At 48.8% G+C, this 57,671-nt stretch carries 45 protein-coding genes, 1 tRNA gene and 5 pseudogenes (1 of these 51 running past the window's edge); 3 read left to right on the top strand and 48 right to left on the bottom strand.

The window, feature by feature from the left end:
- From DWZ60_RS10970 to DWZ60_RS18215, 15 genes are all read right to left on the bottom strand, one after another.
- Positions 1–1,381, bottom strand: partial view of an FAD-binding protein gene (locus DWZ60_RS10970; RefSeq protein ID WP_055265391.1) — the 5' portion only. It extends 230 nt beyond the left edge of the window; only the first 1,381 of its 1,611 coding nucleotides appear in the window; the start codon lies at positions 1,379–1,381; its stop codon lies beyond the left edge, outside the window.
- Positions 1,382–1,395: 14 nt separating this feature from the next.
- A complete protein-coding gene (locus DWZ60_RS20045; RefSeq protein ID WP_330422281.1) occupies positions 1,396–2,658 on the bottom strand; it encodes a 4Fe-4S dicluster domain-containing protein in 1,263 nt (420 codons plus the stop codon).
- Between the two features lie 17 nt (positions 2,659–2,675).
- The gene (locus DWZ60_RS20040; RefSeq protein WP_330422280.1) at positions 2,676–2,939 is read right to left on the bottom strand and encodes a hypothetical protein; all 264 of its coding nucleotides are present in this window, start codon (positions 2,937–2,939) and stop codon (positions 2,676–2,678) included.
- Complete coding sequence (locus DWZ60_RS10955) at positions 2,940–3,965, bottom strand: 4Fe-4S dicluster domain-containing protein (protein WP_117801696.1); 1,026 nt, start codon at positions 3,963–3,965, stop codon at positions 2,940–2,942.
- 3 nt (positions 3,966–3,968) lie between these two features.
- A complete protein-coding gene (locus DWZ60_RS10950) occupies positions 3,969–4,937 on the bottom strand; it encodes a 4Fe-4S dicluster domain-containing protein (RefSeq protein WP_055265384.1) in 969 nt (322 codons plus the stop codon).
- Entirely contained in the window at positions 4,922–5,374 is a 453-nt protein-coding gene (locus tag DWZ60_RS10945) for a hydrogenase iron-sulfur subunit (RefSeq protein WP_055265382.1), read from the bottom strand. The genes DWZ60_RS10950 and DWZ60_RS10945 overlap by 16 nt, the downstream gene beginning before the upstream one ends.
- Positions 5,365–7,353, bottom strand: coding sequence for a CoB--CoM heterodisulfide reductase iron-sulfur subunit A family protein (locus DWZ60_RS10940; RefSeq protein WP_118741714.1), 1,989 nt, complete (start codon positions 7,351–7,353; stop codon positions 5,365–5,367). The genes DWZ60_RS10945 and DWZ60_RS10940 overlap by 10 nt, the downstream gene beginning before the upstream one ends.
- Before the next feature lie 33 nt (positions 7,354–7,386).
- The gene (locus tag DWZ60_RS10935; protein ID WP_022461169.1) at positions 7,387–7,770 is read right to left on the bottom strand and encodes a 4Fe-4S dicluster domain-containing protein; all 384 of its coding nucleotides are present in this window, start codon (positions 7,768–7,770) and stop codon (positions 7,387–7,389) included.
- Positions 7,767–8,564, bottom strand: coding sequence for a CoB--CoM heterodisulfide reductase iron-sulfur subunit B family protein (locus DWZ60_RS10930; protein ID WP_022461168.1), 798 nt, complete (start codon positions 8,562–8,564; stop codon positions 7,767–7,769). Before DWZ60_RS10930 ends, DWZ60_RS10935 begins: the two co-directional genes overlap by 4 nt.
- A 206-nt stretch (positions 8,565–8,770) precedes the next feature.
- Complete coding sequence (locus tag DWZ60_RS10925; RefSeq protein WP_055219369.1) at positions 8,771–9,718, bottom strand: L-lactate dehydrogenase; 948 nt, start codon at positions 9,716–9,718, stop codon at positions 8,771–8,773.
- Between the two features lie 503 nt (positions 9,719–10,221).
- Entirely contained in the window at positions 10,222–11,772 is a 1,551-nt protein-coding gene (locus tag DWZ60_RS10920; protein ID WP_119221635.1) for a Mur ligase family protein, read from the bottom strand.
- Positions 11,773–11,873: 101 nt separating this feature from the next.
- Entirely contained in the window at positions 11,874–13,241 is a 1,368-nt protein-coding gene (locus DWZ60_RS10915) for an MATE family efflux transporter (RefSeq protein WP_055219374.1), read from the bottom strand.
- Entirely contained in the window at positions 13,217–13,519 is a 303-nt protein-coding gene (locus DWZ60_RS17115; RefSeq protein ID WP_147326094.1) for a hypothetical protein, read from the bottom strand. Before DWZ60_RS17115 ends, DWZ60_RS10915 begins: the two co-directional genes overlap by 25 nt.
- Entirely contained in the window at positions 13,492–14,328 is an 837-nt protein-coding gene (locus DWZ60_RS18220) for an MATE family efflux transporter (protein ID WP_243038301.1), read from the bottom strand. Before DWZ60_RS18220 ends, DWZ60_RS17115 begins: the two co-directional genes overlap by 28 nt.
- A complete protein-coding gene (locus DWZ60_RS18215; protein ID WP_243038300.1) occupies positions 14,325–14,822 on the bottom strand; it encodes an MATE family efflux transporter in 498 nt (165 codons plus the stop codon). The genes DWZ60_RS18220 and DWZ60_RS18215 overlap by 4 nt, the downstream gene beginning before the upstream one ends.
- A gap of 168 nt (positions 14,823–14,990) precedes the next feature.
- On the opposite strand from DWZ60_RS18215, the gene DWZ60_RS10905 reads away from it, so the two are divergent.
- Positions 14,991–15,608 carry a hypothetical protein gene (locus DWZ60_RS10905; RefSeq protein ID WP_119221634.1) on the top strand — a complete coding sequence of 206 codons (618 nt, stop codon included), beginning with the start codon at positions 14,991–14,993 and terminating at the stop codon, positions 15,606–15,608.
- 16 nt (positions 15,609–15,624) lie between these two features.
- Here the strand turns inward: DWZ60_RS10905 and DWZ60_RS10900 are convergent, their stop codons facing one another.
- From DWZ60_RS10900 to DWZ60_RS20005, 23 genes and pseudogenes are all read right to left on the bottom strand, one after another.
- Complete coding sequence (locus tag DWZ60_RS10900) at positions 15,625–16,803, bottom strand: phosphopentomutase (protein WP_118594952.1); 1,179 nt, start codon at positions 16,801–16,803, stop codon at positions 15,625–15,627.
- Positions 16,804–16,822: 19 nt separating this feature from the next.
- Positions 16,823–18,667 (bottom strand): ABC transporter ATP-binding protein, encoded by a 1,845-nt coding sequence (locus DWZ60_RS10895; protein WP_055219380.1) that lies wholly within the window; start codon positions 18,665–18,667, stop codon positions 16,823–16,825.
- Positions 18,648–19,490, bottom strand: a complete 843-nt coding sequence (locus tag DWZ60_RS18210) for an ABC transporter ATP-binding protein (RefSeq protein WP_243038302.1) — start codon at positions 19,488–19,490, stop codon at positions 18,648–18,650. The genes DWZ60_RS10895 and DWZ60_RS18210 overlap by 20 nt, the downstream gene beginning before the upstream one ends.
- Before the next feature lie 99 nt (positions 19,491–19,589).
- Positions 19,590–20,344, bottom strand: a pseudogene (locus tag DWZ60_RS18205) (ABC transporter permease); the annotation flags it as partial.
- A gap of 199 nt (positions 20,345–20,543) precedes the next feature.
- Positions 20,544–21,875 (bottom strand): MATE family efflux transporter, encoded by a 1,332-nt coding sequence (locus DWZ60_RS10885; RefSeq protein WP_119221633.1) that lies wholly within the window; start codon positions 21,873–21,875, stop codon positions 20,544–20,546.
- A 102-nt stretch (positions 21,876–21,977) separates the two neighbouring features.
- Positions 21,978–22,571 carry an NUDIX hydrolase gene (locus DWZ60_RS10880; RefSeq protein ID WP_022462955.1) on the bottom strand — a complete coding sequence of 198 codons (594 nt, stop codon included), beginning with the start codon at positions 22,569–22,571 and terminating at the stop codon, positions 21,978–21,980.
- Positions 22,572–22,716: 145 nt separating this feature from the next.
- Positions 22,717–24,672: pseudogene (ppdK, locus tag DWZ60_RS10875) on the bottom strand (pyruvate, phosphate dikinase); the annotation flags it as partial.
- A 53-nt stretch (positions 24,673–24,725) separates the two neighbouring features.
- On the bottom strand, positions 24,726–25,262 hold the full coding sequence (locus DWZ60_RS18200; protein ID WP_243038299.1) for a PEP/pyruvate-binding domain-containing protein: 537 nt from the start codon (positions 25,260–25,262) through the stop codon (positions 24,726–24,728).
- Between the two features lie 592 nt (positions 25,263–25,854).
- Positions 25,855–26,766: an undecaprenyl-diphosphate phosphatase gene (locus DWZ60_RS10870; RefSeq protein WP_118659600.1), complete on the bottom strand. Its 912-nt coding sequence runs from the start codon at positions 26,764–26,766 to the stop codon at positions 25,855–25,857.
- Between the two features lie 203 nt (positions 26,767–26,969).
- Complete coding sequence (gene carB, locus DWZ60_RS10865; RefSeq protein ID WP_022462958.1) at positions 26,970–30,176, bottom strand: carbamoyl-phosphate synthase large subunit; 3,207 nt, start codon at positions 30,174–30,176, stop codon at positions 26,970–26,972.
- A complete protein-coding gene (locus DWZ60_RS10860) occupies positions 30,176–31,249 on the bottom strand; it encodes a carbamoyl phosphate synthase small subunit (RefSeq protein ID WP_055219571.1) in 1,074 nt (357 codons plus the stop codon). Before DWZ60_RS10860 ends, carB begins: the two co-directional genes overlap by 1 nt.
- A gap of 260 nt (positions 31,250–31,509) precedes the next feature.
- Positions 31,510–31,593, bottom strand: a tRNA-Leu gene (locus DWZ60_RS10855).
- Positions 31,594–31,754: 161 nt separating this feature from the next.
- The gene (locus tag DWZ60_RS10850) at positions 31,755–32,213 is read right to left on the bottom strand and encodes a signal peptidase II (protein ID WP_022462960.1); all 459 of its coding nucleotides are present in this window, start codon (positions 32,211–32,213) and stop codon (positions 31,755–31,757) included.
- Positions 32,210–32,701 carry a zinc-ribbon domain-containing protein gene (locus DWZ60_RS10845; RefSeq protein WP_117509222.1) on the bottom strand — a complete coding sequence of 164 codons (492 nt, stop codon included), beginning with the start codon at positions 32,699–32,701 and terminating at the stop codon, positions 32,210–32,212. Before DWZ60_RS10845 ends, DWZ60_RS10850 begins: the two co-directional genes overlap by 4 nt.
- Before the next feature lie 80 nt (positions 32,702–32,781).
- Positions 32,782–34,217: pseudogene (clpX, locus tag DWZ60_RS20840) on the bottom strand (ATP-dependent Clp protease ATP-binding subunit ClpX).
- A 225-nt stretch (positions 34,218–34,442) separates the two neighbouring features.
- Complete coding sequence (locus DWZ60_RS10835; RefSeq protein WP_119221632.1) at positions 34,443–36,164, bottom strand: trypsin-like peptidase domain-containing protein; 1,722 nt, start codon at positions 36,162–36,164, stop codon at positions 34,443–34,445.
- 145 nt (positions 36,165–36,309) lie between these two features.
- Positions 36,310–38,135, bottom strand: a pseudogene (glmS, locus tag DWZ60_RS20835) (glutamine--fructose-6-phosphate transaminase (isomerizing)).
- Positions 38,136–38,308: 173 nt separating this feature from the next.
- Positions 38,309–39,262, bottom strand: a complete 954-nt coding sequence (locus tag DWZ60_RS10825) for a glycosyltransferase family 2 protein (RefSeq protein ID WP_119221631.1) — start codon at positions 39,260–39,262, stop codon at positions 38,309–38,311.
- A 22-nt stretch (positions 39,263–39,284) separates the two neighbouring features.
- Positions 39,285–40,481, bottom strand: coding sequence for an LCP family protein (locus DWZ60_RS10820; RefSeq protein WP_117509225.1), 1,197 nt, complete (start codon positions 40,479–40,481; stop codon positions 39,285–39,287).
- A gap of 18 nt (positions 40,482–40,499) precedes the next feature.
- Positions 40,500–41,908, bottom strand: a pseudogene (locus tag DWZ60_RS10815) (undecaprenyl-phosphate glucose phosphotransferase).
- Positions 41,909–42,058: 150 nt separating this feature from the next.
- Positions 42,059–43,033 carry a glycosyltransferase family 2 protein gene (locus DWZ60_RS10810; RefSeq protein WP_117509227.1) on the bottom strand — a complete coding sequence of 325 codons (975 nt, stop codon included), beginning with the start codon at positions 43,031–43,033 and terminating at the stop codon, positions 42,059–42,061.
- Positions 43,021–43,806 (bottom strand): glycosyltransferase family 2 protein, encoded by a 786-nt coding sequence (locus tag DWZ60_RS20010; RefSeq protein ID WP_334294882.1) that lies wholly within the window; start codon positions 43,804–43,806, stop codon positions 43,021–43,023. The genes DWZ60_RS10810 and DWZ60_RS20010 overlap by 13 nt, the downstream gene beginning before the upstream one ends.
- 86 nt (positions 43,807–43,892) lie before the next feature.
- Positions 43,893–44,852: a glycosyltransferase gene (locus DWZ60_RS20005; protein WP_330422282.1), complete on the bottom strand. Its 960-nt coding sequence runs from the start codon at positions 44,850–44,852 to the stop codon at positions 43,893–43,895.
- 250 nt (positions 44,853–45,102) lie between these two features.
- On the opposite strand from DWZ60_RS20005, the gene DWZ60_RS10800 reads away from it, so the two are divergent.
- Together DWZ60_RS10800 and DWZ60_RS10795 are read left to right on the top strand one after the other, a co-directional pair.
- Positions 45,103–45,729: a D-alanyl-D-alanine carboxypeptidase family protein gene (locus tag DWZ60_RS10800; protein ID WP_119221630.1), complete on the top strand. Its 627-nt coding sequence runs from the start codon at positions 45,103–45,105 to the stop codon at positions 45,727–45,729.
- Positions 45,687–46,409 (top strand): hypothetical protein, encoded by a 723-nt coding sequence (locus tag DWZ60_RS10795; RefSeq protein WP_119221629.1) that lies wholly within the window; start codon positions 45,687–45,689, stop codon positions 46,407–46,409. Before DWZ60_RS10800 ends, DWZ60_RS10795 begins: the two co-directional genes overlap by 43 nt.
- A 193-nt stretch (positions 46,410–46,602) precedes the next feature.
- Here the strand turns inward: DWZ60_RS10795 and DWZ60_RS10790 are convergent, their stop codons facing one another.
- The 10 genes from DWZ60_RS10790 to rfbC are packed head-to-tail and all read right to left on the bottom strand — an operon-like array spanning position 46,603 to position 57,536.
- Positions 46,603–48,525 (bottom strand): glycosyltransferase, encoded by a 1,923-nt coding sequence (locus DWZ60_RS10790; protein ID WP_243038298.1) that lies wholly within the window; start codon positions 48,523–48,525, stop codon positions 46,603–46,605.
- Positions 48,498–48,806, bottom strand: coding sequence for a hypothetical protein (locus DWZ60_RS18195; RefSeq protein WP_243038297.1), 309 nt, complete (start codon positions 48,804–48,806; stop codon positions 48,498–48,500). Before DWZ60_RS18195 ends, DWZ60_RS10790 begins: the two co-directional genes overlap by 28 nt.
- A gap of 30 nt (positions 48,807–48,836) precedes the next feature.
- The gene (locus DWZ60_RS10785) at positions 48,837–50,270 is read right to left on the bottom strand and encodes an ArnT family glycosyltransferase (RefSeq protein WP_117509230.1); all 1,434 of its coding nucleotides are present in this window, start codon (positions 50,268–50,270) and stop codon (positions 48,837–48,839) included.
- The gene (locus DWZ60_RS10780) at positions 50,251–51,492 is read right to left on the bottom strand and encodes a rhamnosyltransferase WsaF family glycosyltransferase (RefSeq protein ID WP_227093573.1); all 1,242 of its coding nucleotides are present in this window, start codon (positions 51,490–51,492) and stop codon (positions 50,251–50,253) included. Before DWZ60_RS10780 ends, DWZ60_RS10785 begins: the two co-directional genes overlap by 20 nt.
- 18 nt (positions 51,493–51,510) lie before the next feature.
- Complete coding sequence (locus tag DWZ60_RS10775; RefSeq protein WP_022462975.1) at positions 51,511–52,482, bottom strand: glycosyltransferase family 2 protein; 972 nt, start codon at positions 52,480–52,482, stop codon at positions 51,511–51,513.
- 2 nt (positions 52,483–52,484) lie between these two features.
- Positions 52,485–53,861, bottom strand: coding sequence for a hypothetical protein (locus DWZ60_RS10770; RefSeq protein WP_118600532.1), 1,377 nt, complete (start codon positions 53,859–53,861; stop codon positions 52,485–52,487).
- Between the two features lie 4 nt (positions 53,862–53,865).
- On the bottom strand, positions 53,866–54,789 hold the full coding sequence (locus DWZ60_RS10765) for a class I SAM-dependent methyltransferase (RefSeq protein WP_055227563.1): 924 nt from the start codon (positions 54,787–54,789) through the stop codon (positions 53,866–53,868).
- A gap of 28 nt (positions 54,790–54,817) precedes the next feature.
- Positions 54,818–56,149: an ABC transporter ATP-binding protein gene (locus tag DWZ60_RS10760; RefSeq protein WP_119221628.1), complete on the bottom strand. Its 1,332-nt coding sequence runs from the start codon at positions 56,147–56,149 to the stop codon at positions 54,818–54,820.
- A gap of 9 nt (positions 56,150–56,158) precedes the next feature.
- The gene (locus DWZ60_RS10755; protein WP_055219413.1) at positions 56,159–56,959 is read right to left on the bottom strand and encodes an ABC transporter permease; all 801 of its coding nucleotides are present in this window, start codon (positions 56,957–56,959) and stop codon (positions 56,159–56,161) included.
- Between the two features lie 16 nt (positions 56,960–56,975).
- Positions 56,976–57,536: a dTDP-4-dehydrorhamnose 3,5-epimerase gene (gene rfbC, locus DWZ60_RS10750; RefSeq protein WP_022462980.1), complete on the bottom strand. Its 561-nt coding sequence runs from the start codon at positions 57,534–57,536 to the stop codon at positions 56,976–56,978.
- Positions 57,537–57,671 lie beyond the last annotated feature (135 nt).

Raw genomic sequence — 57,671 nt, 5'->3', positions numbered from 1 at the left:
CAACTGCCTCACCTGCTACGAGCAGGTTGCTTACGGTGTTGGTAAAGCCTTCGCCGTTGATTTCCAGTCCACCGTTCTGATAATGCAGCGTCGGGTAAACCAGGATCGGCTCTTTTCTCATATCGATGCCATACTGCATGAACATACGGAACATAGCCGGGATTCTCTTCTCAATGGTGCCTTCTCCGTGGATCAGCTCGATCATTGGAGTATCCAGCCATACAGCCTTGCCCTGTGGAGTCTCAACGCCCTCGTTGCGGTCGTCGGAGCACTCGCGGATGATACTTGCTGCAGATACGTCACGGGTTTCCAGCGGATGCATGAATGCTTCGCCGTCTACGTTTACGAGCATTGCGCCCAGAGAACGTACTTTCTCGGTTACCAGAGCACCGAAGATCTGAGCCGGGTAAGCAGCTCCGGTCGGATGGTACTGAATGGTATCCTGATACAGAAGCGGAGCGCCTGCACGGTATCCAAGGATCAGACCGTCAGCGGTTGCACCGTAATGGTTGGAGGTTGGGAAGTTGTTGTAGTGAAGGCGTCCTGCACCACCGGTTGCAATGATAACTGTTTTTGCCTTTGCTACCTGGTACTCGCCAGTCTCCATGTTCTGGAGAACAGCACCTGCAACCTGTCCCTTATCGTCTTTGATCAGTTCTACTGCGGAAGAGAACTCGATTACCGGAATACCGCGGTTGATGACTTCATCACGCAGTGTTCTCATGATCTCTGCTCCAGAGTAGTCACGGCATGCATGCATACGTTTTCTGGAAGTTCCGCCGCCGTGCGTAGTTACCATACGGCCATTCTCATCTTTATCAAACATAACGCCCAGGTTTTCCAGCCAGGAGATTGCATCCGGAGCTTCCATAACCAGTTTGCGGAGCAGTTCCGGTCTTGCAGCAAAGTGTCCGCCGCCGAACGCATCCAGATAATGCTGTGCCGGGGAATCGTTTTCTTTGTCCGCTGCCTGGATTCCACCTTCTGCCATCATGGTATTTGCATCACCAATTCTCAGTTTGGTGGTAATCATAACGTTTGCGCCAGCCTCGTGAGCCTCGATAGCTGCAGAAGAACCTGCTCCACCGGCACCGATAACCAGTACATCTACGTCATAATCTACTTTGTCAAGGTCGATGTCAACACCGAGGATACGGCTGTTGGACTCCAGCAGATAGCCGAGCTCTGTCGGAACTTTCTCACCTTTGTTCGGGCCGACTTTCAGGGTGATGAAGCCTTCCTCTTTATAGTCCGGATGATATGCTGCAAGAAGGGCATCTTTCTCATCCGCTGTCATTCTTCTTGGCTCTGTTGCCATTCTCTGGGCTCTGGTAGCTTCTACCTTTTTAATAGAGTCCTGCATATTGGCCAGTGTATACATTAGAAATTCCCTCCTTATTTCTCGATCTCACGGTTGTTGTAAAGTTCCTGCATTTCTTCGATCGGTTTCTGCATAACCTGCTCGATCAGATCATCGAATTTTCCTTCTTTGATCTCTGCTACACGGTTCTTTACATGTTCAGACTTCGGAGCAATGTATTTTCCGTTCAGACGTCTTGCCAGCTCTCCTACCATCGGATGGGAGATACCAGCCGGACAGCGGGATGCACAGATTCCGCAGCCGATGCAGTCGAAGGACTCTTCTGCACATTTCTTGAAGTCGCCTCTCTGTGCGTATGCAATATACTGCATAACGTTCAGGCTCTGCGGACATCCTTTGGTACATGCATTACATCCAACGCAGCTGTAGATTTCCGGATACAGATCCATCATGACTCTCTGCTCTGCGCTGATCTCTTCGATATCGTATGTTCTCTTGTCGATCGGATAGAACGGAAGGCTTGCGATATACATGCCGTCTTCTACCTGTGTCTGACATGCCAGACAGGTTTTCAGTTCATTTTTTCCTTTGATTCTGTAGATGGTCGCACATGCACCGCAGAATCCGTGACGGCATCCGCATCCGCGTTTTAACTGATATCCGGCGTACTCCATAGCGGTCATGATGGTCAGATCGCCAGGTACGGAATACTTTTTGCCGTAAACGTAAATATTTACCATTTCCTGCATTTTCTTCAACCTCCGTTTAATATTCGTTCGGTAATTCGTCAATCTCGTCGCAGCGGAAAACCGGGCCGTCTTTGCAGACGTATTTGTCTCCGATGTTGCACGGCCGCATTTTCCGATACCGCATTTCATACGAAGCTCCAAAGTGGTGTAAACCTGTGTTTTCTCATAGCCCAGCTCCTGAAGTCCCTGAAGAACAAATTTGATCATGATCGGCGGTCCGCAGATCAGAGCTGTTTTGTCAACAGACATATTCAGTTCTTTTACATAGTTCGGAACGAATCCTACATGGCCGTCCCAGCCTTCCTGTTCACGGTCAATCGTCAGATGCACGTTGACATCTTTTGCTTTCGCCCATACTTCCTGGATCTCTTTTAACTGTACCAGATCGTCTTTGGAACGGGAACCGTAAACGATATCTACGGTACCGTAGTTATCACGATTGTCCAGTACGTAATTAATAACAGAACGCAGTGGAGCAAGTCCGATACCTCCGGCGATGAACAGCAGATCCTGTCCTTTTAATACGGTTTCTACCGGGAAATGATTTCCATACGGTCCACGAACCAGGATTTCATCTCCTACGGACATGTTGTGAAGATAATTCGTTAAAGTACCGCACTCCTTGATGGAGAACTCCTGGTACTCTTTGTTTGTCGGGGAAGAGGTAATGGAAACAGTGCCTCTCCGACACCCGGTACACAGAGCATTGCGCACTGGCCAGGCATATGTTCAAACAGCTTGGTGCCGTCCGGACGAACGATACGGAATGTTTTTACGTCCGGTGTTTCGCGGCGGATATCTGTGATGATACCGACCTGCGGCAGCAAAGCGTTTTTCTTTTCTTCGCTTCCACAACTACAATTGCACATTTACTTGGTACCTCCCATGCGTTTGATTACTTTGACAATGTTCAGCGACTGCGGGCATTTCTCTACGCAGCGTCCACATCCGACGCAGGAATACATTCCGTCGTTGTTGTCCGGGAAGTATACCAGTTTGTGCATGAAACGCTGACGGAAACGCTGCAGCTGTGTGGTACGGTTGTTTCCTGCTGCCATCATGGTGAAATCAGAGTACATGCAGGAATCCCAGCAGCGGTAACGCTGTACACCGTTTCCGGTGTTAAAGTCTTTGATATCGTAGCACTGGCAGGTCGGGCAGGAGAACGTACAGGTTCCGCAGCCTAAGCAGGCATCGGAAAGTTCTTTCCACTTCGGATCGTCAAAACGTTCTTTTGTCTTGCCAACGCCCCATCCCTCGAGGGAAAGGTTGCTGTTTGGCATCTTGTCGATCAGAGTACGGATTGCTTCTTTCTCAGCCTCTACTTCTTTGGTAAGATCCTGCTCGGTCAGGTAAGCTTTTACAAGCTCGGTCAGTTTCTGGCCTTTTTCGGTTTTTGCTTCCCATGCATAACCGTCAGCTACCTGCCACATAGCAACATCTGCTGCCGGTTCTGCAGCATCGATGCCGAAGGTTTTACAGAAGCAGCTGTCTTCCGGCTCATGACAAGCCAGGGAAACAACGATGCCGTGCTCTCTTCTTGCTGCATAGTAAACGTCTGCAGGCTCGCTTAAGAAAACGCGGTCCAGAACATCGAACGCTCTGACATCGCACGGACGAACGCCGAAGATAGCAAACGGTGCGTCTTTTAATGCAGCCGGTTCAATGCTGGTTTTATTTGCCTTCTGATAGCAGGAGTAAAGAATTTCACTCTGCGGGAAAAAGGCATCTTTCGGGGATTTTACGGTTTTTAAGGTATCGAGATCCACGTCTGCGTCCTCGGTCCAGAAACCGAAATTGGTAATTCCATTGTTTTGTACCGGAAGGAAAAGATCCATCTCCTTTGCAACAGCGGCAAGGAGCTCCGGCATTTTTTCTCTGCTAATCTGATACATCCCTTAACCCCTTTCCTTAACGATACTTGGCTCTACATCTTCCTGTGTGAAGTTGGTGAGCGGTGCACGGCTGTCGGTATCGGCGCCTGCCTGATACTCTCCGTAGAACTCGTCGATATCTTTGATGAATTTACGGTTCAGCAGGTGCAGCGGAATGTGCTGCGGACATACACGGGAACACTCGCCACAGTCGGTGCAGCGTCCGGCAACGTGGAATGCACGGATAATGTGGAACATCTGCTCTTCAAATGTAGTCGTATTTGCTTTCTGTGCGGTATCGTAACGGTCATTATCGAAGACACATTTGATACAGCTGCAGGCCGGACATACGTTACGGCATGCATTACAGCGGATACAGCGGGACAGTTCGTTCTGCCAGAATGCGAAACGCTCTTCCGGAGCCATTGCCTCGAGCTTCTCAACCAGTTCAAAACGGCCTTCTTTTGCCGGTTTCTCTTCGTCGCAGTTCTCTGCCAGCTCGTCGTAGGCAACGTGTTTTCCGCCCTTGCAGGCTTTGCATCTTTCCAGGATAACATCCTCTCTTGCGAGCTCTTTGTCGCCGTAAACAGTTGCCACTTTGATGGTATCGCCGTCTTCTGTTACAGCGGTAATACCCTTGCATCCTGCTTCACGGATCTTTTCGATATCGAGTTTTCCATCGCAGCCGATGCCGACGATATAGGTTTTCTCGCGATCCACACGATGCTCTTTGATTAACTGATTAAAGCTGTAAGTATCACACGGTTTTAAGAAAACGAGTGTTTTTCCTTCTTCTTTCGATGCTTTAATCATGTATTTGCTAAGGTTTGCGCCGCAGAATCCGTCGTAGGTAAACTCGGAAAGGCTCTCGGCAGTCTCGAAGAATGCAGGCTCTGCACTGAAATCAGTGTCACCTTTTCTCCAGCCAAGAACACGGACTACGGTACCGTCAGACAGAAGCTCTTTTGCGCGGGATACTAATTTTTCTTGCATCGTAAATCCTCCAATCTGACATTCTTACCAAGGCTTGTAACCTGCTCGATGAACTCGTTCATGGTCTGGGAGAATTTCACACCTTCTGCGGCGGATACCCATTCCACACGGGTACGTCCGTTCTCAACGCCCATGTAATCCAGCATGGAGAACAGCAGGGTCATACGTCTTCTTGCATAATAGTTTCCTGTGCTGTAATGGCAGTCTCCCGGATGGCATCCGCAGAGGATGACTCCGTCAGCGCCCTTCTGGAATGCTCTTAAGATGAAGAGCGGATTGACACGGCAGGAACATGGAACACGGATGATCTTTACGTCTGCCGGATAGGAAAGACGGCTGGAACCTGCCAGGTCTGCTCCTGCATAGGAGCACCAGTTGCAGCAGAATGCCACGATGACTGGCTTAAATTCTTTGTTTTCGTTGTTATCTATCGGCATATTGCATCTACCTCCGCGAGAATTTGTCTATTGGAGAATCCTTTCAGGTCCATAGCGCCGGACGGACATGCAACGGTACATGCACCGCATCCATGGCAAAGTGCGCCGTTAACGACTGCCACATGTCTGGTTTCACGGATTCCATGGTCGTTGACCTGACGGTCTTCGTAGGAAATTGCGCCGTATGGGCAGACTTTTTCACAGGATGCACATCCATTACAGAACAGCGGATTGGATTCTGCTGTACACGGGTTGGTGGTCAGTTTGTCTTTTGCCAGCAGTCCGACTACTTTGACAGCAGCAGCTCCTGCCTGTGCAACGGTCTCCGGGATATCTTTCGGTCCCTGGCATACGCCGGAGAGGAAGACACCTGCGGTCGGGGACTCTACCGGACGCAGTTTTGCGTGTGCCTCAGTAAAGAAATCGTTGGTATCCATACTTGCGGTCAGCATGGTAGCCAGTTTTCTTGCATCTTTGCTCGGCTCGATGGCAGTTGCAAGGACAACAAGGTCTGCTTCCATTTTGATCTGACGGTTGTCAAGCAGGTCGGAACCCTGTACCAGAAGACGTCCGTTCGGTGCCTCGGATACTTTTCCTACCTGACCTTTGATATAGTCTACACTAAACTCTTCTACTGCACGGCGATAGAACTCATCGAAGTTCTTACCCGGAGTACGAACATCAATGTAGAAGACATGTACATTGACATCCGGATAATGGTCACGCACCAGCATGGCCTGTTTTGCGGTGTACATACAGCAGATCTTGGAGCAGTAGCTCTTTCCTCTGCAGGTCACGTCACGAGAACCGACACACTGGATAAATACGATATCCTTCGGATGCTCGCCGTTGGAAAGACGTACTACTTTACCGCCTGTCGGGCCGGCAGCATTCATCAGACGCTCCATCTCAAGGGAGGTAATTACGTCTTTGCTCTGGTTGTAATAATATTCGTCAAACTTGTCCAGACTGATGGTATCGAAACCAGTTGCCACAACGATTGCGCCGTACTCTCTGGTGATTACTTCATCTTTCTGGTCGTAGTTTACTGCACCTGCTGCACAGACTTTGGAGCAGATACCGCATTTTCCGGTTTTGAAGTGGATACAGTTTGCAGTATCAATAACCGGTACGTTCGGAACTGCCTGTGCGAACGGTGTGTAGATTGCAGTACGGTTGGACAAGCCTCTGTTGAACTCGCTCAGGTTCTTCTTGGAAGGACATTTCTCCTGACAGAGTCCGCATCCGGTACATTTGTCCATATCTACGTATCTTGCTTTCTTACGGATGTCTACTTTGAAATCACCGACGAATCCGCCAACGCTCTCTACCTCACTGTAGGTATAGATGTTGATCTTCTCATGCGCGTTTACCTCTCCCATACGAGGAGTCAGGATACAGGAAGAACAGTCGAGGGTCGGGAATGTCTTGTCAAGCTGTGACATTCTTCCGCCGATACTCGGGGTCTTCTCTACGATATCTACTTCATAGCCTGCATCTGCGATATCCAGTGCAGTCTGAATACCTGCGATACCGCCTCCGATCACCAGCGCACGTTTTACAACGCGGCTCTCGCCCGGGGTAAGCGGGGTATCCAGCATAACTTTAGCAACGGCTGCACGGGCCAGAATTACGGCCTTCTCGGTAGCCTCTTCCATGTCTTTATGAATCCAGGAACACTGCTCACGAATGTTTGCAATCTCCAGCTGATACGGGTTCAGGCCCGCTTTTTCTGCTGCTTTGCGGAACGTTCCTTCATGCATACGCGGAGAGCAGGAACAGATGACAACGCCGGTCAGATGCTCGTTCTGAATGGCATCGATCACTTTCTGCTGACCCGTTTCGGAACACATATACTGATAATCCTCTGCATGAACAACACCCGGCTCTTTGCTGATGACGTCAACAACTTTTTTGACATCAACCGTAGCCGCAATATTTGTACCGCAGTGGCAGACAAATACTCCTATTCTTTGCACTTTTCTCTCACCTTTCTGTGGATGGGTTGTTTTTTACTTTCTATATTTACGGAATGCACTCATCAGCAGCTGCTGCGGAGTCTCATCGTCCAGAAGTGCCGGTATTTCATCCGGGGAGAGATAATTCTCACCTTTCTGGCGGATGACAGAAAGACGGACTGCCTCGATCAGTTTGGCAGGTTTTACGTCTCTTGGACAGCGCTCTACGCATGCGAAGCAGGAGAGGCATTTCCAGATGGACTTGGAGTTCATCAGTGCTTCCACATCGCCGTTCTGTACATAGGATACGAACTGATGCGGACGGATGTCCATCTCATTGTAAGCAGGGCAGGATGCAGAGCATTTACCGCATCTCATACATTTTCTGGTATCCACGCCGGCGATGGCACGGATTTCATCGGATGTTACAATTTTCATGCCTGCACCTCCTCTTTGATGCCGAGTGCTTCTGCAAGAAGCTCGGTAAAGTAGGTAACCGGAAGACCTTCTTTTGTTCCGTTATTGCGCAGGTTGTACATGCAAAGCGGACATGCGGTGATCAGTTCTTCTGCTCCTTTGTAGGATGCGGACGCCATGATCTGGTCTACCATGTTGGATGCCATTTTCTTTTCTTTCAGGGATATGTAGCCACCGCAGCACTCATTTCTCATCGGATATACGACCGGTGTTGCGCCAAGGGCCTTGATAAAATCTTCAATGATTGTCGGATTCTCCGGATCGTCAAACTGCATTGTGGTGCTCGGACGAAGCAGCATACAGCCGTAATATGCGCCGATTTTTCTTCCTTTTAATGGGTTTACCACTTTCTCTTTGATCTTGTCAAATCCAACGACGTCACGCAGCACTTCCAGATAATGAAGTACTTTCGTTTCGCCAAGATATGGCTCGGAAAGAGCCATGTAGTTGTTTACTTTTGTCTGAATGTCTTCTACATTCGCCATGTCATCGTTTACGCGTTTGATCACGTGATGACAGGCGGAACAGACTGTGATCAGATCCTGTCCTTTTTCTTTGGCGTCTGCTAAGGCGCGAACCGAAGAAAGTTTTGTGGCGATTTCATCGGATGCCTGTGGATACACAGCTCCGCAGCACTGCCAGTTTTCAATTTCTTCCAGTTCAAATCCCAGAACTTTTGCGCACTCTCTGGCATAATGATCCAGATCTTTTGCTTTGTTCTTCAGCGTACAGCCCGGAAAATAACTGTAGGTCATGGAATTGCTCCTTTCTTACTTGCTCCTGTTGGTTTCCATTTTTCCTGCGGTATCTTCTGTCCGGCACCGGAAAAGTTTCCGGTACTCTTTTTATGTACACCCGGCGGAAAATTTCTTCAGGCGCACGTTAAGGCAGTGGGAGATACCGCTCTTTCGCACTTTCTGCCACTGCCATAAATTTTATGTTTTGAGCTTATTGCCCGCTCTTAGTGCTCGATCTGTGCGATAACTGCTTTTAATGCGTCGGCACTTGCTTTGAGTTTTTCTACTTCCTCTTTTGTCATACGCATCGGAATCTTGCCCTGTACGCCTTTCGGTCCAACGAGGGTCAGTGTGCTTAAGCATACATCCTCGATGCCGTACTCACCGTGCATCATGGAAGATACGGTTGCTACAGAATCGGAAGAAGAAAGAATGGTTGCTACCAGTTTGCATACTGCAACAGATACTGCATAGAAAGTAGCTCCTTTGTTTGCAATAACCTGTCCGCCGGAAGTTCTTACGTACTCCAGCATAGCATCTTTGTCGATCTTGGTTACGTTCCTGCCCATTTTTTCTACGGTCTCGTAGTACTCGTCCAGACTGACACCGGAAACGTAAGCGCCGCTCCACGGAATGAAGGAAGTATCGCCGTGCTCACCGAATACGTAAGCGTGGATGTTTTTCTGGGCAATGTTGAGGTGTTCAGACAGTCCGCAGCGAAGTCTCGCGGAATCCAGCATGGTACCAGAACCAAGGATCTGGTTTTCCGGAAGTCCGGAGATCTTTGTAAACACGTAGGTCATGATATCAACCGGGTTGCTTACAATGATGTAGATGGCATTCGGAGCCGCTTTTACGATTTCCGGTGTGATGGATTTTAAGATGTTTACGTTGGTCTGGGTCAGCTCAATACGGGTCTGGCCAGGCTTTCTTGCAATACCGGAAGTAATAATTACGATATCAGAGTCCTTGGCATCCTCATACTCACCTGCGATGATGGAGACCGGATCGCGGAAGCAGGTACCCTGCGCGATATCCATAACCTCTCCCTCTACTTTTTTCTTGTTAATATCGATGAGAACAATCTCAGACGCGATGTCTTCGTTCGACAGTGTATAGGCGATCGTAGATCCAACGCTTCCAGCTCCAATGATGGTAATCTTGCTGCTCATAAATACTCCTTTCTAAAATACCCCTAGTTGGTTTTTGTGATTGATAAATTTTTCACTTTCCTTATCATAGCACTATGACAAGAATTTAACAAGTGTTTTTTTCGAGCATTTTCGTGAAATCTTTTTTCTCACTGAGCCCGTACGCTTCCAGAAGGGGTGTTCTGGATATATTTCAATACAATTATACCATTTTTTGTTCTTTTTCACAAGAATTCTTTCCAAAAACTTACAGCTTTGTCCTTCATCCCGCAGAATTCGTCTTTTTCCGCATGGTTCCCGGGTTTTTGCTTTCTGTGTTTAGTTTCACACGTCTAACTTTCGTTCGTTATATTTTTAACAACTTTTCGTCATACGGGCTAGTTTCTGTCCTTCTTTTCTACATTTTGTAGGATGTATCCGCCAAATTTCCTGTCTGATTTTCATTTCTGCTGCCGCCAGACGCAAAAAAGACACGGATTTTTCTGTTCCGTGTCTTTTTTGCTCTGTTTTTTCTGTTTTTGCTTCTATTCTTCTGTTTCACGAGCCGTTGCCGCTTCGGCAAATGCATTTCCATATTCGGCAAGCGCCTCTTTTGCATAGACGGCATCTGACCGGTACGGCACATTTCCGTTTCCGACGTGCATCGTCACGTCCGCGCCTTTTCCAAGGATCAGAACAACCTCTCCCGGTACGGCGCCAAGAATCGCCTCCCGGATTGCTGCTCCGCGGTCCATGCGGATCTGGAAGGATGCACCTTCCTTTGCTATGTACCCGCCGATCTCCTCACAGATCGCCTGCGGATCTTCGTTTCCCGGATCATCCGGTACGAGGAAAATCCGGTCCGCCCGTTTTCCGGAAATCTCACCCATATCTTTTCTGCGGTTGAATGCTTTTCCGCCCGGGGTTCCGAACACAACGCTTACGCGGCTCCCCGGGTATTCGAGTGCTACGGTATCAAACATTTTTTCAAAACTCAGGCCATTGTGCGCGAAATCCACGATCGCCGTGACCTCGCCCGCGCTGCTCTCATACGTCTCCATCCTTCCCGGAACGGTGACGCCAAGGAGGCTTTCCTTGATCAGCGAAACCGGGATTCCCATCGACCAGGCAGCCGCAATGGCAGCTACGGCATTCTCCACATTGAAGGCTCCGTGCACCGGCAGGGTAAAATCTTCCGAGAAATCCGGTCCTGCCACATGGAAATAGAATTTTCCTCTGCCCGGCTTGATATCACTCACGCGGATTACAGCATTTTCTTTCGATCCAAACGTAACGACGCGCTCACATTTTGCCGCAGCTTTCAGGATTTCCCCGATATGGTCGCTGTCCAGGTTCACGCAGGCGCAGGTGCAGCGGTCGAAGATCTTTAATTTCGACTGGAAATAATCATCAAAATCCTTGTGCTCCGTCGGGCTGATGTGGTCCTTGGAGATGTTCAGGAAAATGGCGGTATCAAAATGCGTGTTTCCGACTCTCTCGTATTTGAGCGCCTGGGAGGATACTTCCATCACCATATGGGAAAGGCCTGCATCTACGGCATTGCGCATATGACGGCACAGCTCCAGGGATTCCGGCGTGGTGAGCGTTGATGCTTCTCTCGTCTTTCCGTCGTAATATTCAATCGAACTTAACAGTGCACATCCGTTTCCGCCCTGTTTTTTCAGGCAGGCATCGAGCATCGACTGCAGGTAGTAGGCTGTCGTTGTCTTTCCTTTTGTTCCGGTCAGCGCCGTGACATGCAGCGACTTTGCCGGATAATCGTAAAACGCCTCACCCAGCACAAACTGTGCTTTTCTGGCATCGTTGACGATGAGCGCCGGAATTTCTTTTCCCGCTTCGTATTTTTTTTCACTTACATAGGCAACAGCACCGCGGTTTACGGCGTCTTTTAAGTATGCCTCTTTGAATGCAGCTCCTTTGCAGAGAAACAGCGTTCCCTGATCCGCTCCGCCCGAAAAATACGTTACGAGGGTAACGGGTCTGTCCTCTCCTTCTTTTCCTTCCGGCTCTGCAAATTCCACCAGAAGGTCTTCCTGCTCCAGAAGTTTCTTATATTCTAATACCGACTGTTTCATAGGATATCTTCCTCTCTTCTATGGGATTCTTTTTCAGCTTTCCTAAAATCCAGGCTCCATTATACCAGAATTGAAACAGCTTGTCCATCTTGCGGCACGGCTTACATCATCTGCGCATTTTTCTCAAAAAGAGAACGAAGCGTTTTTGCGCAGTACAGGTACGCCGGAACGAGAAACAGATCGGCGAGAATCCATGCCACCGGGCTTGCGAAGCAGACTGCGGTGTAACCAAAATACGGAACCAGGAAAAAGGCTACCACCGAACGGCCGATCATCTCGCAGACGCCGGCAAGGATTGCAAATTTGCTGAAGCCCATGCCCTGCACGGTAAAGCGTACGACATTGACAAGGGTCAGCGGAATGTAAAATACCATGTTGATCAGCAGCATCTGACGCGCCTGGTCGAGGATGACCGTCTCAGATGCATCTACAAAGAGAAGCGAAATCTGGCGGGACCACAGAAACATGACTCCTAAAATGACCACGGAATACACGCTTCCAATAATGGAACTTGTCAAAATACCGGTGTTGACACGATCCATCTTCTTCGCACCGACGTTCTGTCCGGCATACGTCGCCATAGTGGAGCCGAGCGCGTCGAACGGACAGCAGCAGAACATGGAAATTTTACCGGCAGCCGTAACAGATGCAACCGCAGTGGAACCAAGGCCGTTGACAGCGGTCTGCAAAATAACACTTCCGATCGCGGTGATTGAATACTGCAGTCCCATCGGGATTCCCATATTGCACAGATTAAGCACATAATGCTTGTGCAGCTTCCAGTCCTCTCTCGTAAAAGCAAGGATGGTGAATTTTTTCTTCATATAAAAGAGACACAGGAATCCAGAGACTCCCTGCGCGATAATCGTCGCCCACGCGGTTCCCGCTACTCCCATCGGGCGGACCAGCGCAAGATCTAGCACGATATTCAGTATTGAAGAGATACCGAGGAAAATCAGTGGGGAGCGGCTGTCGCCGAGGCTCCGCATGATTGCTGATGTCTGGTTATAGAGCACCATAAGCGGAATTCCGAGGAAAATAACAAAGATGTAAGCGTATGCACCGTCCAGAATATCGGACGGGGTTTTCATCAGAATCAGAATGTCGCGGCACCAGATGCAGACAAGAACGGTCATCACCACGGAAAGAATACCGGCCAGGACGGCTCCATTTCCTACATACCGGCACAGCGCTTTCCGGTCTCCTGCCCCGAACATCTGCGCAACCGGAATTGCAAATCCGCTGCAGACTCCCATACAGAATCCCACGATCATAAAGTTGATCGAACCTGTGCTTCCAACAGCCGCGAGCGCTTTCGCGCCTAAGAATTTTCCTACAATAATCGTATCGACCATGCTGTAAAACTGCTGGAACAGCATGCCGAGCAGCAGCGGCAGTGCAAACCCCAGAATCAGTTTTACCGGGCTGCCGTTTGTCAGATCTTTTACTGCACTTTTCTTTGTTGCCATGTGATGTCCTCCCTATTGTCGTATGTTTTTGCTTCCCCTTTTTGTCGAATCTCATGCCATTTTATATCTTGTTTTCTCAGAATGCAATCCCGTAATACTGCCGAATTAAGAGACGTTTTTTCATCACTTTTACGTGTTTTTGACATGGCGGCCGCCTGTGCAGGAATTCTGTTTTTTTGCGCACGCCAAAAGCGGCTGCGGCAGGTTCCCGTTCCGGAACGCTGTGCCGCAGCCGCTTTGCTGTTCTTTCTTATTTTGCAAATTCTTTCTTTTTCCACTGAAGCAGAATCATCACAGCCACCAATGCGGTCAGAAAATCAGAAACCGGCTGGGAGGCAATAACACCGGAAAAACCGGCAAGTTTTGAAGCGCAGAAAATTACAATGGCAAAAATCACGCCCTGACGTCCTGCTGAAAGAATCATTGCTCCTGCCCCGTTTCCGATCGCCTGGAAAATACAGGTCGATGCGAGTACGATACCAACAAACGGCATACCAATGAGCTGGACGCGGAGGATCTGCTGGGCCGCTGCAATGACATCCGCCTCTTTTAAGAACAGTCCCACGAGAAGCGGAGCCGCCGCACCGAGCACAACCGCCATTCCGGCACCGGTCAGCACTTCCAGGAGGAAGGCAAAGCGGATCGTCTCACTGAGACGTTTTTTATTTTTCGCTCCATAATTGTATCCGACCAGCGGCTGTCCGCCAAAAGCGAAACCGACCATCACAAGAACAGAAATCATAATAATTTTCAAAGCAATTCCCATCGCTGCAACTTTGTCCATTCCATACGGCTGCAAAAATCGGTTCGTCAGCGTCACGCCGATGCTCTGCATGAAGTTTGTGACGGATGCCGGAATGCCGATGGCAAGAACGGCGAGCACCTCTGCTCCGGTCATTTTCAGTTTTCGGAAATCGACGGAGAGATAGCGGCATTTCTTTATCATAAAGATAACATAGAAAATATCACCGCAGATGTTGCCGATCACCGTTGCAATCGCTGCTCCGGCTGCTCCCATGCCGAGCGTGTAAATAAAGATCGGGTCAAGAATGATGTTGACGACGGCTCCCAGCATTGTTCCGATCATCGAGCTTTTGCGAAGCCCTCGGTCCGAAGAAGATTGTTCGGCGTCAGCTGCAGGATGATAAACGGTGCGCCGAGTGCAATCCACTGGTAATAGTCCCCCGCATACTGCCACGTCGTCTCATCACAGCCAAGCAGGCCAAGGATCGGCTGTTTGGCGGCAAGCAGGATGATGCTGACCGCAATGCCGACAGCAATCGCTGCGTAAAAGCAGAATACGCTGATCCGTCTTCCGTCCTCGTACTCTTTTTTACCGAAGAGGCGCGAAATGACGGAACTGCCGCCGACGCCGAAGATGTCACCGAGTGCAATCATCAGCGTGAAAATCGGTGTGCCGAGCGATACGCCGGCAATCAGTGCCGTGTTTCCGGTCCGCGCGATGAAAAAAGTATCTACCATATTATAGATCAGCGACACGACCATGCCGAGCACGACCGGAAGTGCGAGCGTCATATATGCTTTGGACACTTTTGTTTTCTCAAATAATTCGTTTTCCATTTTGAAAACTCCCCTTTCCTCTTTTTCGGTTACAGTTCACTGGTACCCAGCAAACTGTAACATTTTTCATTCTGGTTTATCTTAGCAGACTTTCTTGCTTTTTCTTGTGTCATATGTCACAATAAAGAAAAAGTTTTCCAAAAAATTTTTCTGTGAAAGGATTTTCCTATGAAACGAATTTTTGATCCGACTCTGCTGGACTTTTATCTTCAGAAACATGAGATCCCATCTCTTTTCGATACCCCGGATCTCGCATTTTCTCTGTATCAGTTTGAAAAGGGCGAACGGCTCGACACGCTGAATCCGGAGGAATACCTCTCGTTCCTCGTGGACGGTTCCATCGAGATCAGCGCCAACCGCGCCGACGGCACGAGCTACCCGATCGGCTATCTCGACGGCTTTACCTGCATCGGCGATATGGAATTCTGCGGAAAACGCGATGATACGCACCAGATCGAGGCACGCACCACCGCGCTTTGTATTGTTCTGCCGCTCGCTTCCACGAAAGAGCTTCTGCTGAACGACAACCGCTTTTTACGATATCTTTTAAACTCTGTCACCGAAAAGCTGATGCTTTATTCCAGCTCCCAGTCGAATTTTTCCACGCTCGAGGAATCCTTCCTCTCTTATCTCTCAGAGCGCTGTCCGGATCAGACGTTTTCCGGCGTGGAAAAGATGGCCATGCAGCTCCACTGCAGCCGCCGCCAGCTCCAGCGGGTTTTAAAGAAGCTGCTCGAAGAAGGACAGCTTGTGAAACTTTCGAAAGGTTCTTACCGCCTCAGCTGAAAACGCCATCGCTTCCTTATTTCCACGATTCCAGGATCGATGTTCCGATCGTTCCCTCCGGCATTTTTACGCCGAAGTTCTCTGCAACGGATGCGCCGATCACAGCGAAGGTGTCCTTCGTCTCCTGAAGGCCGCTCTCCTTCATAGACGGTGAGTACGCAAGGAGCGGCGCCTGTTCTCTGGTGTGGTCCGTTCCGGTATAAGTCGGGTCGTTGCCGTGGTCTGCCGTGATCAGGAGCAGATCGTCGTCTTTTAACTGCTCCAGCAGCTTTCCAAGGTTCACATCGAATTTTTCAATCTCTTTTCCGTAGCCTTCCGGGTTTCTTCTGTGGCCCCAGAGTGCATCGAAATCGACGAGGTTGACAAAGCACAGTCCGGTAAACTCTTTTCCTGCCGTCTCAATCGTCTGCTCCATGCCGTGGACGCTGCTCTTGGATTTCAGACTCTCCGTGATGCCCTCGCCGCAGAAAATATCGTTGATTTTTCCGATACTGATGACATCATATCCTGCCTCCTGCATCGCGTTGAGCACGGTTTTTCCCGTCGGTTTGACAGCGTAGTCGTGACGGTTTGCGGTGCGGACGAACTCTCCTTTTTTCTTTCCGACGTACGGTCTTGCAATGACACGGCCGACTTTCCACTCGTCTTTCATGGTCAGCTCACGGGCAATCTCGCAGTAATGATACAGCGTCTCCAGTCCCATCGTCTCCTCGTTGCCGCAGATCTGCAGTACGGAATCCGCCGAGGTATAGACAATCAGTTCTCCGTTTTCGATCTCGCGCTCTGCCAGCTCATCGAGGATCTCCGTTCCGCTCGCCGCCTTATTGCCGATGATCTTTCTGCCGGTTCGTTTTTCCAGCTCGTCGATCAGTTCTTTCGGAAATCCGTGGTCGGTGAACGTAACGAACGGCTTTGTCGTGTAAATTCCCATCATCTCCCAGTGGCCGGTCATGGTGTCTTTTCCGTTGCTCGCCTCGTTCAGTCTTCTGGCGTAACTCTTTGCCTCATCCTCTGTCACACCGCAGAGATTTCCCATGCCGAGGCGGCGCAGGTTCGGGATTTCAAGGCCTCCCTGACTCTCCCAGATGTGGCCGAAGGTATTGACACCGACATCCCCAAACTTCTCCGAATCCGCCATCGCCCCGATTCCGAGAGAATCCAGGACGATCAGAAAAATACGGTTATATTTTCTCATACTCTTTACTCCTTTCTTTTTAACTCAGCTCAAACATTCCATGATAGAGCTGATAATATTTTCCTTTCTGTGCCAGAAGTGCGTCGTGGTCGCCGCGCTCTACGATATTTCCCTGCTCCAGCACCATGATCGCATTGGCGTTTCGCACGGTGCTTAAGCGGTGGGCGATGACAAATACGGTTCTGCCCTCCATGAGCTGGTCCATTCCTTTTTCGATCAGCGCCTCGGTTCTGGTGTCAACGGAAGATGTTGCCTCGTCAAGAATCAGCACCGGCGGATCGGCAACGGCGGCACGGGCAATCGCGAGAAGCTGGCGCTGGCCCTGGGAGAGGTTGGCTCCGTCGGAGGTCAGCATCGTGTCGTAGCCGTTCGGCAGACGGCGGATGAAGGAATCCGCATTCGCAATTTTGGCCGCATGTTCAATTTCTTCCTGCGTGGCATCGAGTTTTCCAAAACGGATGTTTTCTGCTACGGTTCCCGTGAACAGATGGGTATCCTGCAGAACGATACCGAGGGAGTGGCGCAGAGCGTCTTTTTCGATATCTTTTACGTCAATGCCGTCGTAGACAACCGCGCCGCCCTGGACGTCGTAGAAACGGTTGATCAGGTTCGTGATCGTCGTTTTTCCGGCTCCTGTGGAACCGACAAAAGCAATTTTCTGGCCTGGTTTGGCATACAGGCTGATGTTCTTTAAGATCAGACGGTCTGCCGTGTAGCCGAAATCCACGTTTTCAAAACGCACATCGCCCTTTAATTCCGTCATCGTTCCGTCCGGGCGCTTCCATGCCCAGCGGCCTGTTGTCTCTTCGCAGACGGCAAGTGCGCCGTTCTCTTCTTTTACGTTGACCAGTTCCACTTTTCCCTCATCGATTTCCGGCTCCAGGCTCATCACGTCGAAGACACGCTCCGCACCGGCGAGCGCTGAGAGAAGGAAGTTGCTCTGCTGGGTGAACTGGTTGATCGGAAGCGCCGCCTGGCGGACAAAGACAAGGTAGCTTGCCAGGCTTCCGATATCGGCTTTTCCGTGCAGGGCGAGAAGGCCGCCGAGCACTGCCACAATCGCATAATTGACATACGAAATGCTGACAACGACAGGAACCATCGTCGCCGCATACCCCTGCGCGCCGGTTCCCGCTTTCCGGAGCTCCTCATTCTTTTTGCAGAATTCCGTAAAGCTCTCTTCTTCGTGGTGGAACACCTTGACGACTTTCTGTCCGGTGATCAGCTCCTCAATATAGCCGTTCAGTTCTCCGAGGCTGTTCTGCTGCTTCGTATAATAACCCTTGCTGCGCTTTCCGCTGAACTTGATATACCAGAACATGATACCGTAGCACACCGTTACAATCAGCGAGAGCCGCCAGTTTAGGATATACAGCAAGGTCAGTGTTCCCACAATCTGGATGAAGCTCTGGATAACCATCGCAAAACTGTTGTTCAGGGCATCTGCCATCGTGTCGATATCGTTCGTGAAAAGACTCATGATATCGCCGTGGCGTCTGCTGTCGAAGAACTGCAGCGGCAGTGTCTGGACGTGTTCGAACAGATCGCGGCGGATATCAAATACAACCTGCTGTGCTGCTTTTACCATGGTCTGCGTGTAGCCGTATGCTGCGAGTGCGCCGCACCCGAAAATGAGTGCCGTAATCAGCACGCCGCGCAGCAGTGTGTGCACATCTCCGTCCGCCAGTCCGTTGACAACCGGGCGGATCATATACGTTCCAAAGAGGTTGGCTCCCGCGCTGATTGTTACCAGTACCGCTACGACTGCGAGCATTTTTTTGTGCCGTCCCAGATAAGACAGGAAGACGCGCAGCGTGTGTTTCAGGTTCTTTGGTTTCTTTCCGCTATAAGCTCTCGCTGCCATTTTCGTCTCCTCCTTTCATCTGTGAGGCGTAAATTTCCTGATAAATCGGGTCATCCGCCAGCAGTTCAGCGTGCGTGCCGATCCGGTGTACTTTTCCGTCATCAAGAATGATGATCTGATCCGTATTCATGACGGATGTTACTCTCTGCGCAATGATAATTTTTGTGACATTCTTCCGCGCCGCCAGTGCCTCGCGGATCTTTTTCTCCGTTGCCGTGTCGACCGCACTTGTCGAATCATCGAAGATCAGGATTTTTGCCTTTCCGATCAGCGCACGCGCGATGCAGAGACGCTGCTTCTGGCCTCCGGAGAGGTTGCTTGCGCCCTGCTCGAGCACGGTGTCGAGGCCGTCCGGCATGCGGTTCAAAAATTCATCCGCACACGCCGCGCGGCATGCTTCCCAGATCTCCTCATCGGATGCATCCACATTGCCCCATTTCAGGTTTTCACGCACGGTTCCGGAGAACAGCACGTTTTTCTGCAGAATGATATTGACTGCATCGCGGAGAGCGGCAAGATCGTACGCGCGCACATCCTTTCCGCCGACGCGGACGGTGCCGCGGCTGGTATCATACAGACGCGGAATGAGCTGCACCAGCGTCGTTTTCGAAGAACCTGTTCCTCCGAGGATTCCTACCGTCTGACCAGCTTTGATCTTCAGCGTAACATCGGAGAGTGCGTACTCTTTTGCTTCTTCTTTGTATTTAAACGATACGTTGTCAAACTCCACGCTGCCCTCTGTCACTTCTGTTACACCATTTTCCGGCGAGGTGAGCACGATTTTCTCATCGAGCACCTCGACAATCCGGTGTGCGCTCGCCATGGAACGGGTCAGAAGCAGGAAGACGTTTGCAATCATCATCATCGAGTTCATGACCTGCATGACGTAGCTTAGAAATCCGGTCAGGTTTCCGACGGCAAGCTGTTTTTTCAGAATCATATTTCCGCCGAACCACAGAATCAGCACGATCGCGGTATACATGACGCCCTGAAATGCCGGCAGATTCAGCACGGCGTAGTGGAACGTCTGCTCGCTCGCTGCGGTCAGGTCGGTGTTGACCTCGTTGAATTTGTCTTCCTCGTACTCATCCCGCACGAAAGCTTTGACGGCACGGATCGCGGTCAGCCCCTCCTGGACAACGTTGTTCAGGCGGTCCACCATGGACTGCAGTTTTGTGTACATCGGGGCAACTCTCCGCACAATCAGGGAGAGAATAAAGCCAAGAAGCGGGTACATACAAGGAATACAAATGCCAGCCGCGGATTCATATAGAATGAAAGGCCGATTCCCATAATCAGAAGCGACGGTCCGCGCGTGATCGGGCGGAAGCCGGCGCTTACCATATTCTGGATGACGGTAACATCCGTCGTCATACGGGTGATCAGGGATGATACCGCAAAGTGGTCGAGGTTGGAAAATGCATACTGCTGCATTTTCTCATACTCCGCCTTCCGGATCTCAGCTCCCCAGCCGTACGTCGCCCGCGCCGCAAAGTGCGCGTATAAAATTCCGGTCACAAGCGCACAGAGCGCGCAGATTCCCATCTGGATTCCCTTGCGGTAAATGTAAGGGATATCGCCGTTCGCAACGCCGATGTCAATCAGATTGGAAATCAGAATCGGAATAAAAAGTTCAAAACACGTTTCTACCAATACCAGCACTGCTCCGAAAATCATATCCCGCTTGTAGGGACCTGCATACGAGAGCAGACGCTTCATATCATTCATCTTCTGTCACGTCCTCCTTTTGCTGTTTTTCGGAGTCCATTTTACCATACCCCGGCATGATTTTCAACGCGCCGAAATAATCCCTTTTACCCCAAAAATCCCCTTTTCCCAACAACTTTTCTGTCGTCAGAAAAAGAGGATCGTTTTTTCACTCACGGATAACCTGAAACGTTTTCCACTTGCCCTGTTTGAATCTCCACCAGAAGATGATGCCGCGCACGGACCAGTCGAGGCACATCGCAAGAGCGATTCCCATAACGCCCATGTTCATCCAGATTGCAAAAATCACAGAGAAAATCAGGCGGATGCCGATGGTCGTGAAGAGGGAAATTCCCATTGTGAATTTTACATCTCCTGTCGCACGAAGGCCGCTTCCAAGCGGTCCGGCGTAGCAGAGTGCAATACCGTTGAAAATATTATGCAGCAGTACCAGCCAGAGTGTCAGCCGCTTCGTCTCCTCGGACACCGCATAGAAGGAAAGGACAAACGGTGTGACTGCAAAGACAAGCGCATTCCATGCCACTCCAATGATCAGTGTGATTTTTATCAGCTTGCGGAAATAATACTCCGCCTGATCAGTATCTCCCGCGCCCATGCACTGTCCGATGACGGTGATGAATACTGGGGAAAGTGCACTGCTTGTGAGTGCCGCCATGGACCATATACTCTGGGCAATGCCGTTTGCGGCAATCTGGTAGGTACCAAACAGTGCTACCACACTGGAAAGTGCTACTTTGACGAGCTGGAAAATACCGCTCTCGATACCGTTCGGAACTGCGATACTGAGGATCGTTTTCTGGAAGCTCAAGTCTACTTTAAAAATCCACTCTTTCAGATACTGCACCGGATTTCGCTTTGAGAAGCAGAGAACCGTGATAACAGCTGCGGAAAAGATACGCGCAATCAGCGACGGAACCGCAACGCCAGGCACACCTGTATGCAAAGCAAAGACGCCGATACAGTTTCCGACTACGTTGATCACATTCGATGCAATCGAAAGGTACATCGTCGTGCTGGTTTTTCCAAAACTGCGGTACAAAGCCGCTCCCGCATTGTAAATCGCCATTGCCGGATAGGAATATGCCGAGATACGCAGATACGTCACGCATGCCGCCATGACATCATCCTCAACCTTGCCGAACATCAAACGCATCAGCTGTTCGTTGGCAACCAGTACCACTACAGAAATAACAACCGACAGCAATACCGATGCCGTCAGAAGCTGGGAAGCTGCCGCTCCCGCCTGCTCCTTGTCCTTCTTTCCGATATACTGGCTGATGACCACCGCACCGCCGGATGCCAGCGCTGTGAACAGATTGATAAAGATCATATTAAACGCATTGACCAGTGACACACCGGAAACCGCCGCCTCTCCGACAAATCCGATAACAAACACGTCCGCAATTCCGACCAGAGCCACCAGAAGCTGCTCTAGGAAAAGCGGAATAATCAGCTTTTTCAAATCCTGATTTGTAAACATAAAACCCCTCCTGCCATTTTTCTTTCTGTCTCTATTTTAGACATCTAACAGCTCATTTGTCTAATGCTTATTCTAAATGGCAGTTCATACGCGGATTGCATATTACACTTCACAGAAATCTCTTTTCACTTTCTCACACAGCTTGCCATACACACGCTCCACAAACCACGGCTCTGTCGATTTTTCTGCGATCTGCTCCACCGGAATCCAGCCGACTGCGCTGTTTTCATCCGGCTTGCAGCGGATTTCCTGTACCGGGTCTGCTTCCATGAGATATGTCACATTCAGATGGAGATGTGTCGTCACGTACTTTCCGCGCTTCACATGGCCGTCCACCGACAGGATTTCGAGCGAGAATGGCTGATCCGATAAGAGCTTCACCTCTTCAATCCCGGATTCCTCCTTCACTTCTCTTACCGCCACGCTGCAAAGATCCGCATCTCCGTCCGCGTGGCCGCCGAGCCATGCCCAGGAATGGTAAATATTGTGATACGCCATCAGCACCTGCTTCCGATCCGGGCTTACGACCCAGGCGGAGGCAGTCAGATGTGCGGTCTCATTTTCCCGCGTCAAAATATCGCATCCGCTCTCCATCCATTTCAGCAGAATCGCCCGATCCCGCTCTTCCTGCTCATTGTACGGACGGTATTCCCGGATCTGCCGCAGCAGGTTTTCTTTGGCTGTTTCATTCTGCATCCGTTTTCCCTCCCACTTTGATTTTAAACGATTGATAAAAAAGACCCCGGCGCCTGTATTTCTACAGACCGCCGGGGTCTCCTTACGTTTGAACACAAATCATGCTACTGCATGAAAATCCTGATTCGGACAGATTCTGCTTAAATTAAGCGTTCTTCTGAGCGATAGCTGCCTGAGCTGCTGCCAGACGGGCGATCGGCACACGGAACGGTGAGCAGGAAACATAGTCCAGACCCAGTTTGTTGCAGAACTCTACGGAGCTCGGATCTCCACCGTGCTCACCGCAGATACCTACGTGCAGAGAAGAGTTAACCGGTCTTCCAAGATCGATAGCCATCTTCATCAGCTTGCCAACGCCGTCCTGATCGAGTTTTGCGAATGGATCGTTCTCGAAGATCTTAGCGTCATAGTAAGCGTTCAGGAACTTACCAGCATCGTCACGGGAGAATCCGTAAGTCATCTGGGTAAGGTCGTTGGTTCCGAAGCAGAAGAAGTCTGCTTCTTTTGCGATCTCGTCTGCAGTCAGAGCTGCTCTCGGGATCTCGATCATGGTACCAACTTCGTAAGTAAGGTCGCTGCCTGCAGCTGCGATTTCAGCGTCAGCAGTCTCTACTACGAATTTCTTAACGTATTTCAGCTCTTTGATATCGCCAACAAGCGGGATCATGATTTCCGGTTTTACATTCCAATCCGGATGAGCTTTCTTAACGTTGATCGCTGCGCGGATAACTGCGCTTGTCTGCATCTTAGCGATTTCCGGATAAGTTACAGCAAGACGGCATCCACGATGACCCATCATCGGGTTGAACTCGTGCAGACCAGCGATGATTGCTTTAATCTGCTCAACAGTTTTGCCCTGTGCGTCAGCCAGTTTCTTGATGTCCTCTTCCTCAGTCGGAACGAACTCATGAAGCGGCGGATCCAGGAAACGGATAGTAACCGGGTTGCCTTCCAGAGCTTCATACAGCTTCTCGAAGTCTCCCTGCTGCTCCGGAAGGATCTTAGCAAGTGCTGCTTCTCCTCTCTTCTACAGTCTCAGAGCAGATCATCTCACGGAATGCATCGATTCTGTTGCCTTCGAAGACATATGCTCTGTACGGCAAAGACCAATACCTTCTGCGCCAAGCTCACGAGCTTTTTTAGCGTCTGCCGGAGTATCAGCGTTTGTACGAACTTTCATGGTTCTGTATTTATCTGCCCAGCCCATGATTCTTCCGAACTCACCAGCGATGGTAGCGTCTACGGTCGGGATCAGTCCGTCATAGATGCATCCGGTAGAACCATCCAGAGAGATGCAGTCTCCCTCGTGGTACTCTTTGCCAGCCAGTGTGAATTTCTTGTTTGCCTCGTCCATTACGATATCACCGCAACCGGATACACAGCAGGTTCCCATACCACGGGCAACTACGGCTGCGTGAGAGGTCATACCGCCACGAACAGTCAGGATACCCTGTGCAGATTTCATACCTGTGATATCTTCCGGGGATGTCTCAAGACGAACCAGAACAACTTTTTCTCCTCTTTCAGCCCATGCAACAGCGTCATCAGCTGTGAAGACGATTTTTCCGCAAGCAGCTCCCGGAGATGCTCCCAGTGCTTTTGCCATTGGAGTAGCCTCTTTCAGTGCTTTTGCATCGAACTGCGGATGAAGCAGAGAGTCAAGGTTACGAGGATCGATCATTGCAACTGCCTCTTCCTCTGTTCTCATTCCCTCATCTACAAGGTCACAAGCGATTTTCAGAGCAGCTTTTGCTGTTCTCTTACCATTACGTGTCTGCAGCATGTACAGTTTACCGTGCTCAACAGTGAACTCCATGTCCTGCATATCTCTGTAATGTGTCTCCAGAGTTTTGCAAACATCTTTGAACTGTTTGAAAGCTTCCGGGAATTTTTCTTCCATCTCGGAAATGTGCATAGGTGTACGAACACCGGCAACTACGTCCTCGCCCTGTGCGTTGGTAAGGAACTCACCGAACAGTCCGTTCTCTCCTGTAGCAGGGTCACGAGTGAAGGCAACACCTGTACCACAGTCATCTCCCATGTTTCCGAATGCCATCATCTGTACGTTAACAGCGGTACCCCAGGAATACGGGATGTCGTTGTCACGACGATAAACGTTTGCTCTTGGGTTGTCCCAGGAACGGAATACGGCTTTTACAGCTCCATCAGCTGTACCTTAGGATCGGTCGGGAAATCCTCACCGATTTTAGCTTTGTACTCAGCTTTGAACTGCTCAGCCAGTTTTTTGAGGTCATCAGCGTCAAGATCTACGTCCTGTTTAACACCTTTCTCCTCTTTCATCTTGTCGATCAGCTCTTCGAAGTATTTTTTACCAACTTCCATAACTACGTCAGAGAACATCTGAATGAATCTTCTGTAGCAGTCCCAAGCCCAACGTGGGTTGCCGGAAGCCTGTGACAGAGTTTCAACAACCTCTTCGTTCAGACCAAGGTTCAGGATGGTATCCATCATACCTGGCATGGAAGCTCTTGCTCCGGAACGTACAGAAACGAGAAGCGGATTTTTAGCATCTCCGAATTTCTTTCCTGTGATTCCTTCCATTTTATCGATTGCTTCCATGATCTGGCCCATGATCTCGTCGTTGATCTGTCTGCCATCCTCATAGTACTGTGTACAAGCCTCGGTTGTTACCGTGAATCCCTGTGGTACAGGAAGTCCCAGGTTTGTCATCTCAGCCAGGTTTGCGCCTTTTCCACCGAGAAGGTACGCATGTCTGCATTACCTTCAGTGAACATGTAAACCCATTTTGCCATTGTTACTTTTCCTCCTACTTGTAATTTTGATAGGTTATAGTAAAGTATTTCCAGATTGCCCTGGATGATACGTTCACCCTATACTGATTGCACCGAAAAGAAAGATATTCTCGGGCGCACATATTTATTTTACCATAAGAATATCTTTAGTCAATAAAAATATGGCAAATTTTCGGTATTTTTTTTAATTTACAGTTCACTCGTGTGTTCTGGCGGGCAAATTTCATGCTTGCATGAAAATTTGTTTGCAAGAACACACGAAGGGAGCGCCGAGAAATGAGCAAAAGGAGCTGCGCAGCAGCGGAAAGCGCTGAAAGCGCAGTTTTGCGAATGGCGCGGGTGAACTGTATCGTCTGTGCCCCTGTTATGTTTTATTATATCAGCTTTTGGTTACTTTTTACAGGGTTTTTTGTAATTTTCGCGTAAAAAAAGAAGTATCGCACAATTTTTTTCATTTTACGATACTTCTTCTTCTATTTTTCCCGGTAAATTTTCGGAATTGTTCGATTTTATGCTTTCAAAATTACGGTTTTGATTACGAAATACAGCAGCACAATCACACCGAGTACGATACGGTACCAGCCGAAGGCTTTGAAATCGTGCTTCTTGATGTACTGCATCAGGAATTTGATGGCAAAAATCGATACCGCAAATGCCACCAGCATGCCGACGATCATGATCGCCACCTCAACACCGGTAAAGGCAAAGCCGTGTTTTACCAGTTTTAAAAGGCTCGCGCCGAACATAACCGGAACGGCAAGGAAAAACGTGTACTCCGATGCCAGCTCTCTCGAGCATCCCAGCAGGATACCGCCGATGATGGTTGCTCCCGAACGGGAAGTTCCCGGTACGATGGAAAGGAGCTGGAAAACACCGATATACAGCGCATTTTTCCAGGTAATCTCTTTGATTTTTGTTGCAGACAGTGTTCTCGTCTTGTTGTAATTCTCAATGATGATGAAGAGGACACCATAGATGATCAGCATCAGTGCTACGATCACGTAATTCATCAGATGGGCCTCGATCCAGTCGTTGAATGCCAGTCCGATCACGGCTGCCGGCAGACACGATACGACGATCTTGAACCACATGATAATTTTGTCCAGATAACAGTAATTGTCTACAAAGTTCTGAATACCTGCAAAGACCTTGTTGTCGCTTGGATTGGCAAAATAGCTCCGGCTTCTGGCTTTACTTTTACCATGAAACGGCCAGAGATCCCAGAAATAGATGACGACAACCGCAAGGATTGCACCGAGCTGGATGACAACTTCAAAAACATTCTTGAAATCAGCTGTCACATTCAGCTTAATAAACTCATCTACCAGAATCATGTGGCCGGTGCTGCTGATTGGAAGCCACTCGGTAATGCCCTCTACGATACCCAGCAGGATAACCTTTAACCACTCAATGATGTTCATACGATATGTACCTTTCTCTTTTTGAATTGGATGCCCTTTTCTGGCATTCTATTAAAAATCTATCATACTTATGCTAAAAACACAAGCGCGTCACGTTTTCTTTTTTTGTAAAATCCATTCAAACCCACATTCGGCCAAAAAAGCTCTCTGCCGCTTTGTTTCTGCAGCAGAGAGCTTTTCTTTGCTTTATGCTTCTATCATGCTTATCTCTTGTCGATCGTTGCGATATCGATCAGGGTCAGCTTCTTCACATCTGTATTTTCCAGACTGGTTACGAGTGCGGTTGCGGTATCCAGAGAGGTCAGTACGTTGACACCTGTCTCGATCGCGTTCCGGCGGATGACGAATCCGTCTTTGGAGTGCTCAACACCCTGGGACGGAGTATCGATGACGAGGTCGATCTTGTGGCCGAGGATCAGGTCCATCAGGTTCGGGGACGGCTGCTCGATCTTGTTGGTGCGGATCGCATTGACGCCGTTCTCGTTCAGGGCTTTCGCGGTATTTCTCGTCGCATAGATCTTGTAGCCGAGAGCCTGGAATCTCTGTGCGATCGGAACGATATCCTCTTTATCCTCATCCTTTACGGTGATGATCATGTTTTTATATTTCGGCAGGTTGATTCCGGCGCCGAGGAATGCTTTGTAAAGAGCCTCGTTGAAGGTCTTTGCAATACCAAGGCACTCACCGGTGGATTTCATCTCCGGTCCAAGGGCGATATCTGCGCCGCGGATCTTCTCGAAGGAGAATACCGGCATCTTGATGGCAATGTAATCTGCCTCTCTCTGCAGTCCCGGCTCGTAGCCAAGCTCGCGGATCGTGTGGCCGAGGATGACTTTCGTTGCCAGCGGCACGATCGGGATTCCGGTTACCTTGCTGATGTATGGCACGGTACGAGAAGAACGCGGGTTGACCTCGATGACGTAAACATCCTCACCGCATACGATGAACTGGATGTTGATCATACCGATGACATGCAGGGATCTTGCCAGACGTTTCGTATACTCTACGATAGTGTCTTTTGCATGCTGGCTGATGCTCTGTGCCGGATAAACGGAGATACTGTCTCCGGAGTGAACGCCGGCGCGCTCGATGTGCTCCATGATACCAGGAATCAGAATATCGGTGCCGTCGCAGACTGCATCAACCTCGATCTCCTTGCCCTGCAGATATTTATCAACCAGGATCGGATGCTCCTGTGCGATCCGGTTGATGATGCCGATAAATTCATCGACGTCCTCATCGCTGATGGCGATCTGCATACCCTGTCCTCCAAGGACGTAGGACGGGCGGACGAGTACCGGATAGCCGAGCTCGTTGGCTGCTTTTTTCGCCTCTTCTGCGGTGAATACGGTGTGTCCCTTCGGACGCGGGATTTCACACTGCTCCAGGATCTCATCGAACAGCTCACGGTCCTCTGCGGCATCTACGTTCTCTGCAGATGTTCCAAGGATCGGCACACCCATTTTCAGGAGTGCTTCGGTCAGCTTAATCGCGGTCTGGCCGCCGAACTGTACAACGGCTCCGTCCGGATGCTCGATGTTGACGATATTTTCTACATCTTCCGGTGTCAGCGGCTCGAAATACAGTTTATCTGCGATATCGAAGTCGGTGCTGACGGTCTCCGGGTTGTTGTTGATGATGATGGTCTCATAGCCCTCTTTCTTGAATGCCCAGGTACAATGTACGGAGCAGAAGTCAAACTCGATACCCTGTCCGATACGGATCGGGCCGGAACCAAGGACGAGGACTTTCTTTCTGTCGTTTGTCTCGACAGCTTCGTTTTCGCCGCCGTATACGGAATAGTAATACGGTGTGGTTGCTGCGAACTCAGCGGCACAGGTATCTACCATCTTGTAAGCTGCGGTGATATCATACTGTTTTCTTAACGCTTTTACTTCTTCTTCGGTCTTTCCTGCCAGTTTTGCCACCAGGTAATCCGGGAACTCAAGGCGTTTTGCTTCGCGCAGCAGATCCTCATCCAGCTCTTTGGCCTGTAATGCCTGCTCCATCTCAACGAGGATAGCCAGCTTATCGATGAACCATACATCGATTTTGGTGATCTCGTGGATCTCGTCGTAGGAGATGCCCTGACGGATCGCCTCTGCGATTCTCCAGATTCTCATATCATCTACGATGTGAAGCTCTTCGATCAGCTCGTCTTTGGACAAGTGGCTGAAGTCATAGGACATCAGGGAATCTACGTGCTGTTCCAGGGAACGGATGGCTTTCATCAGCGCGCCCTCGAAGTTGTTGCAGATACTCATAACCTCACCGGTTGCCTTCATCTGTGTGGTCAGGGTACGTTTTGCACTGATAAACTTATCGAACGGCAGACGCGGGATTTTTACAACACAGTAATCCAGCATCGGCTCGAAGCTTGCGTAGGTTTTTCCGGTAATGGCGTTCGGGATCTCATCCAGAGTGTAGCCAAGTGCGATCTTTGCAGCAACCTTTGCAATCGGATAACCGGTCGCTTTGGAAGCCAGTGCGGAAGAACGGCTGACACGCGGATTTACCTCGATAACACAGTACTCGAAGCTGTCCGGATTCAACGCATACTGTACGTTGCATCCGCCGGTGATGCCGAGCTCGGTGATGATGTTGAGTGCGGAAGTACGCAGCATCTGATACTCTTTATCTCCCAGGGTCTGGGACGGTGCTACGACAATACTGTCTCCGGTGTGAACGCCGACCGGGTCGATGTTCTCCATGTTGCAGACGGTGATGCAGTTTCCTACGCTGTCCCGCATTACCTCGTACTCGATCTCTTTCCATCCGGCGATACATCTTTCAACGAGTACTTCGCCGACACGGGAAAGACGGAGTCCGTTCGAGAGGATCTCGATCAGCTCTTCTTCGTTGTAAGCGATACCGCCGCCGCTTCCGCCGAGGGTGTAAGCCGGACGCAGTACAACCGGATAACCGATCTTGTTGGTGAAATCGATACCAGCCTGTACATCATGGACAACCAGGGATGCCGCTACCGGCTCGCCGATTTTTTCCATGGTATCTTTGAATTCCTGACGGTCCTCTGCTTTTTTGATGGTCTGTGCTGTGGTACCGATCAGGCGTACGTTGTTTTCTTTTAAGAAGCCTTTTTCTTCGAGTTCCATCGCAAGGTTCAGTCCTGCCTGGCCTCCCAGAGTCGGAAGAACGCTGTCCGGTTTTTCCTTCTGGATGAGCTGCTCTACCACTTCTACGGTCAGCGGCTCGATGTAAACGCGGTCTGCGATGTCTTTGTCGGTCATGATGGTTGCCGGGTTGGAGTTCAGAAGAACAACTTCCATTCCCTCTTCTTTCAGGGAACGGCACGCCTGTGTTCCTGCGTAGTCGAACTCTGCTGCCTGTCCGATGACGATCGGACCGGAACCGATAACCAGAACTTTTTTAATATTCGGATTCTTTGGCATTATTTGTTACCTCCCATCATCTCAAGGAATCGATCAAACAGGTATCCGGAATCCTGCGGGCCAGGGCATGCCTCCGGATGGAACTGTACGGTAAAGATGTTTTTGCCGACGTATTTGAGTCCCTCGTTGGTGCCGTCGTTGACGTTCACAAAGGCCGGAACTGCCACATTCGGATCCAGGGTATCGGTATCTACGACGTAGCCGTGGTTCTGGGAAGAAATGTAAACTCTTCCGGTTGCCAGGTCCTTGACCGGGTGGTTTCCGCCGCGGTGGCCATATTTCATCTTGTGGGTATCTGCGCCGGTAGCCAGTGCCATCAGCTGATGTCCAAGACAGATTGCAAAGATCGGTACATTGGAATCGTACAGTTTTTTAATCTCTTTGATAATGGATACGCACTCTTTCGGATCTCCAGGGCCGTTGGACAGCATGATTCCGTCCGGATTTGCGGCGAGGATCTCTTCTGCTGTAGTAAGCGCCGGATAAATGGTCACTTCGCATCCGCGCTCATTTAAGGAACGTGCGATGTTGTTCTTTGCGCCAAGATCCAGAAGTGCAACTTTAAAGCCTTCTCCTTTTAAAACTGATTTTTCAGAGCAGGTTACCTTTTCTACAACTTTTCCGGTATTATACGCTTTTAATTTTGGAATAATTTCATCGAGGTGATAATTTTCGTTGGTCGTGATCATACCGTTCATGGTACCTTTTTCACGAAGAATTTTGGTAAGAGCACGAGTATCGATTCCGGCGATTCCGGGAATATCGAACTTTTTCAGGAAATTCTGAATGGTGTCCTGGCAACGGAAGTTGCTGGGGAGACGGGATAATTCTCTTACAATATAGCCATCCGGCCAGGGTCTTAAGGACTCCTGATCATCATAACAAATTCCATAGTTTCCAATAAGAGGATACGTCATACATACTGCCTGTCCCGCATAGGATGGGTCGGTCAGCACTTCGAGATATCCAGTCATGGATGTATTAAATACGATTTCACTGATCACTTCTTTTTGTGAACCAATGCTGGTTCCGGTAAAGACATGCCCGTCTTCTAAGATTAGAAAAGCTTTCATCATTCCACCGTTTTCCTTTCTTTTTCGTTCGGTTTTGAGTTTGTATGAAATATGCATCTCATACTTTAATCTTTCAGATTCTATCACAACCAGGGAAACATTTCAACTATTTTTGTCGAATTACGGAAATTTCTTTTCTGGAATACTTTTGAAGTGTGTATTGGGCATAAAATGTCCTGTCGGAATTATTTTCTTTTCTGGAAAAAATAAAAAGACCCTGCCGGGAAGTTTCTGCATCATTCCAGGCAGGGTAAAAATAATGCAGGAGATGGGACTTGAACCCACACGATCTTGCGACCACAGGCACCTGAAGCCTGCGCGTCTGCCAATTCCGCCACTCCTGCATTTCTTGTCTTGCAACTCTCATGTGCCGCTCAACAAAACATATATTACCAGATGATTCCGAATCTGTCAACAGCTTTTTTCAAATTTTTCAAAAAATTTCAAATTTTCTTTTTTGCCCCGAAAAGCCCGCCATCCGCAGGGCTTTTCGTGAGATCCTGCATCACCTGGACTCCCGGCAGGAAATTGCCGTCAGCAGCGCAAGTCCGAAGAAAATACAGAAATCAGAAACATTGAACACAAGTCTGCGGAACTTCTCCGGTCCAAACCGGAAGCTGACATAGTCGGTCACGTAACCTCTCTTATGCCGGTCATACCAGTTCGACATGCCGCCGCCAATCGTAAGCGCAAGCCCAAGCTTCTTCGCCTTACACTTACGTCTGCCCGCCAGCGCTCCGAGACGCGCCCACAGTCCGGACAGCAAAAAGAAGGTGAGAATTTCCACCTTCTTCGTGCTGTCCGCGAAGCCGCCGCCCGCTACGCCGCGGTTATGACATTTCCGCAGGACAATATGTCCTTTGCAGACCGGGATCTGCTCATTTTCCTTTAACTCCTCTTCTGCCTTCTTTTTCAGGCATCCGTCTGCAAGGAAAACCGCTCCCGGCAGCAGGGTCCAGATCATTCCTCTTCCGGTACCTCTGCTTCTTTTTCAGGCTCTTCTTCCGGCGCTGCTGCTTCGGTTTCTTCTGCTTTTTCTTCCGGTTCTACGTGTACAAACTCGGCATCCTCCGGCTCATCTTCCTTCTCCGGCATAGCAGCACCGCAGCGCATGCAGAAAGCTGCATCTTTCGGAACACTTGCGCCGCAGGCCGGGCATACGATGCGGCCTCTCTTGTTTGCCACATCTTCCTTGCAGTCTGCAATCTCTTTTTCCAGATCGGTGATATCTTTGCAGAAGCCGGCAAGATTCTCGTCGAATGCTTCGCCGTTCAGATAGCGGTTGTAGATGATCTGTCCGATATCCTGGTAATTCTTCTCAATCTGATCCTCGAGCGCATGCTGACGGGTGCGGATCTTCTGAATTTCTACGAATTCATCTGTTTTCTTTCCCACAGTATCCACTGTTTTTTTCAGTGTTTTACTTAAATTTCCAAAAAAATCCTCTGCCATAGTTAAAACCCTCTCTTTCTTATCTCTTATTTCAAGAAAACGCCAGTTTCACGTCTGCTCCGCTGTGTTTTCCAGTTACCTTATTTCTGCTCTAACTTTGGAACTTCCTGGCCGCGCAGGAGAATCGTCGGCCCGCCGGTCTTTTCAATATAGTCTTTTGTGATGATAACCTCTCCGATGCTGCTGTCCTTTGGAATCTCATACATGATATCCAGCATGAAATCCTCGATGATCGAACGGAGTGCTCTCGCACCGGTATCTTTTTCCAGCGCTTTTCTTGCAATAGAGCGAAGTGCATCATCATCAAATTCCAGTTTCACCTCGTCGAGTTCGAGCAGTCTCTTATACTGCTTCAGGATCGCATTTTTCGGTTCTTTTAAGATCTCGACCAGCATATCCTCATTGAGACTCTCCAGCGTAAATACGATCGGCAGACGGCCAAGGAACTCCGGCACCATACCGAAAGTCCGAAGGTCTTCTAAGGTCACCTGTGACAGCAGGTTCTTATCCCCATCATACTTGTCCTTCAGATCCGCCTGGAAGCCAATGGAAGCTGTCTTGTTCAGACGCTCCTTGATGATGTCCGTCAGATCCGGGAAGGCACCGCCGCAGATAAAGAGAATGTTTCTGGTATTGACGGTCTCGAGCGGAACCATCGCATTTTTGCTGTTGGCTCCCACCGGAACTTCGATGTCGCTGCCCTCGAGGAGCTCAGCATTCCCTGCTGTACGGCTTCTCCGCTGACGTCTCTCTGGTTTGTATTTTTCTTTTTCGCAATCTTGTCGATCTCGTCGATGAAGATAATACCGTGCTCCGCGCGCTCCACATCGTTGTCTGCGGCCGCTAAAAGCTTAGATACCACGCTTTCAATATCATCGCCGATATAACCCGCTTCGGTAAGGGATGTGGCGTCCGTGATGGCAAGCGGCACATCTAAGAGGCGTGCCAGTGTCTGCACCAGATACGTTTTTCCGGAACCGGTCGGTCCGATCATCAGCATGTTGGATTTTTCGATCTCGATATTTCCGTCCTGCGGTGCAAAGACACGTTTGTAATGGTTGTAAACGGCAACCGACATGACTTTCTTTGCACGTTCCTGGCCGATGACGTATTCGTCAAGCATCGCCTTGATCCGGTGCGGCGGCGGAATGTCCTTGATGGAAAATTCTTTTGTTTTCTTCTTTTCTTCTTTTTTCTTTACCCGCTGCCGGTTCGGGATCTGGTTGGAAAGCCCGGAGAGATCGAACATGCCGATATTCGGCATGTTGTTCATATTATTCATCATCTCATTGATCTGGCCCGGGTTCTGGTTCATGGTATCAAAGCTCTTCTGCATGCAGTCCGGGCAGATATTGATGTTTCCCGGAAGGGTAATCATCTTTCCGGCTTTGCTCTCCGGTCTGCGGCACATGAAGCAGACTTTTTCATAGGTATCTTCTGTATGATGGTCAGAGCTTTTTGTTTCCGCCTTCGTTTCGTCCGCGGTACCGTCCACTCTGTCTTTCTCTTCTGACATGATTTTTCAAATTCCTTTCTGTAATAGATCGCTTGGTCTAGCTTGATTATAGCCCAAAAGCCATAGGGTCACAAGTAAAAACTTTCTTAAAAATTACCAACTTTTTTAAGAATTTTACGAATTCAAAAAATTATATCAAAAAATGCAGAAAAAGGCGGACAGCCAGGCGTTCATATTCCTGTGCTGTCCGTCTTTTTTCTCTTAGGAAATAGTTATTTCGAGTTTTTATCTGTTGCCAAACGGATTCTGAATACCCTGGTCATTCTGATCGGAGCTTCCGGTTCCATCGTTTGTGGTTCCGTTGCTGCTTCCGCTCGTCTGCGGCATATCTGCTGCAGAGCCAAGGGTCAGCGTCAATGTTACTTCTTTGTACTCACCGTTATCCGCGCGCTGTACGGTGACATCTACAGTCTCGCCTGCCGCATAATAAGTCAGTGTCTCTTTTAAGCCTTTGGCGTTCGAGATGCTTCTTCCATCAAACGTGGTGATAACATCGCCTTTCTTGAAGCCCGCATCGGCTGCCGGGCTGCCGTCCACAACGCTCATGATGCAGACACCGGTCGGAATACCGTAGTTCTGGGAAACATCTGCGCTGACATCTGCCATGTTGATTCCGATATAAGCAGCCTCATCATCGCTGACTTTGTATCTTGTTGTCAGGTTCATCAGGTTCTGCAGAATCGGCTCCGCTTTCGAAATCGGGATCGCAAAGCCCATGCCCTCGACCTGTGTGGAGCTGTATTTTGCTTCGTTAATGCCGATCAGCTCACCGCTCATGTTCAGAAGGGCGCCGCCGCTGTTTCCAGGGTTGATGGCTGCATCGGTCTGGATCAGTCCCTCAGAAGTAATCGTCTCGCCGGTACTCTCATCCTGACTGGAGATCGTACGGTCTTTTGCACTGATATATCCGCTCGTCAGGGACTGGCCGGTTCCCAGTGCATTTCCGATTGCCACAACCTGATCACCGACCTCAAGGTCATCGGAATTTCCCATCACGGCAATTTTGATCTGGCTCTTTGTCTCGTCCTTGATGTCGGAAAGTTTTACTGCAACAACAGCAAGGTCATTGTCCGCATCGGTACCTTTGATCTGGCCTTCTACCGTCTCATCGTCGATAAAGCTGACGGAAAGAGACGTTGCACCGCTGACAACGTGGTTGTTTGTCGCAATCAGGAGCTCATCGTCGTTCTGTCCGACAATAACTCCGGTTCCGCTTGCAGGAACTTCCTGGCTTGTGGTTCCGAAGAATGTCTCAACTTCTTCCACCGTTGTCGTAGAAATTGCTACCAGAGACGGCATCGCACTCGATGCAACATCTTTCACGGACATCTCGCCGGTTGCTTTTACGGTATCGGAGGTATCACTGCTGTCTGCTGCCGTTGTTGTGGTGGTCGTCGGAATTGTAACTTCCTGCTTCTGCTCTGTTGCTGTACCGATCACTTTCGTACCGACTGCTGCAGTCCCAATGAAAACACCGCCTGCCACGAGTCCGAAGCACGCTGCCATGGCAAGTGTCATGCCCCATTTTTTTGCGGCTGACATTGGTTTTTTCGCTTTCTTTTTGTGATCCTGCGGCTGCGGAACGGCAGAAAACTGTGGTTTTTCCTGCTTCGGAGCACTCTGTGTCTGTGACTGGTACTGATAATGTTCTGTCTTTGCAGAAGATGTCTGCTCTGCCTTTGCCTCCGACGGGTCCGGTTTTCCGGTGTAGGAAGCACTGTTATTCTCCTCGCCGGTCTTTCCGCTGATTTTCGGATTCACCCAGCTGTAGGTTGTCGTTTTCTTTTCTTCCGCCTTCGGCGCTTCTGCGGTTTCCTGCGGTTTTTCCGTCTCTGCCGCACTCTGCTCTGCTGTCGTTTCTGCTTTTACTTCTTCTGTATGCTCTGCAGCTTTGGTTTCCTCTGCTGCCTCACCATTTATTTCTTCTTTTTTGAATTCTTCACTCATGGCTGATCCCTCTTTCTCTTTTCTATCTCAGGCACCAATACACAGTGCTCTTATTTCTTTCTTCATTTTCTACTGCCTATTGTACGTTAGAATTGTGTTGAAACTGTGATAATTTTGAAAAAAGAGGAATTTTATGCTGCGGTTTTTATTCTACCGTAACGGATTTCGCCAAGTTTCTCGGTTTATCCACATCGAGGCCTCTGCCGATCGATACGTAGTAGCCAAAGAGCTGCAGTGGAATGATCGCCAGGGAGTTTGCAAAAATCGGATTTGTCTCCGGCAGGTAAACTACGTAGTCGGCTACTTTTTCCACTTCTGTATTGCCAACGGTCGTTACCGCCATGACAAACGCGCCTCGTGTCTTCACTTCCTGAATATTGCTGATCGTTTTCTTGTAGAGCTCCGGCTGGGTCAGCACGGCTACGACAAGGCGTCCGTCCTCAATCAGGGAAATGGTTCCGTGTTTCAGCTCACCGGCTGCATACGCCTCGGAATGGATGTAGGAAATCTCTTTCAGCTTCAGGGAGCCCTCCATCGAGATTGCATAGTCGATGCCGCGTCCGATGAAAAAGACGTGTTCTGCCGCAAGATAACGGTTGGCAAAACGCTGTACGTTCTCCTTGTGGGACAGCAGCAGGGAAATCTGCTCCGGCAGGCGCTCAAGGCTCTGGATCATTGCATCGAAGTCATTCTGTAAAACGGTTCCGCGTACTTTGGCAAACTTCATCGCCAGAAGATACTGCGCGATAAGCTGTGTGCTGTACGCTTTCGTTGTCGCAACAGCGATCTCCGGACCGGCCCAGGTGTACATGACATTGTCTGCCTCTCTTGCAATCGAACTTCCAACTACGTTTACGATGCCAAGGGTACGCACGCCCTTTTCTTTTGCAAGGCGGAGAGCCGCGAGGGTATCGGCCGTCTCACCCGACTGGCTGACGATGATCACGAGCGTATTTTCCGGCAGAATCGGATCACGGTAGCGGAATTCGCTTGCCAGATCTACCTCAACCGGGATTCTTGCCAGCTTTTCGAAGATGTATTTTGCGGTTACACCGGTGTGGTATGCGGAACCGCAGGCAACGATAAAGATCTTGCTGATTGCACGGATCTCTTCGTCCGTCATGCCAAGCTCCTCGATCACTACGTCACCATTCTTGATGCGTGGGGTCAGCGTATCTTTTACGGCTTTTGGCTGCTCATGCATCTCTTTCAGCATAAAATGCTCATAGCCGCCTTTCTCTGCGGCATTCATATCCCATTCGATGTGCGTAGGCTCCTTTTGCAGCTCCTCCTCATCGATATTGTAAAAATGAGGCCGTCTCGGGTCAGCTTGACAATCTCCTCATTTTCCAGAAAATAGACATCTCTTGTATATTTCAGTACAGCCGGAACGTCGGATGCAATCAGGTTTCCGCTCTTACTTGTACCAACGATCAGCGGGCTGTCTTTACGGACCGCATACACCTCATCCGGATGGTCGCGGAACAGGATACCCAGTGCATACGATCCCTCCATACGGTGCATAACCTTTGTGATCGTTGCAAGCGGATCGCCGTTATAATAGTAATCCAGCATATGGGCAATTACCTCGGTATCTGTCTCCGAAAGGAACTCATATCCTTTGGACATCAGTTTTTTCTTTAATTTCAGATAATTCTCAATAATTCCATTGTGTACAACGACAATCGAGTGGTCTTTATTGAAATGCGGATGTGCATTCAGATCGGAAGGTGCCCCATGCGTTGCCCATCTCGTATGTCCGATTCCTACGGTACCCGGAAGTGTCGCTCCATTTTGTGTCATTTCCTCAAGCACCTTCAGACGGCCCATTGCTTTCTGCATCTGAATTTTGTTTCCATCGTATACAGCAATTCCGGCCGAATCGTATCCGCGGTACTCCAGCTTTGACAATCCGTCCAGCAGCACCGGGGCAGCCTGGCAGGTTCCAATATATCCAACAATTCCACACATAGATTTTTTCCTCCTAACAGTAAAAGGCGGCACCCTTGTTCTGTTTTCAGGTTATGCCGCCTTCTAATTTCTTGTTCTTTACTTTTTTACCACTCTGCTCCGTTCTCTGTCAACCTTATGGAGCATTTCGTATTTACTTACAAGATCTTTTTATTTTTGTTTTTTACTTTCACTTATCTTCTATTTCGTTTTTTTCGTATCTTTCCGTGATATTCCCACCATGTTTTGTTTGAGGTACACCAGCGGATTACACTGTCCGGAAGGCTTTTGTATCGTTTTCCGAGGAAGTAGCCCACATATTTGAATCCGCTTTGAAAGAATAAAGTGACGAGCAGCCACGGCTTATGAATTTTGCAGACGTAGGATGCCGATTTTTTCACCATACGGATTCCCTCACTCTCAGACGGATACGCATCAAAGATCTCCGGATGCTGTGCCTGGGATACACCGAGGTCGAAATTGCGGTGAAGCTGTGCCAGACAACCGTAATTGTGGGAATGTACCACCTTCGCATCTGCCGCATAGGCAATCGCATAGCCCGCCTGCACAAGATGCCCGGCATAGATCATATCTTCGTTAAACAAGGTGCTTTCTACAAATCCACCCAGCTCTTCATATGTCCTGCGGTCATACATTGCACAGACATTGGAACAGAAAAAAGTCTTAACACCAAGTTTTGGCAGATCACCGGCATCCTTGATATCACTCTCGTCCGGATAGTTAAAGCCTCTCGTAAACCGTTCCAGTGTACGGCAGTCATCCCGCGGAAGCTGCCGCGCATAGGCCGCCTTCACATGCGGCAGTGAAAATTTTTCCACCAGATGTTCCACGCACGCATTATCGTACGGCATGGCATCCTGGGTCATAAAAAGCAGAAGATCCGCATCTGAACTTTCTGCCATCGCCCTTCTCGTTCCGCCGTGGTCGAACTCGCTCGGCTGAATATGCTCCATCATAATCTTGTCTGAAAGCTGCTCCCACGCCGGATTCCAGAACTTTTTCCCCGTATTCACGACCCGGATCGAACGGATCGGGTAAGTCTGTTTTAAAAGGCGGGGCAGAAGTTCTGCGAACTCCTGCCCTGGTTTATACGTTGGTATCATGACATCAACGGTATATTGACTCATCTTGTCGTATTCTCCCTGTATTTTAATCTCCTGCTACCACAGAATCTGTTGCAGCGCCCGGTCCCTGATTCAGTACATACTCAATCATATCATCATCGTAGCCGCTCTCTCTTGCAATATAGTCACTGTACTCTATCACGGCTGCAGATGGATCATAGCTCATCGCCGGATACAGATAAGCGTGCAGTTCCTTTACATTGTGTTCCAGTGTAACCGGAATTACGACATCAACGCCAAGTGCGCTTTCTACATTTTCTCCATAACACAGCTGGAACGGATATGCATAAGATGTTCCCATTTTGTACGTTACCGCATGCATGCCAAGCTCCAGAATTTCGTTTTTGGTAAGGCTGGTGCTGACATTTCCCATCACTTTATCCAGAATCTCCGGAATCTTGGTCGGATTCTGTTTAATCTTCTGTACCATGAGATTGATGACGATTCGCTGACGGCTCGTACGTTTCGCATCGTCGCCGCCGCCGTAACGGATCCGCGCATAGGAGGTTGCAAGTGCACCGCTGACATGACGTACTTCGCTGTAATCATCCCCAAGGTCCTCATCATACGGAATAGCTTCATACTCTACGCCCTGTGCTTCCGATACCTCTCTGTTGTAGTTGTTTGCATGAACACACTCTGCATTTGTCATCTCGATGTCGAGACCGCCCAAGACATCAATCGCATCGGCGAGTGCCTTGAAGTTTACGGTAACGTAATCGGTCAGTGCAAGGTCAAGGTTTGTATTCAGCATGGAGAGCATACTCTCCGGGCCGCCGCGGTTGTATGCGGAATTGGCTTTGTCAAACTCATAATATTCATCGGTATATTTCGCCATATTCATCCAGGTGTCACGCATAATCGACACCATACGGATTTCCTGCTTGTCGTGATCAATACAACAGAGAATAATAGTGTCACTGTTCATGCTTTCTGCCAGCTCGGAGCCTTTCACACCTCTGGCATCCACGCCGACCAGCGCGATGACCTGTGTACCGGACATCTGTGAGAGATCGGTATTTGCCTTTACTTCACTGTTGATCTGAATCTGGGAGCTGTCCAGCGTATCCTGATTCATCTTATCCATCGAACGGTTGATCCATGCGTAGACGAACAGAATTCCGGAAAGAATCAGCAGAACGGTGATTTCAATTCCGAAAATTATTTTTCTGCGGCGCATTTTTTTGTATTTTCTGCTCTTTTTGTAATTCTTCTTCGACATCTCTTTTCCCCTTATCTTTTAGTAAGCGTTTTTATTCACAAATCCTTTGAAAAAGGTCAGGAACAGAATTTTAAAATCAAGTCCCAGCGTCCAGTTTTCAATATAATACAGATCACAGTCAATACGCTTTCGGATGGAAGTGTCTCCCCGGTATCCATTCACCTGTGCCCACCCCGTAAGACCGGGACGCACCTGATGTTTTACCATATAACGCGGGATTTCCTCCCGGAATTTTTCCACAAAGAAAGGTCGCTCCGGCCGCGGTCCGACCAGGCTCATATCTCCTTTTAAGATGTTAAAGAGCTGTGGAAGCTCATCAATGCTGGTATGGCGCATGAATTTTCCAAATCCCGTCACACGCGGGTCATTCTTCACGGTCCATGCCTTCTTTTCTTTCTCCTCCGTCTGAACTTCCATCGAACGGAACTTGTACATTTCAAACGGTTTGTTGTGCAGTCCGACGCGTGTCTGACGGTAGATCAGCGGACCCGGTGAGGTCAGCTTGATCATGATGCAGGAAAACAGCATCACCGGTGAGAACAGAATGATCGCCACGAGCGCGCCGAAAATATCCACAATCCGTTTCAGCATCGCGTTGAACGTGTTGGAAAGCGGCACATAGCGGATATTGATGACAGGAAGTCCCTGCAGGTCTTCTGTGTACGGCTTTGTCGGAATGATGTTGTGGTAATCCGGCACAAACTGGGTATGTACGCCGGATTTTTCACACATGGCAACGATCTCCTCCAGGCGGAAGTATTCGTTCAGGCCAAGGGTAATGGCAATTTCATCCAGTTTGTTTTCCGGCAGAATGACTGAAAGATTGTTGATTCTTCCAAGAACCTTGACACCGCGGTACATCGTTCCCGCTTTGACATGGTCATCGAGGATTCCGCGGACGAGATAGCCCCACTCCGGGTTTGCAATGATCCGGTCAATGTATTCCTCGGTCGCACGGCTGTAGCCGACCATCAGAATCTGCTTCTGGTTGCGGCCGTGTTTCCACATATTGCTTAAGATATAGTGGATCAGATTTCTTACGATCGTTCCAGTGTCACATTCAGCACAAAGAAGATGCAGAGCATACCACGGGAAAAGTGAACCTGGCGCACCATGTAAAGGCTGGCCAGCCAGACCAGAAATCCAACCGTATTCGCTTTTAAGATATTGGCAAATTCCAGACGTCTTCCCTGAAAACGCTTGGATGCATAGAGATTGAATGCATAGTAAAGCAGCAGATAGCCGGGCACGATATAGAGCAGTGCCATCATATACGTCGCCGGCGGTAGAATTCCCCTCTCCGGATGATTATTCATAACGCCCAGCCGCACATAGCAGTACCAGGACAGTACGTAGGAAAGTGCGAGCACCAGGGCATCGATCAGAACGTGCATCCGGTCAAAATATTTCTGATTATCGTTGATCAAATTCGTTCACCTTATCTGTTTTTTTCGGGATTTAAAAATTCCCTACCCCTAACTATACAATAAGTTTCAAAAAAGAGCAATCATATTTTTCTAACATTCTTCTTATTTCCGTAAACTTTTTAACTTTTTCGTAATCTTTTGAAAGAATCCTTATGCCCTCTCCAGAAATCTCCGGAACACATTGATAAAAAGCTCCCATTCGATGACAAAATACGTGCCGAGGCGCTTCCACTCAAAACGGATCTTTTTTGCTCTGTTTTCCGGCTTCCGGCAGATGAAAAAACCATTCTTGATTCCTGCCAGATATTCTTTTCCATATCCCTTCGATGCAAAAAAGACCAGTTTTGCCGAAAAACCGAGGATAAAGGCCGGCAGGTTAAGCAAAATCTGTAAAACCGGCATATTTTTATAGATCAGATAAATATTATTCCTGGAAGAATAACGGATTTTAAAGAGGTTATACCGGGAGCCGCTCGTTCCGCTTCCGACGTGGTAAACCTTCGCGGACGGCTCATACCAGTTCTCGTAGCCCAAAAGCCGCGCACGATAGCCGATGTCGGTATCTTCCAGATAAGCGAAATGTTCTTCGTCAAAAAGTCCGGTCTTTTCCAGAAATTCCCGGCGGTAGATCGCTGCTCCGGCGCAGGCCGCAAAAATCCGGTCGGACGTTTCAAATTCACTGACCGGTTTTCCTTTTCCTCTTGCGAATGCCCATCCCAGCATATTATAGTAATTTCCCGCATCGTCGATTTTATCACGCTCCTGATAGGAAATCAGCTTTGCGCTGCATGCAAACGCATTCTTTCTTTTACAGATTCCCTCATAAAGGCGCTCGACAAAGTCCTGGAACACTTCGGTGTCGTTGTTTAAAAGGATCACATACGGCTCCTTCGACTGGCGGATGCCTTCGTTGACCGCACGGCTGAAGCCATAGTTATCATCGAGCTGGATGATTTTCGTCTCCGGGTAGTGTTCCCGCAGAAACGCACAGCTCTCATCCTGTGAACCATTGTCCACGAAATATGTGGTAAATTCCGTAAAGGTCTGCTTTGCAAGCGCCGCAAAGCATGTCTCCAGATACCGGTATCCATTATAATTTGGTATTACAACTGCTACTTTGTCCATGGTTTTACTCCCCTGCCATCGGCACGCAGTCCATAGTTCCACGATGCCAGCGTTAAATTTGGATTGTAGCAGGGATCTCCTGCCTTTAACAGCCCAATCCAGCGGCTGCGCATAAATTCGATTTCCGACTGGAAGCGGCGCACCTTCTTCTCGTCATCCTCTGCTCCCCTGGATTTCGATTCATAATGGTACAGCTCCACGTGCGGATTGTATACGATTTTATAACCTGCTTTTCCAATGCGCAGGCACAGATCAACATCATTGAAAGCGACGGACAGTTCTTCTTCAAAGCCGCCGACCTCCTCAAAGACCTCTTTTTTCATCATCATGCACGCTGCTGTCACCGCACTCACATTCATCTGGAGCGATGCCTTATGCAGGTAGCCGCTTCTTCCGCGCGCCAGTCCTAAAAAGGCGTGGCCCGCAATGCCGCCGATACCGATGATGATACCCGCATGCTGCACCGTGTTGTCCGGGTAATACAGCTTCGCGCCGACCGCCCCGATCTGCGGTCTCTGCAGATTGGATACCATCTTTTCCATAAAATCGGGTGTGATGATTTCCATATCGTTATTGAGAAACAGGAGATACTCTCCCTTTGCCTCTTTGACGCCGAAATTATTGATCGCAGAATAGTTAAAGCCCTGTTTTGGATACTTCAGGACACGGATGCCCTGTGCTTCGAGTTCTTTGTAATAGGAAAACGTTGCTTCCTCAGTGCTGTTGTTCTCAATAATCAGAATCTCATAGGATGGATACATGCACTTCTTAATGGATTCCAGACAGGTGCGTAACGTATCGGCCTGATCCTTGTTCGGGATCAGAATCGAAACCAGAGGCGTTCCCTGCAGTTTATAATCTACATCGTAGAAGCCATAATCCGAACGCAGTGTGACGGTTCCCTCTTCGCCGCAGCGCGCAAGGTTTCCCTCAATTGCCTTTTTTCCAGCCTCATACGCGTACAGCTTGCTTGCCGGATTGTCTGCGGTGGAAGCGCTGTGGACCCTCCAGTGATATAAAACTCTCGGAATGTGTACAATTTTTCCCGCCATTTCCGTGCAGCGGAAGATATAATCATAATCCTGCGCCCCATTGTATTCCGGACGAGGCCGCCGGTTTTCTCCGCAATCTCCCGCCGTACAACGAAGAAATGACAGATATAATTGTTTGACCGCAGCAGATCCAGATTGAAATCCGGTTTGAAATGCGGCTGGAAATACTCGGACAGATCGGTCCGTACCTTGTCCTCATCGGTATAAAAAGCATCGATGGACGGATCTTTTTCCAGACGGATGGCAATTTCAAAGAGTGCATCCGGCGCAAGCAGATCGTCGTGATCCATAAAACCGACGAAATTTCCCGCTGCTGCGGCAAGCGCTGCATTTGTATTCTCTGCAATGCCGATATTTTCCGGAATCGGAACGTTCTTTACGCGCGGATCTTTTCCGGTATACTCTTTCAGGATGCGCGCCATCGTCTCATCCTCCGGGCTGGCATTTCCGATCACCAGTTCCCAGTTTTCATAACTCTGTTTTTCCAGGGATTCGATCATCTGACGCAGAAAAATTTCCGGCGTACGGTAAGCCGGAACAACAACGCTGATCTTCGGACAATAAGAAAATTTATGATTTTTCTGACGCGCCAGGTCCTCCTCTTTTGCGCAGTACTGCTCCCGCCACGGTCCGTACGGAACCTCCTCCGGCTCCATCCTCTCCGAAAGACGGATCAGGAATTCCTTTGGGCCATAATGTTTCAGGTAACGCAGTCCCTTCTGTATGTTGTAAGGTTTCAATTTCCGTATAAAACGGAGCCATTTCATATCTGACACTTTTTTAACTCCTTGGGGTTTTTGTTTTTCAGGTTTTTTGTTTTTTCCGTATGAACTCGTTCGCATTATACTCTATTTTACTGCATTTTGCAAATCCCGACTGAAAATATTAAGAAATTATGTGTTTCTTCCCTGCTCGCTTTATGTTATAATAATAAAAGTGTGTCTAATACATTTTAGAGAGATCCGCTGCCCGGACAGTCTTATGCAGCTGTACCCGCTGGATCAGAAGGAGTGAGTTATGATTAGAAAGAATTCTGCAGCCCGCACATTTTTATGCCTGTTGCTTGCTTTTGTTTTTGCCGCGTCCTGCCTCCCGCAGACGATTTTTGCCACAACCGATAAAAAAACAGTCACCACCTGGCCCGAAGGACCGGAAAACAATTCCGGCGCTGTCTGTTTACTCGATGCCGATACTGGTGCTGTTTTATACGATAAAAACATGGACGAGCAGCGCTATCCTGCCAGCATCACCAAGATTCTGACGGCTCTGCTGATCATTGAAAACAAGCAGATGACCGACACCGTTACCTTCGGCGAACATGCTGTCAGCGAATCCATTCCGGGAAATGCCCGCATCAACGTTCAGCTTGGCGAAACGATCACAGTGGAGGATGCTCTTCACGCGATTCTTCTTGCCTCGGCAAATGAGGTCTGCACACAGCTTGCCATCGACATTGCCGGAAGCGAGGAAGGTTTCGCCGCCATGATGAACGAACGCGCCGCTGCACTTGGTTGCACGAATACCCATTTTGTCAATGCAAACGGTCTGCCAGATCCGAACCACTACACCAGTGCACACGATATGGCACTCATTATGCAGGAGTGCATCAAAACGAGACCTTCTGCCGCATCGAGTCCGATCTGACCTACACAATTCAGCCGACCAATATGACCTCGACACCGCGTGATCTTCAGAACCACCACGCATTGCTGTTCCAGGACGGTCAGTGGGGATACAAGGGTGCTTTCGCCGGAAAGACCGGTTATACCGATGAGGCACACAACACACTCGTTACCGCTGCCAAGCGAGGCAATATGACGCTGGTCTGCGTTGTTTTAACCTGTGATAACCTCGATTATATCAACGATACCCGTACCGTACTTGATTTCGGTTATGATAATTTTACACATTATACCCTGAAGAACGCAAAAAAGGAAAGTCTTTCCGGTGTGGTAACGCTTCCAAAGAATGCGAAAATTGAAACTGCAACCTACACCGATCCGGACGGCGCTTCCGTTGAGGAACCGTACACCCGCCAGTATTTTTTCGATGATCACTTCATCGGAACAGCCGAGGTTTCCGCTCCAGGTACTGTTTCCGACAGTTCTTCGGTTTCCTCCGATTCATCAGAAGAAACCGACAGCACAGATATTCCAACACCGGAAGAAACCAAGAAAATTTCTTTTTTCTCCACACTGCTCTATATTCTGCTTGGCCTGAACGGTGTCGCTTTTCTGATTCTGATCATTGTCGTGATCAACAACGCGAAAAAGAGACGGAAACGCAGAAACAGACGCCGCAATAACCGAAACAAACGGCACTGATCTTCTAATTTATAAGCAATCAGGACCTCCCGTCCAACGGGTGATCCTGATTCAAGAGTTCGACGGAAGTCGAACTTTCCTATAAGAAGTAAAGAATGGCATCGAAAACGCAACCGATTTCGATGCATTTGGGTATAAAGCAGAGCTACCGCCAGAAATATTTGCTAGTGCGACAGCCCTTTTTGTTGCTTATTTATTTTCCAAGATACTGTTCTAAAATCTGTGGTTCGATTCTTTTCCAGTTTCTTTCCTTTACCGTCTCTTCTGCTCCCGTATCCAGTTTTTTCCTCAGTTCCGCATCTGTCAGAATACGCTCAATCGCCGCTTTTGCCTCCGCGAGATTTCCCTGCGGATAGAGAATACAGTTTTCCCCATCTTTCAGGTATTCCAGATTGCCACCGTTCGGCACAGCAACGACGTAGCCGCCGGACGCCATCATCTCAAGCGGCGGATAGGAAAAGCTTTCCAGCAGGCTTGTTTTCAGCAGGATATCACACGCCGCATAGACTTCCGGTGTTTTTTCATATGGAACCCGGTGTAAAAAGCGGTCCACGCGGTACCAGGATTTCGGATTTCCATTGTAGGACATGTACCAGATCTCGAATTTTTCCAGATCCAGCTGTTCCACGATACGGAAGCTCTCGTCCACGTTTTTATGCTCCGCGCTGCAGTCTCCCTCGATCAGAATCCGAATTTTTCCCTGCAGATCCCGCCCCCGTTTCGGATAGAAGGACGGATCGATGCCGTTCGGAAGATAGGCTGCTTCGGTATGGTATTCCTCCCGCAGCCAGTTCTGACACCATTTGGAAATGGTTACGTACTCCATCGGGCTCCTCATCCGGTAAGTCGCCGAAGTTGCGATCCGGTACGGGCTTCCCGGCGGATAAAATCCAACTTCAAAATTCTGCACCAGATATTTTTTCTTTCGGATCTTGCTGGACTGTTCGACGAACTCTGCGGTATTCCACATCGTCGCTACCGCAAGATCCAGCGTTCCCTGCAGTTTCTCTCGCTCGGCCGACAGCACCGGAAAATGGAAATCACCCTCATGATACCACTCCGCCTCCCCTTCCAGAGTAAAGAGGCTGACCTGCGCTCCTGCTTTTACCAGCATTTCCGCATGAAGAAGTGCAACGCGGATGCCTCCGCTGATCTCCATCGCTGGAAGCACAAAGGCACAGCGTAGATTCCAGTGGCGCTCCACCCACTCGCAAATCCCGGTGGCATGAAAGATTGTGACACACTCGCGGCTGCACCGGCCATATGCCCGTCCGGCAATGGCTTTTCGTGCCGGTTCGTCGTCGATCAGCCACTGCAGTTTTTCCAACCACTCCGCTTCGTCTCGGCAGAGTACGCCGTCTTCTCCATCCTGTACCATCTCAGCAAAAGCGCCGAGATTGCTGGCTGCTGTCACAGTCTGCACCAGAGCCGCTTCCACCCATTTATTTTCCGATTTCGCACGGTTAAAAATCGTATCGGTAAGCGGAGCCAAGTTGATATCCACCGACGCAATCCGCTCCGGCAGTTTTTGGTAATCGACAAAGCCCTCCATCTGGATCTGGGAAGCAAACAGTTTCAGCTCCACCGGGAGTTCCAGAATTCCCACGATGAGGAGTTCCAGGTTCGGATTTTTGCCAAGCAACTGTTTCAGCACCGGAACGATCATCTCGATGTCGTCCAGATGCGTCGCACTGCCGCTGAAATAGCCAAGGCGTACTTTTTTCGCCGTTCCATCTGCTTCGTTCTTTTTCTGTTTTTCTTTTAACACCGCCTCGGACAGTAGCAGCATCTCATCTGACGCACAGTTGCGGTTGATCAGCACCTCCGGTACGTACTGCTTCAGTTCTTCTGCCAGCGCCGCTGTCGTCGTAACCGCCGCATCGCAGAGGGAAAGCAGCTCGCCCATGTTTCGGACATTCTGATCGTATGCCTGCCGTTCTTCCGGCTGCATCCGGTCGAGAAACGGAATCTGATCGGTGTATTTCGTATCGATCACAAGATCATCCACATCGTACCACAGAGGCTTGTTCATCTGCTTTGCCATTGTGGCAAATTCCCGCAGGGTGTCCGTCATCGGGCAGCGGAAAATCACGAACGCGCCGTAGCAACGTACCATCCAGGCTTCAGCTCCTGAAAATAAACCGTATCACACGTATATCCGCCTGCCTCCAGCTGCTCCATCTGATGCACCACGCGGTACCGGTGTGGATGCGGCAGCTGTTCATTGCAGCCACTGATAAAGAGAATATCCCGGTAGACCCGGGATTTTTCTCTCTGAAACTCTTTTTCTTTTTTTGCCCGCGCAAGGTACCCTTTCGTACGCCCAGCCAGACCGCCGATTCCTTCTTCTGCAACAGCTTTTTTTAATTTTGCTGTCAGCACTGAAATTTTTTCCAAACGTTTCACCGCTTTCTTTCTCTGTTCCGCTTACCGCAATCCGTAGTAGTTCTGCAAGTACATCGGATAGATGATTCTCGCCCAAGTAAATGCCGCTAATGCCGCTGCCGCCACACAGACCAGAATACAGAACAATTTTTCATACTTCTGTAGTTTTTTCTCCCGTTTCAGGAACGCCTGCACACCCTTCGTCACGAAATACATCAGCGGAATCAGCATCGGCATGCTGTATCGTCCCTGCGGCTGAAAATCAGAACTGTAGGAGTAATACGCATTCAGATAATTCGGGATCAGCAGCGCAAACACATTAGCCCAGGTAAACCATCCCAGTTTACTCCATTTTCTCTTCGTTTTTCCGGTAAGAGCCGTCTGCGTGCCGTCTGCATTCCAGAAGAAAAAGTCTCTCTGGCAACAGTTCCGCATCAGAATGAGACCGACAAGAAGACAGCAGAGGTACGGAACAATAATCATCGTGGAAAGATAAATCTTATTGTAGCCAAACGCGCCGACAAAGCTGTACAGCACTGTTACCAGCCAGTCATGTTCCAGAAAACTCGGCTTATAGAAGATCATATGCAACATGGAGCCTCCTTTTTTCTGGAAGGTCTTGCTGTGCGACGGCTTGTACTGGTATCTTGCATACAGTTCCGCGCTTGCGCTCGATGCCTGGCGTCCCAGAAAATCTCCTCCATAGAGAATAGCATTTCGAATAAACCACCACAGAGCAATGACACAGACGATCACCAAAATAAAAAGACCTTTTTGGATCATTTCTTTCCATCGTTCTTTGACCGGTTTCGACTGGTCCGTCAGCATCGTTCCCACAAAGTAGAAAAACGTCATCAGAATAAATCCATACGCATTGTAATACGACAAGAAACAGATTCCCATTCCAACGGCCGATACCGCACACGTGGTCCAGCTCCATCCCTCTTTGTACGCCTTTACCCAGGAATAAAAGATAATGGCCGTCGAACACATTGCAAGCGCGTCGCAGTTGACATAGGAATATAAAATCACATTGCCCGGCAGGAAAACCACCAGAGTCGTAAACATCCATGCGTAGCGTCTTGGAAACAACAGCTTTGCCGTCTTTAAGACCACCCAGGCAGTAAGCGCTCCCAGCAGAACATTTACAAAACGGGCGGAAATGAGCAGCATCCACTCATCCGTGGAAAACAGGCTCATCCCCTTCATCAAAACTGCAGATGCCATATAGGAGAGAATCGGATTGAATGCATAGGAAATCCCCCAATCCTCATTCCGAATCAGCGGTTCGTCACCCCGCGGAAGCTTCCCATATTCATAAATGAACTGTGGAATCTGATACCGCATTGATTCATCCGACGAGAAATTGTATCGCTGCGTACAGGACCACAAAAAGTAAAACAGGAATACGCCGAATACAAACAGAATCTCGATTCTGCGTTCTCTGCTCACATCCTTACTGCAGTTTTTTCTCATCTTCCTCAATTCCTTTTAGCATACTTGCGTAAACTTTTTCGGCTTCTTTGTACCAGGAGGTTCCCTTTACGAAATCCATTCCCTTTTTGCGGATTGTAGCCAGCTCATCCGGGTGGTTGAAGTAATATTCCATTCTATCTGCGATCTGGATCGGATCATAGTCAACCAGAATGGAGTTTTCCTCATTTACCATCCAACTGCTGTTTGCACCCTTGGAGCAGACAGCGACCGAGTTGCAGGCCATAACCTCGAACGGTACGAGGGAAAGGTTGGTATTCGAAATAACAAGGCACATATCACAGATCGCATAGGAATCTGCCAGCACCTGCGGTGTTACGATACCTAAATTTCTGTGTTTGAACGGAATCTCATAGCCGCTGACATCCCATCCCGCGAAAACAACCTCGATCTCCGGCATTCTGCGGCACAGCTCATTGAGTGCCAGCATACCGAGCTCAAAATCACGTCTCGGGGTAACCGGGCGGGCATAGAAGAAAACTCTCTTCTCGTTGTCCTGCTTTTCCTTCGGCTGATATACCTTGTCATCGTAGGAGAAATGGAAGCTGTCTGCCTGCATGCCGTATTCATTTCTCATGATATCCCGCAGCCAGTCTCCTGCTGTGATTCCTCGGAATCCCATCTTGTACGTGTTCTCTGCAAACTCATACTCCGAACCGTGTGCATAGAAATGCGGCTCGAAATCCTGTACGAAGTAAAACTTCGAAATCGTATTCTGGAATTTTCTTACGTAGTAAGCGGTGGTCCAGGAGGTTGCTACGGTTGCATGTGCAAATTTCATCTGGGATACATCGCAGTAAACTTCTACTTCCGGCACAAGAAGCGGGAAGTACTCTTTTAGGAATTTGCGGATGGACGCATTATCCTGAAAATTCGGGGACATGTAGAGATAAACTCTACTGTGGAAACCGAGGCGCTCCAGGTTGGAAATAAAACGGAAAATGGTGGTATGACCGCCGGAACCAGGTCCCATTTCCGGTACAACCCAATTCAGGATCTTTTTCTTGTCGTTTTTATGTTTCTCATACTCTTTTTGATTGAACGGGATCGGATCGTTGTCTACGACAAATCTGTAAAATCCGATGACGTTGTTCTTCGGCGGTACAGCCGGCTCATTGCCCTGTTTTGCGCGCTCAATCGTTTCTTTTAATCCATGATTCTTCAGATACCGTAACGCACGGTATGCTACATTTGGTTTTTTCACGTTTCTTTTTCCTTTCTTCTATGCATGTCTCTGATCGTACTGCTGCGAAATGTGACGATCCAGGAACTGTTGTTTCCGTTTGGAATACAGATGGTATTTTCCGCCGAGATAGCCGCCCACAAAGCGGTCAAAATTGCGAAACAGGGAATAAAATGCCCAGTGGATTTTCTCTTTTTTACTGAGCGGCTGCTGACGGATATACACGCAGTCCCCTCTCACCTGACGGTACAGCATGCCCGGAAGCTGCGTCCATTTCTGTGCAATCATATACTGATGAACTTCATATAATCCCTTCTGCTCATCATAATACCGTTTGAAATACGTTCTGAGTTTGAAATTGTGGGAATGATATACCGGTGCATACGGGCAGTATACTTTTTTGAATCCGAGTTCAATCATCTTTCTCGCCCAGATCTGATCCTCGGCAAAGTTGACATCCTCATACGGATATTTTTCAAAAATATCTCTTCGGATACAGGAGTTATTGTCGGAGAAAAACGCCAGATAATGACGATATCCTTCTTCTCTTTCGTAGCGTTCCGGATCATCAAGGTGGAAAATCGTATTAGTTTCTCCAAATCCTTTAAAATGGCCGTCCAGATCACGCTTGTCAAGCAGATTGCAGTCCGGATACGGATAATGAATCCCGAATCCTCCCACGATTTCCGGGTCCATCTTCATGGCATCAATGAAATTCTGCAGCCAGGTATCGGTCGCTGGAAGCGCATCCTGCGTAATAAAGATGATATACGTTCCGTTTCCTTTGGAAGCACCATAGTTTCTCGTTTTTCCATGTCCAAATTCGGACGGCTCAATCTGAAACAAACGGCATGGATATTTGCGGATCACATCGAGAGTTCCGTCCTTTGACCCGGAATCCACGCAAATTACTTCATATTCATACTCTGTCTTCTGTTTGAAAACGGCATCCAGCACTTTTTCAAACAGATGCCCACCATTTTTGGTAGGAATGACAATGGATACATCCATAGTTATTTACTCCTTTTTATCACATGCTGCACTTTATCTGCCATACGCACAACCTTACGCTGGCGCATCCGCTCCAGCTCTTCCTCCAGAAACTGCTTCTGTTTTCTCGTTTCCTGGAGTTCTTCTTCCCTGTGTGCAAGTGCCGCTTTTTCTGCTTCGATTTCTGCCTGCAGCTGGCCTTTCCGATAAATCTCCCCGTTCAGTTCATCCCTCAGATCTTTATTCTGACGGATATATTGAATAAACTGGGACGTAACGCCATCGCCTTTGTAGTAAATCCGGTAATCAATCCGGATCTGTTCATAACCGGCATTCCGGAATTTCAGAACCGGCGTTCCAAGGAAATAATAGTCGTCGATAATCTCAAGCTCGGCGTTGTGCGAAAAAGCGATACGTTCCGTCTTTCCATCGCTGCATACGCCCGCGAGAGAACGGATTTTAATGACAGCCCCCTCCTGCATCAGCTGAAGGGAAAGCTCTCCGTCCGCGTCTGCCTTTTCAAGCATCATCACCTTCTGCTCATCCAAGCCGAAGCAGTCCTCATAATAGAGTTCTCTCTCCTCCGGTGCTGTTTCGGTGAGCACAACCGGGTACATCATTTTTTCTTTTTCCCAGATAGAAAGCGGATAATTGTGCCGGTGCAGTTTTCCATAGAACGTGGCGAGCGCATTTGGCTCACCCTTTCCGGCCGCGAATTCCTGGAAGCACTCTTCCATATGGTAGTATACCGGAATCTCTTCCATGGAAATACCGCCAATGGCGTACAGTTCTTCCTGCTCTTCCTTCGTCAGTGCACTCGCCGCCTCCTGTAAAAAGACGCTCCGCGCATAGATAAATGCAATCGGTACGGCAAACGGGAATACCCACTCGTAGTCTGCCACCCAGACCTTTTCTCCATCCAGAAGAAGGTTGCCCGGAATCATGTCAATATTGGAAATCTCCGCTGCGGCAAGTCCTTCTTTCAATGCCGGATGGCCGAACACCTCACAGAACGCATCGGTTTCCACAAAGGATTTCTGCCCTTTTGCCGATGCAATGATCTGATACAGCAGTTCATAATCCTTTTTCAGCGATGCAAAATCTTTTTCTTTTCCATGACGGGAAATGCGCGTTTCCAGACTTTCCCCTTCTACAAAAGGAAATGCAAGCGCGCATTTTTCTTCATCCAGTTCGCATGGGCAGATCTGTACGCCCGCATAGGCGTACAGATGCTCCAGCTTTCTATAGTTTTCATACATATGCCGGATGTGGAGTTCTCCCTCTTTCTGCAGCGGAAGCTTCCACACACGCCGGATCCCATCCTCTTCTGTAATCCGGGTCATAATCTGAAATTCGTTCCGACGTTCTCTCGAAAATTTCGTATACAGAACTTTCCTCATACGTTTACTCCTTTTTCTCCACTTCAATCAGAAAGGAATTGGAAAAAACCGGAAACAGACCGGACTTCAGGATTCCGTCAAATGCTTTGCCTTCGTCAAAAAGTGTGATCCTGTCAGCATCAAAATTCCGCTGATTTTTTCTCAATTCACCCGGCTTCGGCAGATATTCATCCGAATAAATGACCGCCGGAAATTTGTAATCCGGATAGGGATAATAAAACTTGAACTTCGAAAAACCGTTTTCCTGCAGCATCTGCTCCAGCTCCGGTTTGCTGAATGTCTCGACAAAATCGATCCCCGGATATCCTTCAATTCCGACAAATTCCCGGCCCACATGGTCTTCCCTGCAGCCGGCAAAATACTTCAGTCCCAGACGGTTCTCAATCGCAATCAGGATTTTTCCGCCCGGTTTTAAGAGACGATTGATCTTTTCCAGATATTCCGGATACGGATTATCCTTTCCAATATAGCTTTTTGCATACTCCAGAACACCGATCAGTGTCACGTAATCGAAGCGTTCTTCCATTTTTTCTGCAACAACATTAAAGTTTCCAACCATAATCTCCAGGTTGGACGCATCCTGATTTTTGTAGGCATTGATCGTACTGCGCCGCTTCGACAGATCGTTTGCCACTACCCGCTTTGCATTTCTGCAGAGCACGCCGGAAATGGCTCCGCAGCCGGCTCCGACTTCAAATACGGAAGCATCGTCTTTCCACTCATACCAGTCCAGAATATTTTCCCGTTCCGGAGAGAGATGATAAAAAATCGGCCAGCTTTTTTCTGTGAGGATTACCTTCTGGTAATCCTCTTTCGGCGTCGTCTTGACGATCTCCAGCAGCCGGTCCTCAATGCTGCCGTCGCTGTAAGCATCTTCGCCGTCATAATAATCCAGGTTCAAAAGAACATTTCCTATTGTTTCTTTCATATAACCCCCGTCGTTTATCCTCCGCATCCTACTCGTAGGTCACGGTAGAGTTCATATCAAAAAATCCTACGGTGTCTTTCATGGAGAAGACTTCCAGGAAGCAAGCATCGTACAGTCTGTGGTGGATCACCAGCTCTTCCAGATGGTAGCTGGTACATCCAAACGACATCAGATACTGTCCGCTCTGCAGCGGCATGATCTGGTCAAAGCATACCGTGACGGTCTTTCCTGCTTCCACCATGTCTTTTGTGTAATCCTCCAGCGCCGTATTCGTTCCGGTAATCTCCGTTCCCTTCCGGTCTTTGATCGAAAAGGCAAAAATCGGATGCTCCATCGTTTCATGGAACTTGATTTTCATCTTGATGCGGAATCTCTGGTTTTTATCCACAGAAGATGTAATCATACCTTTGTGGTCGATAATCGCAAAGTCCACGATCTCCGCAGCCTTGTCTCCATACTCTACCAGCTGCGCATTCGCAATCAGGCGTTCTCTCCAGAGGCCTTTTTTCGGCTTTTCTGCCGATACGGCACCGGATGCATCTGCTTCGGTTCTCTCTTCGGTCTGTTCTGCACTCTCTTCGGTCTCTTCCTCTTCTTTTGTCTCGTCATCGTACTGGTTGGCAAGAATCTTCTTGTAGACATCGACTGCCTCCGACGATTTTCCAACCATCACCTGTTTTCCTTTGTTAATCAGAAGACATCTCTCACAGTACTTGATGACGCTGCCCATATCGTGGGAAACGAAAAGGATCGTTTTTCCTGCTTCTTTCAGATCGTTAAATTTCCGGTAACACTTGGACTGGAAGAAAATGTCTCCGACGCTTAAGGCCTCATCGACAATCAGAATATCCGGATCCACATTGATCGCAACCGCGAAGGCAAGGCGGGCAAACATACCGCTGGAATACGTCTTAACCGGCTGATTGATAAAGTCACCGATCTCTGCAAACGCAATGATATCGTCGAGCTTTGCCTTCATCTCCTCCTCGGTATAGCCAAGCATCGTTCCGTTCAGGAAAATGTTCTCAATACCGGTATACTCCATGTTAAAGCCTGCACCCAGTTCCAGAATGGCACTGACTCTTCCCTTTAACTCCACGTTTCCGCTCGTCGGGTTTAAGACACCTGTGACGATTTTCAGCAGTGTGGATTTTCCGGAACCGTTCGTTCCAATGATACCGACACACTCGCCCTTATGCACCTCAAGTGAGATATCCTCCAGCGCAAAATGATCGGTGTGATAGTTTTTATGTGTCAGTGAAAGCGATTCTTTCAGACGGTCCATCGGCTTTTCAAACAGCTTGTAGACCTTGCTGACATGGTTAATTGAAATTACTGTTTCTGTATTTTCTGTGCTCATTCCATCCTCCTATAATACATCTGAGAAATGAACCCGGAGGCGCTTGAACACTTTGGAACTGATTAGTCCTGCCATAAGCACAAAAGCCCAGAAGTAAAGGGTGTGCCATGGATGCTCGAAGAACCAGAGTCCATTCATAAAGCTGTCACGATATCCCTGGACAATATAGTACAGAGGATTCAGCTTCAGAAGGCTGTTCAGCCAGTTCGGAATATTCGGAATTGTTGTGGTATCCCACAGAATCGGGGTTGCCCACATGCCGACATTCAGAATTACATTGATAATCTGGCCGAAATCGCGGAAAAACGGTGTGATGGAACAGGTCAGATAGGAAAGTACAACGACGAGACAGATCACCGCAAAGGTATAGTACCCGATCTGGATAATCTGAACCGGCGGAAGTTTTCCCATCAGTGCAAAAATCAAAATAGCAAACACAATAAAGAACAGATGTACAAACAGGGAAGAAATCACCTTTACAATCGGAAGTACACTGATCTTAAATACGACCTTCTTTACCAGATAACTGTATTCCAGCAGACAATTTGACGCACTTGGCAGCGCATCAGAAAAGAAGAACCACGGAATAATACCGGAAACCAGCCAGCAGATATACGGATATCCAGTGGCAGCTGGCTGCACGCGCAGTCCGAGCTGGAATACGACAAAGTAAACAGCAACCGTCACCATCGGCTGGATAAATGCCCATATAATGCCAAAATACGCTCCGGCGAATTTATTGCGGAAATCATTTTTTGACAGTTTCCAGATCAGTTTCCGGTTCTGATAAAGTTCTTTGAATACGTTCATAAATGTTTTTTACTCCTTATTTCTTTAAATCCTTAATTCCGCCCCATTTATGATCTTTTTCCGAAATAATCAGATCTTCTTTTGTCATTCCTTCCGGCATCGGCCACTCCACGCCGATCTCCGGATCGTCAAAGTACAGACCGCCCTCATCGTTTGGATGATAGAAATCGGTACATTTATAAGCAAACTCTGCATAATCAGAGAGTACGATAAATCCGTGTGCAAAATTCTTCGGAATAAAGAACTGTTTCTTGTTTTCTGCTGAAAGCAGCACGCCGAACCATTTTCCGTAGGTTTTGGATCCCTCGCGAAGGTCAACTGCAACATCGAATACTTCACCGTTTACCACGCGTACCAGTTTGTCCTGCGGGTAATTGATCTGGAAGTGAAGTCCGCGCAGGACACCTTTTTTGGATGCAGACTGGTTATCCTGTACGAACTGGACATCAATGCCGGCTTCTTTAAAATCATTGTAATTGTATGTCTCCATAAAATATCCGCGCTCATCGCCGAATACGGTTGGGGTAATTACTTTTAATCCTTCAATTTCACAAGATTCTACTTTAATTTTTCCCATTTTTCTTTCCTTTCTCTTCTCCACAAAAATGTGAACAGATCTTTTTTTGACCTCTTTTGTGTCTACAATCTTTGCTATTATACCATTCTTTTCTGAGAAACTTTGCTATTATACCATTCTTTTCTGAGAAACTCA

This window comes from Blautia sp. AF34-10 (assembly GCF_003477865.1).
GTDB lineage: Bacteria > Bacillota > Clostridia > Lachnospirales > Lachnospiraceae > Fusicatenibacter > Fusicatenibacter saccharivorans.
Note: the sequence above shows the minus strand (reverse complement) of the source record. Positions and strands in the feature narration are given on the sequence as shown.

What these genes read in the sequence shown, in the direction of transcription:
- DWZ60_RS18200 (WP_243038299.1), bottom strand. Translation starts at nt 25,262, where the DNA reads ATGACAAACCTGGGACTTCCTGTACCACAGGGATTCACGGTAACAACC.
- DWZ60_RS10755 (WP_055219413.1), bottom strand. Translation starts at nt 56,959, where the DNA reads ATGAACGTATTCAAAGAACTTTATCAGAACCGGAAACTGATCTGGAAA.
- DWZ60_RS10955 (WP_117801696.1), bottom strand. Translation starts at nt 3,965, where the DNA reads ATGTATCAGATTAGCAGAGAAAAAATGCCGGAGCTCCTTGCCGCTGTT.
- DWZ60_RS10885 (WP_119221633.1), bottom strand. Translation starts at nt 21,875, where the DNA reads ATGTTTACAAATCAGGATTTGAAAAAGCTGATTATTCCGCTTTTCCTA.
- DWZ60_RS20005 (WP_330422282.1), bottom strand. Translation starts at nt 44,852, where the DNA reads ATGAAATGGCTCCGTTTTATACGGAAATTGAAACCTTACAACATACAG.
- DWZ60_RS10800 (WP_119221630.1), top strand. Translation starts at nt 45,103, where the DNA reads ATGATTAGAAAGAATTCTGCAGCCCGCACATTTTTATGCCTGTTGCTT.
- DWZ60_RS10930 (WP_022461168.1), bottom strand. Translation starts at nt 8,564, where the DNA reads ATGACCTACAGTTATTTTCCGGGCTGTACGCTGAAGAACAAAGCAAAA.
- DWZ60_RS10775 (WP_022462975.1), bottom strand. Translation starts at nt 52,482, where the DNA reads ATGGATGTATCCATTGTCATTCCTACCAAAAATGGTGGGCATCTGTTT.
- DWZ60_RS10935 (WP_022461169.1), bottom strand. Translation starts at nt 7,770, where the DNA reads ATGAAAATTGTAACATCCGATGAAATCCGTGCCATCGCCGGCGTGGAT.
- DWZ60_RS20045 (WP_330422281.1), bottom strand. Translation starts at nt 2,658, where the DNA reads ATGTCCGTAGGAGATGAAATCCTGGTTCGTGGACCGTATGGAAATCAT.
- DWZ60_RS10825 (WP_119221631.1), bottom strand. Translation starts at nt 39,262, where the DNA reads ATGAGTCAATATACCGTTGATGTCATGATACCAACGTATAAACCAGGG.
- DWZ60_RS18210 (WP_243038302.1), bottom strand. Translation starts at nt 19,490, where the DNA reads ATGGCGAGCGCACACCGGATTGTCGAGGTGCTCGATGAGAAAATCGTG.
- DWZ60_RS10945 (WP_055265382.1), bottom strand. Translation starts at nt 5,374, where the DNA reads ATGCCGATAGATAACAACGAAAACAAAGAATTTAAGCCAGTCATCGTG.
- DWZ60_RS10790 (WP_243038298.1), bottom strand. Translation starts at nt 48,525, where the DNA reads ATGGTACGTTGCTACGGCGCGTTCGTGATTTTCCGCTGCCCGATGACG.
- DWZ60_RS10880 (WP_022462955.1), bottom strand. Translation starts at nt 22,571, where the DNA reads ATGCAGAATGAAACAGCCAAAGAAAACCTGCTGCGGCAGATCCGGGAA.
- carB (WP_022462958.1), bottom strand. Translation starts at nt 30,176, where the DNA reads ATGCCAAAGAATCCGAATATTAAAAAAGTTCTGGTTATCGGTTCCGGT.
- DWZ60_RS10920 (WP_119221635.1), bottom strand. Translation starts at nt 11,772, where the DNA reads ATGAAACAGTCGGTATTAGAATATAAGAAACTTCTGGAGCAGGAAGAC.
- DWZ60_RS10925 (WP_055219369.1), bottom strand. Translation starts at nt 9,718, where the DNA reads ATGAGCAGCAAGATTACCATCATTGGAGCTGGAAGCGTTGGATCTACG.
- DWZ60_RS10870 (WP_118659600.1), bottom strand. Translation starts at nt 26,766, where the DNA reads ATGAACATCATTGAGTGGTTAAAGGTTATCCTGCTGGGTATCGTAGAG.
- DWZ60_RS10820 (WP_117509225.1), bottom strand. Translation starts at nt 40,481, where the DNA reads ATGTCGAAGAAGAATTACAAAAAGAGCAGAAAATACAAAAAAATGCGC.
- DWZ60_RS18215 (WP_243038300.1), bottom strand. Translation starts at nt 14,822, where the DNA reads ATGGAAAACGAATTATTTGAGAAAACAAAAGTGTCCAAAGCATATATG.
- DWZ60_RS10760 (WP_119221628.1), bottom strand. Translation starts at nt 56,149, where the DNA reads ATGAGCACAGAAAATACAGAAACAGTAATTTCAATTAACCATGTCAGC.
- DWZ60_RS18220 (WP_243038301.1), bottom strand. Translation starts at nt 14,328, where the DNA reads ATGATCGGAACAATGCTGGGAGCCGTCGTCAACATCATTCTTGACCCG.
- DWZ60_RS10905 (WP_119221634.1), top strand. Translation starts at nt 14,991, where the DNA reads ATGAAACGAATTTTTGATCCGACTCTGCTGGACTTTTATCTTCAGAAA.
- DWZ60_RS20040 (WP_330422280.1), bottom strand. Translation starts at nt 2,939, where the DNA reads ATGTGCAATTGTAGTTGTGGAAGCGAAGAAAAGAAAAACGCTTTGCTG.
- DWZ60_RS10895 (WP_055219380.1), bottom strand. Translation starts at nt 18,667, where the DNA reads ATGGCAGCGAGAGCTTATAGCGGAAAGAAACCAAAGAACCTGAAACAC.
- DWZ60_RS10845 (WP_117509222.1), bottom strand. Translation starts at nt 32,701, where the DNA reads ATGGCAGAGGATTTTTTTGGAAATTTAAGTAAAACACTGAAAAAAACA.
- DWZ60_RS10950 (WP_055265384.1), bottom strand. Translation starts at nt 4,937, where the DNA reads ATGCAAGAAAAATTAGTATCCCGCGCAAAAGAGCTTCTGTCTGACGGT.
- DWZ60_RS10900 (WP_118594952.1), bottom strand. Translation starts at nt 16,803, where the DNA reads ATGAGAAAATATAACCGTATTTTTCTGATCGTCCTGGATTCTCTCGGA.
- DWZ60_RS10765 (WP_055227563.1), bottom strand. Translation starts at nt 54,789, where the DNA reads ATGAAAGAAACAATAGGAAATGTTCTTTTGAACCTGGATTATTATGAC.
- DWZ60_RS10770 (WP_118600532.1), bottom strand. Translation starts at nt 53,861, where the DNA reads ATGAGGAAAGTTCTGTATACGAAATTTTCGAGAGAACGTCGGAACGAA.
- DWZ60_RS10810 (WP_117509227.1), bottom strand. Translation starts at nt 43,033, where the DNA reads ATGGACAAAGTAGCAGTTGTAATACCAAATTATAATGGATACCGGTAT.
- DWZ60_RS10915 (WP_055219374.1), bottom strand. Translation starts at nt 13,241, where the DNA reads ATGGCAACAAAGAAAAGTGCAGTAAAAGATCTGACAAACGGCAGCCCG.
- DWZ60_RS10860 (WP_055219571.1), bottom strand. Translation starts at nt 31,249, where the DNA reads ATGAAAGCTTTTCTAATCTTAGAAGACGGGCATGTCTTTACCGGAACC.
- rfbC (WP_022462980.1), bottom strand. Translation starts at nt 57,536, where the DNA reads ATGGGAAAAATTAAAGTAGAATCTTGTGAAATTGAAGGATTAAAAGTA.
- DWZ60_RS10785 (WP_117509230.1), bottom strand. Translation starts at nt 50,270, where the DNA reads ATGAGAAAAAACTGCAGTAAGGATGTGAGCAGAGAACGCAGAATCGAG.
- DWZ60_RS10835 (WP_119221632.1), bottom strand. Translation starts at nt 36,164, where the DNA reads ATGAGTGAAGAATTCAAAAAAGAAGAAATAAATGGTGAGGCAGCAGAG.
- DWZ60_RS10850 (WP_022462960.1), bottom strand. Translation starts at nt 32,213, where the DNA reads ATGATCTGGACCCTGCTGCCGGGAGCGGTTTTCCTTGCAGACGGATGC.